We start from the raw sequence: 53,210 nt of genomic DNA, 5'->3' as shown, positions 1-53,210 counted from the left end.
GAGGTCCGCGATGGAGACGGATCCCGCGTCGGCGAGGCGGTGCCCCTCGGGCACCAGCCCCACCAGCCGGTCGCTGAGCAGCGGCCGTACGACGAGGTCCGCCCACTCCGTGCCTCCGGCGCCGTACCGGAAAGCCAGCGCCACGTCGCAGTCCCCCTCGCGCAGCATCTCCTCGGATCGGGGCGGCTCCGCCTCGACCAAAGAGACGCGCGTGCCCGGGTGCGCGGCACGCAGGGCGGCGAGGGCGGTGGGCACCAACGTGGAGCTGCCGCTGGAGAAGGACACCAGCCGGACCCGGCCGGCGCGGAGCCCGGCGATCGCGGCGACCTCCTCCTCGGCCGCGGTGAGCCCGGCCAGGATGCCCGCCGCGTGGCGCACCAGGGCCTCCCCCGCCTGGGTGAGGCGCATCTCCCGGCCGGTGCGGACCAGCAGCGGGGTCCCCGCGGACGCCTCGAGGGCCTTCATCTGCTGGCTGACCGCGGGCTGGGTGCAGCCCAGCTCACGGGCCGCCGCGGAAAAGGAACCGGTGGCGGCCACGGCGCGCAGGACACGGAGGTGGCGGGCTTCGATCACCCCTCGATCATAAGGGGCACTTGGGGCGGTGTGGAGATATTCAATGGATGCTTTGGGTAAGTCGGTTTAGCGTCGGGGCATGGAACTTCTCTCGGTGAACGTGGGGCGGCTCAAGGCCGTCGAGCACACCTCCGCGGCCTCCGGCCTCAGCGGTGTGGACAAGCGGCCCGTCGCGGGCCCGGTGCGGGTCTTCGCCCCCGGGCCGCAGGGTGCCGGGGCGAGCGGGGTGGAGGGGGACGAGATCGGCGACCCCCGCTTCCACGGGGGCGACGACCGGGCCGTCACCGCCTACGCCCGCGAGGACCTCGACCACTGGGAGCGGGAGCTGGGCCGGCCGCTGGCGGACGGCGCGTTCGGGGAGAACCTGACGACCACCGGTCTCGACGTGAACGGAGCGCTGATCGGGGAGCGCTGGCGCATCGGTTCGGAGGTGGTCCTCGAGGTCACGGGCGGCCGGGTGCCCTGCAGCACCTTCCAGGGGCACCTCGGGGAGAAGGGCTGGGTGAGGCGGTTCACCCGGGCGGGGCAGCCCGGCGCGCTGCTGCGGGTGATCGAACCGGGGACGCTCCGGCCGGGCGATCCGGTGCGGGTCGTGCAGCGGCCCGACCACGACATCACCGTCGCGCTGCTGTTCAGGGCGGCCACGCTGGAACGGGAGTTGCTGCCGCGCACGCTCGCCGCGGCGCCGTGGATGGAGGCCTCGTTGCTGGAGGCCGCCCAACGGTACGCGGAGAAGCACGGCGGCTGACGCTGCGCCGGCGCGCCTCTGCCCGCGGGCAGAGGCGGGGGCCGGGAACCGACGGGGCACGCCGGTCAGGACGGCGGCGGGCGCGGACCCGGAACGGGAGGGGACGGGCGGGGCGGCCGGGCTCCGGAGCGGCCCGGTGTGCTTCGCAACCGCCGGGCGGCCTTTCCGGGGGCCGGATGACGACTCGTCACCCCGTACCCCAGGGGAACGACCCACCGTCGCGGTCCTTCCCGCCGAAGACGAACTCCGCCGCCCCGGACCCGCACCGCGCCCCGCCGGGTGACACCCACCGCCCCAACCCGCCCGCAGGGCTGACGGTCCGGCACCGCGGCCGGGCTCGCACGGCGCCCGTGCACGCGGCGCACTAACGTGCCGCCTATGACGACAGCACTCATCACGGGCTCGACCGCGGGCATCGGGGCCGCGTTCGCGCGGCGGCTCGCGGCGGACGGGCACGATCTGGTCCTGGTCGCCCGGGACACCAAGCGCCTCCAGGAGCAGGCCACCGAACTACACGACCGGCACGGCATCGAGGCGGAGGTGCTGACCGCCGACCTGGCCGAGGACGACGGCATCTCCTCCGTGGAGCAGCGGCTCGGCGAACGCAGGCGGCCGGTGGACCTGCTCGTCAACAACGCCGGGTTCGGCAACAAGGGGCGCTTCCTGGAGGTCTCCATGTCCGACGAGCTGCGGATGCTCAAGGTGCACTGCGAGGCCGTGCTGCGACTGACGGCCGCCGCCACCGCGCCCATGCGCGACCGGGGCCGGGGCGGAGTGGTGAACGTGGCCTCGGTCGCCGCGTTCGTGCCGCGCGGCACCTACGGGGCGTCCAAGGCGTGGGTCGTGCAGTTCACCCAGGGCGCGGCCCGGGACCTGGCGGGCACGGGGGTTCGGCTGATGGCGCTCTGCCCTGGGTTCGTGCGCACCGAGTTCCACCAACGGGCGGGGATGGGCACGGACAACATCCCGGGCTGGATGTGGCTGGACGCCGACAAGCTGGTGTCGTCGGCACTCGCCGATCTGTCGCGCGGCAAGACGCTGTCGGTGCCCGATCCGCGCTACAAGGCGCTGATGGGCGTGGTGAAGCTCGCCCCGCGGGGTCTGCTGGGCGGGGTCAGCTCCAGGGCGGGCCGCAAGTACGGACCGCGGTAGGGCGGGTTGCCGGGTCTCCGTGAGGTGCGGCCGCCGGTCCCGGCCCCGGTGGGGGCCGTGACGGGTACGGGATCGGGCCCGGCGGCGACTACGGCGAAGAGCGTGTCCGGTCCCGGGCCGGTCGTGCCGCGCGGGGGCGGCGGTGCGGTGAGCGGGCCTTGGAGGTACGGCCGGACGCGGCGGACGCGTCCGCGGCCGTCGCCGCCCAGCGGCCGCCATGGCCGCCGCACCACGGAGGCCCTGTCCGGACCGTTTGGCCGTGTGCGGGCGGATGGAGTGCGCCCACCCGCGCGGCGCCGTCGCCTCCCTGCAGCGGCACCGGAGGCGGGCCCGACGGCGGGAGGCGTCACACGGGCCCGCACGCGGCCCGCCCGGCGGGCCGCCGGTCGGCCCTCAACTGACCACCGAGGAGTCGGACTTCCACCATGCCCCACCGCACTGAAGAAGCCACCGCCGGGACCGACCTCAGCGGCGGTCCGTCCCTGCTGCTCGCCATGGGGCCCGGTGTCGCGGAACGCCTGTTCACCGACGCCCACCGGGCCCGTCTCACCGCCGTGACCCGGACCGACCCGTACCTCGTGGCCCATGACCTTGCCGACCCCCCGTCCGCCGTGGCCGCCGCGCTCGCCGATGCGGAGCTGCTGCTCACCTGCTGGGGCGTGACGCCGCTCGACGAACGCGTCCTGGACTCCGCGCCGCGGCTGCGTGCCGTCGTGCACGCGGCGGGTTCGGTGAAGCACCACATCACCCGGGCGTGCTGGGACCGCGGCCTCCTCGTCGCCTCGGCCGCCGCGGCCAACGCGCAGCCCGTGGCCGAGTACACGCTGGCCGCGATCCTCTTCGCCAACAAGCGCGTGCTGCACAGCGCTCACCGCTACCGCGAGCTCCGCGCCGCGCACGACTGGCGCCCGGAACTGGACGGCGCCGGCAACCACGGCCGTACGGTCGGGGTCGTGGGGGCGTCCCGGATCGGGCGGCGGGTGATCGAGCTGCTGCGCCCCTTCGATCTCCGGGTGCTGCTGTACGACCCGTACGCGGACGCCGACGAGGCCGCCCGCCTGGGGGCGGAGGCGGTGTCGCTGGACGACCTCTGCCTGCGCAGCGACATCGTCACCGTCCACGCCCCCGAGATCCCGGCCACCCGCCATATGATCGACGCCCGCAGGCTGTCCCTGATGCCCGACGGCGCGACCCTGATCAACACCGCGCGGGGCTCGCTGGTCGACACGGACGCGCTGCTCCCGGATCTGCTGTCCGGCCGCCTCAGTGCCGTTCTGGACGTCACCGCGCCCGAGGTGCCCCCCGCCGGCTCGCCGCTCTACGACCTCCCGAACGTCCTGCTGACGCCGCACGTCGCGGGCTCCCTCGGCCGGGAGCTGTACCGCATGGCCGATCTGGCGCTGGACGAGGTGGAGCGGTACGCGCTGGGCCGGCCCTTCGCCGAGCCGGTCGTCCCCGCGGCGCTGGACCGCTCGGCCTAGGTGTTCCGTCCGGGGAGGGCGGCCCGTCCCGCCCGGGCCTCTCACCGAGGGGGCAAATCGAGGCAGAACGCCCGTATTTCACTAGACTGGAGGCATCCGACGCAGCGCCCGATCCGCCCGGGAGACGCCATGACATTCGTACAGATGATCGACTGCAAGACGGAACGCGTCGACGAGCTCAACCGGCTCCTGGACACCTGGGTCGAACAGACCAGGGGCAGGCGCACCGCCACCCACAGCCTCCTCGCCCAGGACCGCTCCGACGGGACCCATGTGGTGGAGATCGTCGAGTTCCCCTCGTACGAGGACGCGATGCGCAACTCGAACCTCCCGGAGACCGACCGGATCTTCCAGGAGATGGTGGCGCTGTGCGACGGCATGCCGACCTTCACCGACCTGGAGGTCATCCGCGACGAGCAGTTGCACAAGGACCTGTGCGCCCGGTTCTTCACCGAGGCCCTTCCCGGTGACACCGCCCTCCTCGACGGACTGCTCACCCGGGACTACCACGACCACGACCCCGCCAACTCGCCGGACGTGATCGGGGTCGATGCCCTCCGCCGCGAGGTCGCGATGTGGCGCGACGCCTTCGACTTCGCCTTCACCGTCGAGGACCAGGTCGCCGAGGGCGACCGGGTCTGCACCCGCTGGACGTGGCAGGGCACGCACACGGGCGAGTTCCTCGGCCTCGCGCCCACCGGCAGGCAGGTCTCGATGACCGGCACGACCGTCCACCGGCTCCACGAGGGCCTGATCCGCGAGGGCTGGTGGCAGTACGACCGGCTCGGGCTGATGGGGCAGCTCGGGGCACTGGAGATGTGACGGCCGGACCGCGGCCCCGGTCGGCGTTCCGGCCCGGCCGAGGGCGCTCCCTCCCGCGCACGTGAAAGGTCCCCGCTCCCTCCCGGGAGCGGGGACCTTCGTACGTCCTGGGCGGACGGGAGACGCCGTGGGTCAGTGGGCGTGGCCGTGACCGTGGCCCGCGTCCGCCGGCTCCTCCTCCTTCTTCTCCACCACGAGGGTCTCGGTGGTGAGAAGCAGGGAGGCGATCGAGGCGGCGTTCTCGAGGGCCGAGCGGGTGACCTTGACCGGGTCGATGACGCCGGCCTTCACGAGGTCGCCGTACTCGCCGGTGGCGGCGTTGAAGCCGTTGCCCTTCTCCAGCTCCGCCACCTTCGCGGTGATGACGTAGCCCTCGAGGCCGGCGTTCTCGGCGATCCAGCGCAGCGGCTCGACGGCGGCACGGCGCACGACCGCGACACCGGTGGCCTCGTCGCCGTTCTTGCCGAGGTTTCCGTCCAGCACCTTGACGGCGTGGACCAGGGCGGAGCCACCACCGGAGACGATGCCCTCCTCGACCGCGGCGCGGGTCGCGGAGATGGCGTCCTCCAGACGGTGCTTCTTCTCCTTCAGCTCCACCTCGGTGGCGGCGCCGACCTTGATCACGCACACGCCGCCGGCCAGCTTCGCGAGACGCTCCTGGAGCTTCTCACGGTCCCAGTCGGAGTCCGTGGCCTCGATCTCGGCCTTGATCTGCGCGACGCGGCCGGCCACGTCCTCGCTCTTGCCGCCGCCGTCGACGATCGTGGTGTCGTCCTTGGTGACGGTGACGCGGCGGGCGGTGCCCAGCACGTCCAGACCGGCCTGGTCGAGCTTGAGGCCGACCTCCTCGGAGATGACGGTGGCACCGGTGAGGGTGGCCATGTCCTGCAGCATCGCCTTGCGGCGGTCACCGAAGCCCGGGGCCTTGACCGCGACCGCGTTGAAGGTGCCGCGGATCTTGTTGACGACGAGGGTGGACAGGGCCTCGCCCTCGACGTCCTCGGCGATGATCAGCAGCGGCTTGGAGGCGCCGGCCTGGATGACCTTCTCCAGCAGCGGGAGCAGGTCCTGGATGGAGGAGATCTTGCCCTGGTTGATCAGGATGTACGGGTCGTCGAGGACGGCCTCCATACGCTCCTGGTCGGTCACCATGTACGGCGACAGGTAGCCCTTGTCGAAGGCCATGCCCTCGGTGAAGTCCAGCTCCAGACCGAAGGTGTTGGACTCCTCGACGGTGATGACACCGTCCTTGCCGACCTTGTCCATCGCCTCGGCGATGAGCTCGCCGACCTGCTGGTCCTGGGCGGACAGCGCGGCGACGGCGGCGATGTCGGACTTCTCCTCGATCGGGCGCGCGGTGGCGATCAGCTCGTCGGAGACGGCCTTGACCGCGGCGTCGATGCCCTTCTTCAGGGCGGCCGGGGAGGCGCCGGCGGCGACGTTGCGCAGACCCTCGCGGACCAGGGCCTGGGCGAGCACGGTGGCGGTGGTGGTGCCGTCACCCGCGATGTCGTTGGTCTTGGTCGCCACCTCCTTCACCAGCTGGGCGCCGAGGTTCTCGTACGGGTCCTCGATCTCGACCTCACGGGCGATCGTGACACCGTCGTTGGTGATGGTGGGGGCACCGAACTTCTTGTCGATCACGACGTTGCGGCCGCGGGGGCCGATCGTCACCTTGACCGTGTCGGCGAGCTTGTTGACGCCGCGCTCAAGGGCGCGACGGGCGTCCTCGTCGAACTTCAGGATCTTCGCCATGGAGCTTCTCAAGTCCTCTCAAAGCGAGCCGCGCCCCTCGCCGCCCGGCTTCATCATCAGCGGGGGCCAGGGGCGCGGCTCTGAGCAAATCTGCGGTGAACTACTTCTCGACGATCGCGAGCACGTCGCGGGCCGAGAGGACGAGGTACTCCTCGCCGCTGTACTTCACCTCGGTGCCGCCGTACTTGCTGTAGAGCACGACATCGCCGGTCTTGACGTCGAGCGGAAGACGCTCGCCGTTCTCGAAGCGGCCCGGGCCGACGGCCAGGACGACGCCCTCCTGGGGCTTCTCCTTGGCGGTGTCCGGAATGACCAGGCCAGAGGCGGTGGTCTGCTCGGCGTCGAGCGGCTGGACCACAATGCGGTCCTCGAGCGGCTTGATGGCAACCTTGGAGCTGGTGGTCGTCACGATCCGACCTCCCCCTTCGGAGATCTCACGGGGTTCAACTGTCTGAGGTGGCGACCAGGTGGATCCGTCGTCGCGGGTGCCGGACCTGCCCGTCGCTGTGTTGGCACTCTCCGGTGGGGAGTGCCAGAGCCGAGACTATGACCGGGATTAGCACTCGGTCAAGCGGAGTGCCAATCCACTGCGTGTTCGGCCGGTTCCCGACGGGCCGTGCGGCGCGTGTTTCCCCTCGCGCGCGGGGCGGCCGACGCCCCGCGCGCGGACCTTCAGCGGACCTTCAGACGTAGTCCTCCAGCCGCGCCACCGCATAACCCTTCGCGGTCACCACCTTCATCACGTGGCGGATCAAGTCCGGCATGCCGCCCTTCCACTCCGCCTTGCCGCGGAAGTGCGTGAGGATGATGTCGCCTGGATGCAGGTCCCGGTCCCACTCGCGCCACTCCATGTGGTCGGGGAACGCCTCCGCCGCCCACAGCGGCACGGCCTTCACACCGCACGACCCGGCCGCGCGCAGCGTGTCCCGGTTGTAGCTGCCGTACGGCGGGCGGAAGAGTCGCGGCCGCTTGCCGAACCGCTTCTCGATCCTGGCCTGCTGCCCGCAGATCTCCGCCCGCTGCTTCGCGTACGACATCGCCGGCAGGTAGGGGTGGGTGAGCGTGTGGTTGTGCAGGGAGACTCCGCGGTCCTGCATCTTCTCGAAGTAGCCGTAGTCGTCCCGGACGACGTAGTCGCTGAGGAAGGCGCTGTACGGGATCTGCAGCTCGCTCATCATCCGCAGCAGCTCCGGGTCCTTCTCCGCGCCGTCGTCGATCGTCAGGAAGACGACCTTCTGCTTGGTCGGCACGGTGGTGAAGACCGGCGGCAGGCCCTTGTGGCGGTCGACCTCGAAGCCCTTGCGCGTGGTGATCCTCGGTTTCTCGTCGGGCGGTGGGGGCGCGGGCAGCGGGACCTGCCGGAGTCCCCAGCGCCTGGCCGCGGCGGCCCGGGCGGCCTGGATCTTCTTCATGCGCTTGGTGTACGCGGCGAGCGCCTCGGCCGGTCCCGCGGGCGCCTTCCCTCCCGCCCGCTCCCGGCCCTCGCCGCGCTCGCCCTTCCCCCGCTCCCCGCTCTCCTCGCCCGAGCCCTTCCGGGCGCCTTCCCGGCCCTCCTCCCCGCTCTCACCCCGGCCTTCCGCCTTCCGGGGTCCGCCGCCCTCCTTCCGCGATCCGGCGTCCGCGCGCGCGTCCTCGCCCTTCCGGTCCTCCCGCTCCCCCCGTGCCGGCGACCCCGGCTCCTGGCCGTGCGCGGGAGCGGCGGCCGACGCGGTGGAGCCCGCCCTCCCGGTGGCCCCGGTCGCGCCGCCGCCGTGTCCGCGCTCGGCGGCACAGCCCGAGCCGACGGCCATGACGAGCAGCACGCACATCCACATACGTCTGCGCCGAATTGCTGGCTTCTTTTCGTTTTGTCGTACTGGCTGCATGGCGTCGCATCCTGTCAGCGCCGCGCGCCCGCGAAGGCCCGACAGCGCCGCCCGGCCGCGCACCGTCCCCCGGCCGGCCGACAATGGCCGGGTGAACGACGCCGACTCGCCCTCCCCGCTCGCCCTTCTCCTCACCGACGAAGGGCAGGCCCTGCTCGCCGCCCTGCGCGACTACGCCCCGGGAGAGGAGCTGGGCGTCGCCACCCGGCTGCGCCGCGACCATCCGGCCGAGCTGGTCTCGGCCGCGCTGACGCAGGCCCGGCTCAGGCAGCGCGCGGTGGCCAAGTTCGGCGCGGAGGACGCCTACCGGATGTACTTCACGCCCAACGGCGTGGAGCAGTCGACCCGGGCGTCCGTCGCCGCCCACCGAGCCGCCCGGTTCGCGGAACTCGGTGTACGGAGCGTCGCGGACCTGTGCTGCGGGATCGGCGGCGACGCGATCGCGTTGGCCCGCGCCGGGATCTCCGTACTCGCCGTGGACCGCGACCCGTTCACCGCCGACGTCGCCCGGGCCAACGCGGAGGCGCTGGGCCTGGCCCCGCTGATCGAGGTCCGCCGGGCCGATGTCACCGAAGTCGACACCTCGTCCCACGACGCCGTCTTCGTCGACCCCGCCCGCCGCGCCGGTCGGCCGGGAGGAGGGCGCGGGACGAAGGGCGCAGGCGGCCGGATCTTCGACCCGGAGGCGTACTCACCACCGCTGTCCTGGGCCGTCGGGGCGGCCCGCACGGCCGGGTTCGCGGCCCTCAAGATCGCTCCGGGCATCCCGCACGAGGCGATCCCCGAGGACGCCGAGGCCGAGTGGATCTCCGACCACGGGGACGTGAAGGAGGCCGTGCTCTGGTTCGGCACCGCGCCGGGCGCCCGGCGCGCCACGCTGCTGCCGTCGGGCGCCCCGCTCGTCGGACGCGGGCTGCCCGACCCGTGCGTGCGCAGGACCGGCCGCTACCTCTACGAGCCCGACGGCGCCGTGATCCGCGCCCATCTGGTGGCGGAGGTCGCCGAGGAACTCGACGGCGGTCTGCTCGACGGGACGATCGCGTACATCACGGCCGACGAGCTGCGCCCGACGCCGTACGCGACCGCCTACGAGATCACCGACGAACTCCCGTTCAACCTGAAGAAGCTCAAGGCCCTCCTGCGCGAACGGGAAGTCGGCACGCTCACCGTCAAGAAGCGCGGATCGGCGGTCGAGCCCGAGGAGCTGCGCCGCAGGGTGAAGCCGAGCGGGCCGAACGCGGCCACGGTCTTCCTGACCCGCGTGGCCGGTGCGCCCACCGTGCTGATCGGGGCTCCGGCGGGCGCCTGACGCGGCGTCGGGGCAGCGGTGCGTGCGCCCGACGTCAGCCGTGCCCGCCCCGGGCGCCGCGGCGGAGGGGCCGCCGAGGCCGGGTGGCGCACCGCTACGGGGCGGCACGGTGCCGGGGCCGGGCGTGGCCGCCGAGGCGTGCGTCGGGGCGTGCGTCGGGGCGTGCGTCGGGGTGGTACGAGGCCGACGCCCGGCCGGCGGCGCCTTCCCGCCCTGACCCGGCGTGCACGGAGGGGTTGACGCCGCCCCCGGCAGGCGCGGCCGTCCTCCGCCCGGGCGCCGACCCGACGGGGGATCAGCCGCCGGTGCAGTCCGCTCCGGAGAAGTCCAGCGACTGGAAGCGCCACCGGTGCACCGGCCGGCCGACCAGCCCGGCGTCCGGTTCCGGCAGTTCGGGGAGTTCGTCGTCCGGACCGTCCGTCTCCCACCAGGTCAGCACCAGCACCCGCTCACCCGGCGCCCGGAAGGTCTCCCGGCGCAGCGGAGCCTCGCCGAGGGTCTGGGCGCGGGCCCACTCCAGGAGCTCCCCGCCCCGCCCGGAGGCCGCCCTGGCCTCCCACATCAGGGTGACGACGGTCATGAGTACAGATTGTCCTTGCTGATCTCGTGCACATGGTCGTGGTCGTGCACATGACCGTGGTGGTGCTCGCCAGGCACGTGCGGGTCGGTCACCGGGAGCGAGGAGTCCGCGGACAGCTCCCAGTCCGAGGCGGGCCGGTTCCTGGCGACCATCTCCGCCCCGAGCGCGGCGACCATGGCCCCGTTGTCCGTGCACAGCTTCGGCCGGGGCACCCGCAGCCGGATCCCGGCGCGCTCGCAGCGCTCCTCGGCCATCGCCCGCAACCGGGAGTTCGCGGCGACCCCGCCGCCGATCATCAGATGGTCGACGCCCTCGTCCTTGCAGGCGCGCACGGCCTTCCGGGTCAGCACGTCGACCACGGCCTCCTGGAAGGAGGCGGCGACGTCCCGCACGGGCACGTCCTCGCCCGCGTTGCGCCTGGCCTCGATCCACCGCGCCACGGCCGTCTTCAGCCCGGAGAAGGAGAAGTCGTACGCGGGGTCGCGGGGACCGGTCAGCCCGCGCGGGAAGGCGATCGCCTCCGGGTCGCCCTCCTTGGCGAGCCGGTCGATGACCGGACCTCCGGGGAAGCCGAGGTCCAGCACCCGGGCGATCTTGTCGAACGCCTCGCCCGCCGCGTCGTCGATCGTCGCCCCCATGGGCCGTACGTCGGCGGTGATGTCGGGCGCGAGCAGCAGCGAGGAGTGACCGCCGGAGACCAGCAGGGCCATCGTCGGCTCGGGCAGCGGGCCGTGCTCCAGCTGGTCGACGCAGATGTGCGAGGCGAGGTGGTTCACCCCGTACAGCGGCTTGCCCAGGGCGTACGCGTACGCCTTGGCGGCGGAGACGCCCACGAGCAGCGCGCCGGCGAGGCCCGGGCCGGCCGTGACCGCGATGCCGTCGAGGTCCCTGGCCGAGACCCCGGCCTCCTTCAGGGCGCGCTCGATCGTCGGGACCATCGCCTCCAGATGGGCGCGGGAGGCGACCTCGGGCACGACCCCCCCGAAGCGCGCGTGCTCGTCGACGCTCGAGGCGATGGAGTCGGCGAGGAGCGTCGTCCCGCGGACGATGCCGACGCCGGTCTCGTCGCAGGACGTCTCGATGCCGAGTACGAGGGGTTCGTCAGCCATGGTTTCCGGTTCCTTGTGCGTCGTGTACGTGCAGCCGCATCACGAGGGCGTCGACGTTGCCGGGCTGGTAGTAGCCGCGGCGGAAGCCGATCGGCTCGAAGCCGAAGCGCTCGTACAACTTCTGGGCCCGGGTGTTGTCCACCCGTACTTCGAGCAGGACCTCGTCGCACTCGAACGCGGTCGCGTGCTGCAGCAGGTCGGTGAGGAGCCGGGCGCCGAGGCCCGTGCCCCACTGGTCGCGGGCGACGGCGATGGTCTGGACGTCACCGAGCCCGCCGGCCGCCGCGAGGCCCGCGTAGCCGACGATCCGCCCCTCCGCCGGGTCCTGTGCGACCACGTAGCGGCGCGTCGCCTGCGGGCCGCGCGCGTGCGCCAGCTCGGACCAGAACATCCCCGGGGACCAGGCGTCCTCCGGGAACAGCTCGTGCTCGAGGTCCAGCACCGGCGCGATGTCCCACCAGCGCATCCCGCGCAGGACAGGCGCGCTCACTGCGGCGTGACCACCTTGTAGTTCTTGGGCACCTGGGCGTCCGGGCGGCGCAGGTACAGCGGCCGCGGCGGCAGGAGTTCCTCGCCGGCGGCCAGCTTCCGGGCGGCCAGTGCGGCGAGGGCGGCCGCCGACTGGTGCTCCGGGGCCCGGGCGTGCGGGAAGACGTCCGGGTACAGCAGGGCGCCGGCGCCGACCGCGGGGAGCCCCGCGACCTGCTCGGCGATCTCGGCGGGCCGGTCGACCGCGGGCTCGCCGGCCCTCGTGCGGAAGCCGTCGTAGCGCGCCCAGTAGACCTCCTTGCGCCGCGCGTCCGTGGCGACCACGAACGGCTCCTCCAGCCCGGAGGCGTAGGCCAGCCCGTCCAGCGTGCACAGTCCGTGGACCGGCACCCCGAGCGCCGAGCCGAAGGTGGCGGCGGTGACCAGACCCACGCGCAGTCCGGTGTACGGGCCGGGCCCGACGCCGACGACGAGACCGGTGACCGCGTCGAGTTTCAGCCCGGCGGAGGCGAGGACCCGGTCGACGGAGGGCAGCAGCAGCTCCCCGTGCCGGCGGGCGTCGACCTGGGTGGACTCGGCGACGACGGAGTCACCGTCGTGGAGGGCGACGGTGACGGCGGGCGTGGCGGTATCAAGGGCGAGCAAGAGCACGCAAACAGCCTACGGCCAACGCGGGGGAGGCACGGCGTCCCGTCCCGCCGCTCCCCTGCTGCTACCGTCACTCAGGCAGGTGTGCGAGCGAGGGGAGCAGGCGTGGCAAGGAGCAGCTCGGGAACGGTGGCCGGGCTCACCGCTGCGGCCCTCGCCGTTGTCGCCTTCCTCGCCTACCAGGCTTCCGCGAACGTGCCGGCGAGCCTGGAGAAGCCCGCGGCGGCCGCCCCGAGCGCCCGCCCCTCGGAGGCCGCCGCAGAGGAACCGCGGAAGGACCCGTTGGCCGTCCCCCCGGGATCAGGCAAGGGCGTGCGCGTCGTCTACTCGCTGGCCCAGCGCCGTGTCTGGCTGGTCGGCGCGGGGCAGCTCACCCAGACTTTCCCGGTCGTGCCCAGCACGGTCAGCCCGCGGCCCGGCACGTACGAGGTGACCTCGCGCAGCGGCCGGATCGAGGGTTCGGACGGCGTGGAGATCGAGCACGTCGTGCGGTTCGCCAAGGTCGACGACGTGTCGATCGGCTTCAGTGCCGCCGTGGACGGGTCGATGGCGAGCCCGGACCCGGGCAGGAAGACCGGCGGCGTACGCATGAAGCGGGCCGACGGCGACGCCATGTGGACGTTCGCGACGATCGGCTCGAAGATCGTGGTCGTCCCGTAGCGGACCGGGGGACCGGCGCTCCGCGACACCCGGAAGGCATTCGCGGTGCCCGGGAGTTTCACTCGGACGGGCTATGCCGCTTCGCGGTGGGGTGTCCGCTCCCCGGGGGAGTCCCCGGCCGGTTCGGATTCGCCGCGATCGCACGGCGGTGTGGAGACCGCGCTGGCCGCCGCGCACGACGCCAGCAGATCACGCATGGAGAACGCCGCCGGCGACGGCCGGGACGACGGCTTCGGCCGCGACTGCGCTTCGTGCTCGGACGCCGGCATGGATGCCTCCTGGTGCTCCGGGGGCAGGCACGGTCAGGCAGACCCAACCACGTACTGTCCTCAATGTGACCATGCCCGGAGCTGCGCACGCAACACCTTGCCGACGTCTTGTCGGAACGTACCCACGGGTGGGCGAGGAGCCCCGCCGGACGCCGGGCGTCCGGACCCGGCGGGGGCTCAGGCGTTGAGCCCGGCAAGTCCGGCGTCCGCCCAGCGCGGACCGGTGCCGGTGAGCGTGACCTGGCGGCGGTCGTCGTCCGTGTTGCCCACGACGCGGTGGATGACCACGTGCAGGCGGTCCTCCGAAAGGTCCTCGACCTTGCCGTCGCCCCACTCCACGACGACGACCGACTCCGGCAGCGAGACGTCGAGGTCGAGGTCCTCCATCTCGTCCAGCCCGCCGCCCAGCCGGTAGGCGTCCACGTGCACCAGCGCGGGTCCGCCGACCAGGGACGGATGCACCCGGGCGATCACGAAGGTCGGGGAGGTGACGGCACCGCGCACGCCCAGGCCCTCGCCGAGGCCGCGCGTCAGGGTCGTCTTGCCGGCGCCGAGTTCGCCGGTGAGCATCACGAGGTCACCGGGCCGCAGCAGCTTGGCGAGCCGGCGGCCCAGCTCCTGGGTCTGCTCCGGCGAGGTGAGGGTGAGACGGACGGCGGACGGGTGAGCGGTCTCAGCCGCCGGGCTGTGCGGTGCTTCCATACGTGCCAACGTTAGCCGCTGCCGGGACCGCCCCGACCCGCACCAGCAGGTCCGCCAGACGGTCGGTGACCACCTCGGGGTGCTCCAGCATCACCAGGTGCCCCGCGTCCGGCACGATGACCAGTTCCCCGTCGGGCAGCAGGTCCGCGATCGCCTCGCTGTGCGAGCTGGGGGTGACCAGGTCGCGGTCCCCGGCCAGCACCAGCACCGGGACCTCCTGGAAGACGTCCAGCGCCGCCGCCTTGTCGTGCTCCGCGAAGGCCGGGTAGAACTCGGCGACGACATCGATCGGCGTCCCCTCGATCATCCGCTCGGCGAACCTGGCCACCGCCGGGTCCACGTCCCTGGAGCTGAACGAGTAGCGCTTGATCAGCCCGGCGAAGAGGTCGGCCGTCGCCCGCCGGCCCCGCTCCACCAGCTCCGCCTGCGAGCCGAGCGCCTTCAGGACCCCCGGCAGCACCCGGCGCACCACGTTCACGCCCGCCACCGGGAGGCCGTAGTTCACCTCGCCGAGCCGGCCGGCCGAGGTGCCGACGAACGCGGCCCCCACGACCCGCTCCCGGATCAGCTCCGGGTACGCGGCGGCGAGCGCCATCAGCGTCATACCGCCCATCGAATGGCCCACCAGCACCAGCGGCCCCTCGGGGGCGGCCTCGTCGATGACCGCCTTCAGATCACGGCCCAGCTGGTCGATGGAGACCGGCACCCCGTCCGGGCCGGTCTGGGCGGCGCCCCGGCCCGACCGGCCATGGCTGCGCTGGTCCCAGTGGACGGTACGGACCAGCCCACGCAACGCGGCCCGCTGGAAGTGCCAGGAGTCCTGGTTGAGGCAGTAGCCGTGGCAGAACACGACGGTCACCGGCGCGGGGGCCTTGCGGCCGAACAGCCTGCGCCGGCGCGGCGCGGTGCCGCCCGTCTCCGGATCCACCTCGTCCGTCTCGAAGTACAGGGCCGTGCCGTCGTCGGCGACGGCCCTGCCCGGAGTGCCGCGAAGCGCCCCGTACGGCCCGGAGGCGTCCAGGGCGAGCCTGGCCTTCCGGCGCATGCCGCGGCCCACGGTCATCCGCTCTATCGCGACGCCCGCGGCCGCACCGGCGGCGATCACCCCTATGGCGGCGCCGGCGACACCCGCCCGGCGCCAGTTGCCCGCGGCGGCGTCGGTCACCGCCGCCGCCACGTCCCCCGCGCTGTTCTCGCTCACCGTGCCGCTCCTACTGGTGGTCGTCTGCTGGTCGTCCGGTCAGTCGCCGGATGCCGTGCCGTCGTCCTCGTGGAGATGGACGCGCGGGACGCGCGCCCCGATCCGGGTCACGATCTCGTAGGCGATCGTGCCCGCAGCCTCCGCCCAGTCCTGGGCGGTCGGCTCGCCCCCGTCGCCCGGGCCGAAGAGCACCGCCTCCGCGCCCTCCTCGACCGACTCCCCCTCGGGACCGAGGTCGACGACGAACTGGTCCATCGCCACCCGGCCCGCCACCCGCCGCCACTCGCCGCCGACCAGCACCGGGCCGCGGCCGGAGGCATGCCTCGGGATGCCGTCCGCGTACCCGACCGGCACCAGGCCGAGGGTGGTCTCGCCGCCGGTGACGTAGTGGTGCCCGTAACTGACGCCGTGTCCGGCGGGGACGCGCTTCACCAGTGCCACCGACGCCCTGAGCGTCATCACCGGGCGCAGCCCGAAGTCGGCGGGCGGGCCCAGCTCGGGGCTCGGCGAGATCCCGTACACCGCCACGCCCGTGCGCACCAGGTCGAGGTGGCTCTCCGGAAGGGTCAGCGTGGCCGGGGAGTTGGCGATGTGCCGCACCTCAGGCTCGATGCCCTCCTTCTCGGCGTATGCCACCAGGTCCTTGAAGACGGACAGCTGGGCGGCGATGGAGGGGTGACCGGGCTCGTCGGCGCAGGCGAAGTGCGACCACAGCCCGGTGACCCTGACGGTGCCCGCCTCCTCGGCGGCGCGGGCCGCCGCGACCAGTTCCGCCCAGTCGGCCGGCTGGCAGCCGTTGCGCCCGAGGCCCGTGTCCGCCTTGAGCTGGATCCTCGCGCGGCGGCCGGCCCCCGAGGCCGCCCGCGTCACCTCGCGCAGCGCCCACATGCCGCTGACCCCCACGTCCAGATCCGCCTCGACCGCCTCGCGCCAAGGGCCTCCGGGCGTCCACAGCCAGCACATCACCCGGCCGCCGATCCCGGCGGCCCGCAGTCCGAGCGCCTCCTCCGGCGTCGCGGTGCCCAGCCAGTCGGCGCCCGCGGCCAGGGCGGCTTTCGCACAGGGCACCATCCCGTGCCCGTACGCGTCCGACTTGACCACGGCCATGAGGGCGGCGCGGGGCGCCCGCGCACGCAGTGCGCGGACGTTGGCGCGCAGCGCGGCGAGGTCGATCTCGGCGCGGGCCCGGAAAGGTGCGTTCTGAGTCATCGCGCTCAGTCTCTCAGAGGCCCGCCGCTCGGTTCGTACGACAACGACCACGAGTGGCCCTGGTCACCCGCCCGCTGTGGCCTGCGGCACGTCAGGGCGTCCGCGTGTCGCGCCAGGCCCGTGGAATCGCCCCCGCCACCTCCTGCGCGGTCACCGGGGCGCCCTCCGAGGCGAGCCGCGCCGCCAGGCCGTGGAGGTACGCCGCGGCGGAGGCGGCGTCGAGCGGTTCGAGGCCGGCCGCGAGGAGCGAGCCGGCGAGCCCCGACAGCACGTCGCCGCTGCCGGCCGTGGCGAGCCAGGAGGTGCCCGTCGGGTTCACCCTGACCGGGCGGCGGGTGTCCGCGTCGGCCACGAGCGTCGTCGAGCCCTTCAGCAGCACCGTGGCGCCGTACTTGGCGGCCAGCGCCCGTACGGAGCCGAGCCGAGCCGCCTCCACCTCCCCGCGCTCCACCCCGAGCAGCACCGCCGCCTCGCCCGCGTGCGGGGTGAGCAGCGTGGGGGCGCTGCGGGCCCGCACCGTGTCCGGGTCGAGGCCCCGGAGACCGTCGGCGTCGACCAGGACCGGGACGTCGGACTCCAGCACCTCCGCCACCCCCGGGCCGTCGCCGAGGCCCGGTCCGACGACCCATGCCTGCACCCGGCCCGCCCGGGACGGCGGCCAGCCGTGCACCAGCACGTCCGGGAACCGGGCGATCACCGCGTCCGCCCCGGGTCCGACGTACCGCACCGCCCCGGCGCCGCCGTGCACCGCGCCCGCCACGGCGAGGACCGCGGCGCCCGGGTAGCGGGCCGACCCGGCGACGACGCCGACGACCCCGCGCCGGTACTTGTCGCTCTCCGCTGTGGGCACCGGCAACAGGCTTGCCACGTCCGCGTGTTGCAGCGCTTCCAGGTCCGGTACGGAGGGCAGCCGGGGACCGAGGCCGATGTCGACCAGCCGCACGGCGCCTGCGTACTCGTGCGCCGGGTCGACGAGCAGGCCCGGTTTGTACGTGCCGAAGGTGACGGTGGCGTCGGCCCGCACGGCCTCGCCCTTGACCTCGCCCGTGTCCGCCTCGACGCCGCTCGGCAGGTCGACGGCGACGACCGCAGCGCCGGAGCCGCGCGCGGCCCGCGCGAGCGGGACCGCGTCCGGGCGCAGACCGCCCTGGCCGCCGATGCCTGTGATGCCGTCGAGGACGACGTCGGCGACGGCGAGCACTGCGAACGGGTCCTCGGCGACCCGGCCCCCGGCGGCCCGCAGCGCCGCGAGCCCGCCGCGGTGGACCCGGTCCGGGGCGAGCGGCACCGCGCTCACGCCGGCGCCGCGGCGGGCCAGCCGGGCGCCCGCGTACAGGGCGTCGCCGCCGTTGTCGCCGCTGCCGACGAGCAGCACGACCCGGGCGCCGGAGACGCGGGGCAGCAGACCGGCGACCGCCGCGGCGAGCCCCGCGGCGGCCCGCTGCATGAGGGCACCCTCCGGCAGCTCGGCCATCAGTTCGGCCTCGGCGGCCCTTACGGTGTCGACGCTGTAGGCATGACGCATGCTCAGAAGCATGCCGTGCGCGTGTGCGTGGCGCTCGTGGTGGCGTGACGTTCGGCGCACTCTCGACGGGCGTACCCCCGCGGCCGATCCCGGTCGCAGCGTGCCGCCCCGCAGGTCGTGGCCCGGCAGACGCGGGGCGTCGCGGTGCGGGCGTGGCTCGCCGTCCTGCGGGGCGGCACGCCGAAAAGCGATCGGTTCCGCCGCCTGCCCGCCGCCCCGGACCGGGACCGGCCCGCAGCGATCCGCCCGGCAGGAGCCGCCGCCGGGGACGCGATCCGTCCTACCCCTCGGCGACCACCATCGCCGACGCCACACCCGCGTCGTGGCTCAGCGAGATGTGCCACGACCGCACCCCGCGTTCCCGCGCCGCCGACGCCACCGTGCCGGTGACCCGGAGGCGCGGCCTGCCGGAGTCCTCGACGTAGACCTCGCAGTCCGTCCAGAGCAGCCCTGCCGGTGCGCCGAGCGCCTTGGCGACCGCCTCCTTCGCGGCGAAGCGCGCCGCGAGGGAGGCGATTCCGCGCCGTTCCCCGCTCGGGAGGAACAGCTCGCTCCGCAGGAAGAGCCGGTCGGCCATCGCCGGTGTCCGGCGCATCGCCTCCTCGAAGCGGTCGATCTCGGCGACGTCGATCCCCACCCCGATGATCATTCGACGGTGACCGACTTCGCCAGGTTGCGCGGCTGGTCCACCTCGTTGCCGCGGGCGGTGGCCAGTTCGCAGGCGAAGACCTGGAGGGGGACGGTCGCCACCATCGGCTGGAGCAGCGCCGGGGTCTGCGGGATGCGGATCAGGTGGTCGGCGTACGCCTCGACCGCCTCGTCCCCCTCCTCGGCGATGACGATGGTCCGGGCGCCGCGGGCGCGGATCTCCTGGATGTTGGACACGATCTTGTCGTGCAGCACGGAACGGCTGCGCGGTGACGGCACGACGATGACCACGGGCAGGTCGTTCTCGATCAGGGCGATGGGCCCGTGCTTGAGCTCGCCGGCCGCGAAGCCCTCGGCATGCATGTAGGCGAGCTCCTTGAGCTTCAGCGCGCCCTCCAGGGCCACCGGGTAGCCGACGTGCCGGCCGAGGAAGAGCACCGTGTTCTTGCGGGCCAGTGAACGGGCGAGCCTGCGCACCGGCTCCATGGTCCCCAGGACCTGGTCCACCTGGGTGGCGATCTGGGAGAGGTCCCGGATGACGGCCCGGATCTCGTCGCCCCACTTGGTGCCGCGCACCTGCCCGAGGTACAGCGCGACCAGGTAGCAGGCCACCAGCTGGGTCAGGAACGCCTTGGTCGAGGCCACCGCGACCTCCGGCCCGGCGTGCGTGTAGAGCACGGCGTCCGACTCGCGCGGGATCGTGGAACCGTTGGTGTTGCAGATGGCGAGGACCTTCGCGCCCTGCTCGCGGGCGTGGCGCAGCGCCATGAGCGTGTCCATGGTCTCGCCGGACTGCGAGATGGCGACGACGAGGGTGCGCTGGTCGAGGATCGGGTCGCGGTAGCGGAACTCGCTCGCCAGCTCCACCTCGCACGGGATCCGCGTCCAGTGCTCGATGGCGTACTTCGCGATGAGCCCGGCGTGGAACGCCGTGCCGCACGCCACGATCACCACCTTGTGCGCCTCCCGGAGCACCGCGGCGGGGATCCGCACCTCGTCGAGCGTGAGCGAGCCCTCCGCGTCGATTCGCCCGAGGAGCGTGTCGGCGACGGCCTTCGGCTGCTCGGCGATCTCCTTCAGCATGAAGTAGTCGTAGCCGCCCTTCTCGGCGGCGGAGGCGTCCCAGTCCACGTGGTACGAGCGCACTTCCGCGGGCGCCCCGTCGAAGTCGGTCACCGTGACGCCGTCGCGCCGGAGTTCGACGACCTGGTCCTGCCCGAGCTCGACGGCCGAGCGCGTGTGGGCGATGAACGCGGCGACGTCCGAGGCCAGAAACGCCTCACCGTCGCCGACACCGACGACGAGAGGGGAGTTGCGCCGGGCGCCGACGACGACGTCCGGCTCGTCCGCGTGGACCGCGACCAGCGTGAACGCGCCTTCCAGCCGCCGGCACACCAGCCGCATGGCCTCGGCGAGTTCGCCGCAGGACGAGAACTCCTCGGCGAGCAGATGGGCCACGACCTCCGTGTCCGTCTCGGAGGCCAGCTCATGGCCGCGCTCGGCGAGTTCGGCCCGCAGCGCGGCGAAGTTCTCGATGATGCCGTTGTGGACGACGGCGACGCGCCCGGCGTTGTCCAGGTGCGGATGGGCGTTGGCGTCGGTGGGGCCGCCGTGGGTGGCCCACCTCGTGTGCCCGATGCCCGTGGAACCGCTCGGCAGCGGGCGGTCGGTGAGTTCCTTCTCCAGGTTGAGCAGCTTCCCGGCCTTCTTGGCCGCGGCCAGCCCTCCGTCGGAGAGCACGGCCACGCCTGCCGAGTCGTAGCCCCGGTATTCGAGCCGCTTGAGCCCGGCGATGACGACATCGAGCGCGGACTGCGCTCCCACATAACCCACGATTCCGCACATGGCGGCAGCCTACGACTCCGGCGCCCCGCCCGCCGCCGTCGCGGACCGGGCGAGCGCGGCGGTCCGCCGCCGGCCGGTCGTGCGGCCGGCGGCGGAGCCGGTCAGCCGAGCTTCGCCGCCTGGGCGTCGATGACGGCGGTGGGCAGCGGGAAGTCCTTGCCCGAGGCGATGGAACCGAGGTTGAAGGAGGAGAACGAGGCGAGGGTCGCACCCTGGCGCACCAGCACCACCTTGTGCGGCATCTTCCCGCCCTCCTGCTCCGACACCAGGGCCCAGGCGGTGGCCTCCTGCCCGCCCGACACCTTGATCTCCTCCACCTTGACGATCTTCGACTTGTCGGTGCCCATCGTCATGCCGAAGCCACCCGCGCAGGCGCCCGCCGCGGCCCGCAGGCCGGCCAGGGCCTCCTCGGCGCCCTTGCCCTCGTAGGAGGAGACGGAGACCATCGTGGCGGTCAGGTCGAAGGCCGAACCGAGCGCCTCCTCCACGTCCTTGTCCGTCAGGTCGCCCGGGTCGGTCACCGCGTCGTCCTTCTTCTTCGGCTCCTCGATCACCTTGCGCTTGACGGTCGCCTTCGCGTCCCCGAGCGGCACGGCGGCCACGGTGTCGGCCAGCGGCTTGCACTCGGCCTTGTCGGCGACGACCTGGCCGCCGGGAGCCTCGTCCTCGGGCCCGGCCTTGGTGACCTTGTGGCCCTTGACCTCCCCCTCGGCCAAGGCGAGCTTCTCCAGCTCGGCGGCGGTCAGCGCCTTGGCCGCGGCCGGGGACCCGTCCTTGCCCTTGTCGCCGCCCTCGTTGTTCCCGCCGCCGCTGCAGGCGGTGAGCAGGGCCAGGGAGACGGCGGTGACGGCGACGGCGGTACGACGGACGGCGGAGTTTCGCATGGCGGATCTTTCCGTGTGATTGATGTGAGCACGATATGGCCGCCCTACGACAGATCGATCATGCAGGGTGCAACGCCGCCCGAACCGTGACCCTCACGTGATCATCCGGGGCCGGGCCGGCCCCGCGTGACCGAGCCCACCCCCCACGACCCGCCCTCAGCCCCGACAATGAGCATGTGATCACTTCGCCGCCACGAAGCCGCAGGGGCGACCGGACCGAGGCGTCCCCATATGTCGACCTGACCCGTGAGGAGTGGAGCGCCCTCCGCGAGAAGACGCCGCTGCCGCTGACCGCCGCCGAGGTCGAGCGGCTGCGCGGCCTCGGCGACGTCATCGACCTCGACGAGGTACGGGACATCTACCTGCCGCTGTCCCGGCTGCTCAACCTGTACGTGGGGGCCACCGCCAACCTCCGCGGCGCCCTCAACACCTTTCTCGGCGAGGCCGGCAACGGCCACGGCACCCAGCGCGGCACCCCGTTCGTCATAGGCGTCGCGGGCTCCGTCGCCGTCGGCAAGTCCACGGTGGCCCGGCTGCTGCAGGCGCTGCTCGCCCGCTGGCCCGAGCACCCGCGTGTCGAACTGGTCACCACCGACGGGTTCCTCCACCCGATGAAGGAGCTCCAGGACCGGGGGCTGATGTCGCGGAAGGGCTTCCCCGAGTCGTACGACCGGCGCGCCCTGACCCGTTTCGTCGCCGACATCAAGGCCGGCAAGGACGAGGTGTCCGCGCCGGTCTACTCGCACCTCATCTACGACATCGTCCCCGGCGAGCGGCTGACCGTGCGGCGCCCCGACATCCTGATCGTCGAGGGCCTCAACGTCCTCCAGCCCGCCCTGCCCGGCAAGGACGGGCGCACCCGGGTCGGTCTCGCTGACTACTTCGACTTCTCCGTGTACGTGGACGCGCGCCCGGAGGACATCGAACGCTGGTACCTCAACCGCTTCCGCAAGCTGCGCGAGACCGCGTTCCAGGACCCGTCCTCGTACTTCCGCAAGTACACCCAGGTCTCCGAGGAGGAGGCACTGGACTACGCGCGGACGATGTGGCGCACGATCAACGGCGTCAATCTCCAGGAGAACGTGGCCCCGACGCGCGGGCGTGCCACCCTGGTCCTGCGCAAGGGCCCCGACCACAAGGTCCAGCGGCTCTCCCTGCGCAAACTGTGACCCGCCGCCGGCCGACCGAGGCCGGACCGGCCGACCGGACAAACGCCGAGGAGCCGTCCGCGTGCTGCACCTGCGTCTGATCGTCCCGCCCGACCGCACCGAGCAGGTCGTCGGCACCATCGAGAGGACGGTCGGCACGACGCACCTCGTCGTGCTCGCCGGAGCCGCCCGGAACCCGTCGGGCGACCTGGTCATGTGCGATGTCGCCCGGGAGGCCGGTGACGAGTTGATCGGCCGTCTGCGGGACCTGGGCCTCGACCGTGACGGTGCGATCTCCGTGGAGAGCATCGACCTGTCCCTCTCGAAACGCGCCGACCAGGCCGAGGAGGAGGCACCGGGCGAACCCGCGGACGCGGTGCTGTGGGAGCAGCTGACCGACGCCACCCACGAGGAGTCGACCCTCTCCGTCACCTATCTGGCGTTCCTGACGCTGGCCACGATGATCGCCGCGTGCGGTGTGGTCCTCGACAACGCGATCCTGATCGTGGGCGCGATGGCGGTCGGCCCGGAGTTCGGGCCCCTCGCCGGCTTCAGCACGGCCGTGGTGCAGCGCCTCCCCCGGCTCGCCCTGCGCTCGCTGGTGGCGTTGGTCGTGGGCTTCGCCGTGGCCATGGCGGTGACGGTCGCGTTCAGCCTCTTCATGAACGCCGTCGGGCTGTTCGAGTTCTCGATGCTGGAGGGGGACCGCCCCGACACGGCCTTCATCTACGACCCGGACGCGTTCTCGTTCGTCGTCGCCGTCCTCGCGGGGATCGCCGGAACGCTGTCCCTGACGTCCGCCAAGTCCGGGGCGCTGGTCGGGGTCGCCATCTCCGTGACGACGGTCCCGGCGGGAGCGAACGCGGCGGTGGCACTCGGTTACGGCGACTACGGTCAGGCAGGGGGCTCCAGCCTGCAGCTGCTGCTGAACCTGCTCGGGATCATCCTGGCCGGGACGCTCACGCTCTTCGTCCAGAAGTGGCTGTGGACGCGCCAGCGCCGGGCGATGTGGAAGCCGTCGGGAGCCTGAGCGTCAGCCGGACGCGTCCACGGCGCCCTGGTCCGTGACGAACGAACCCATGCCGTGGGCCGTGGTGATCAGCCCCTCGTCCCGGAGGGCGGCGGTCGCTTTGCGCACCGTGATCCGAGCGACGTCGAACTCCTCCTCCATCTGCATCTCCGAGAGGCGGTGGCGCGGCGGGTACTCGCCGCTGGCGATGCGCTCTCGGATCACGTCGGCGATCTGCACCCACTTGGGGCGGGTCGGGTCGTACTCCATCACGCCGGTGACCGTACACAGCCACGACTGTCCGAACATAGATACCTACATCACATGTTCTCTATAGACATCTATAAACGTCACCTCTAGCGTCCATGCAGGAAACCCCGGCGACGGATGCAGCCGTCCCGGGGCGTGGCCATCAACCGACTAGGGAACCAAGGAGCCGATGACGTGACCGACCTTATCCCCCGCCTCGCCGCACGGCTGCGGAGTTGGCTGGACCGGCACTTCCCTCCGGGAGCGGACCCCGGCAGCACTCCCCCGCCCGCGCCGGTCGCGCGCCCGGCGCCGCCCCTGCCGGCGCACCGCAGCCCCTACGGCCTGAACGAACCGCTCGACGGGGACACGGGCACGCTGGTGCGCCCCTACCTCGGCGACGTCCTCCTCCACGAGGCGGCCGCATGAGCCGCGACCGCTCTCCGGAACGGCCGCGACCGGTGCGCATGTGCGTGCGGTGCGAGCGGATCACGGACGATCCCGTGGTGGTGCACGAGGTCCACAGCGCGAGCGGTCCCGGCTGGAGCGTGTACGCCTGCCGCCGCTGCGCCCCTCGGTTCCCGCCACCCGTCGACGTGTTCGACCTGCTGCGGGGCGACTGAACCGGGGCGGCCGAGCCGAACGACGACGGGGCGGACCCGGCCCGGTGCCCCGCCCGCCCCGGAGCGCCGGGACGGACTACCCGAGTGTCCCCTGCAGCCAGTCGAAGACGACCTCGCAGTGCAGCTGCGGCGCCATCGGCGAGCAGTGAAGCTGCGCACCCTCGGCCGCAGTGAGCTTCAGATAGTCCTTGGGCGCGGTCAGCGCGTCGAACATCCGCTGGGCCTGGCCCGGGTAGAACTGCTCGTCCTCGTAGTCGAGCACGAGCGTCGGCATCTTGATACGCGGCACGATGTCCGTGATCGTCAGCGCCTGGATGCGCTTGGCGGGCGTGTAGAAGTCGGTGAAGATCTTGCCCTCGCGGGCGGCGAGCATCGCCGGGACGGAGAAGGGCTCGATGCGCTTCTTCATCGTCGCGGCGTCGGCGGGAGACATTCCGGGAACGACCTCCTCGTTCCAGATGTTGTTCGTCTCCTCCTTGCTCGGAGTGAGGATCTCCCGGATCTCCGCGGGGAAGCCCAGCCACGGCTCCACGCAGCCGGGCATGGCCACCAGGGCGGCGATCCGGTCCTCGAAGGCCGCGGCCCGGGGCGCCAGGTCACCGGCCATGCTCAGCCCGGTGAGACCGATCTTGGCGGTGTCCACGTCGGAACGCTGCGACAGCCAGTCGACCAGGGGCCCCACGACCTTCTCCCAGGTCGGGGAGAAGACGACCTGGTCCACGAAGAGCAGCTGGCCCTGGCCGGGGCCGTCGTAGACCAGGGCGTTCCAGCCGCGGTCCAGAGCGGCCGCGACGCCGTAGGTCCACATGTCGACGTTCTGTCCGTCGCTGCCGTTGGTGAGGATCACGGTGGGGCGGCGGGTGTTCGACGGGTCCGGCCGGAAGAACCACACCGGCAGCGGCGTCTTGCCGTACGGGACGTTCGCCTTCACCGGCGCCGGGTCGCACAGGTCGCAGAACTTGTCCCAGGCGCCCCGCCCCGCCTTGTAAAGGTCCTCCTCGCTGCCCGGGTCGTCCGAGCCGAGGACGAAGAACAGCGCCTGGGCGTAGTACTGGGCGGCGCGCAGCGCACGGAAGCGGGTGGTCTGGTCGTCGGGCTTGCTGCCCGGGGGCGGCCCCATCAGCTTGTCGCCCAGCTCGCGGAAGGTCTCGACGTACGACTGCGAGGAGAGACCGGCCTTGTTGACGGCGTTCACGGCGGTCAGGACCTCGCCCACCTCGGCGCTGCCCAATCCGGATCCGCCGAGGGCCATGAGGCCGCTGAAGTTGAACGCCGGGTCCTTGAACAGCGTCATCGCCCCGGGCGTCGGGTCGTCCGCCCGGGACTGCGGCGAAGTGGCCCCGCTCGGCGTGGGCGCGTTCGCGGGCCTCGCCCCCGACGAGGTGCAGCCGGCGAGTACGGCCGCCCCGGCCCCTCCGAAGATCCCGGCCAGTGCGGTGCGGCGGCTGGGCCCTGACGAGCGGTCAGCTGATGCGTACGTCATACCGGCCGAACGTACGAGCCGTGCCCACGGGTCGCCGGCCGCGACACCCGCCGTTCCCCCGAACGGCGGGTCCCGGAGTCCCTCGTCAGCCCAGCGCGGACTTCACCGCGTCGGCGAGCCGCCCGGCCACCGAGCGGGCCTGCTCGATGTCCGCGGCCTCGACCATCACCCGGACCAGCGGCTCGGTGCCGGAGGGGCGCAGCAGTACCCGGCCGGTGGTGCCGAGCTCGCGCTCGGCGTCGCCGACGGCCGCCGCCAGCTCGGCCGACGACGAGACGCGCGACTTGTCGACGTCCGGGACGTTGACCAGGACCTGCGGGAGGCGGTCCATGACGCCCGCCAGCTCCGCCAGGGAACGGCCGGTCGCCGCGACGCGGGCCGCCAGCATCAGCCCGGTGAGCGTGCCGTCCCCGGTGGTGGCGTGGTCGAGGACGATGACGTGGCCGGACTGCTCGCCACCCAGGGCGTAGCCGTGCTCCTTCATCGACTCCAGCACGTAGCGGTCGCCGACGGCCGTCTGCACCAGCTCCACGCCCTCGCGCTCCATCGCCAGCTTGAAGCCCAGGTTCGACATCACGGTGGCGACGACGGTGTTGCCGCGCAGCGTGCCCGCCTCGCGCATGGCGAGGGCCAGCACCGCGAGGATCTGGTCGCCGTCGACCTCGTTGCCCTCCGCGTCCACGGCGAGACAGCGGTCGGCGTCGCCGTCGTGGGCGATGCCGAAGTCGGCCCCGTGGTCGACGACCGCGGCCTTCAGCAGGCCGAGGTGGGTCGAACCGCAGTTGTCGTTGATGTTGAGGCCGTCCGGCTCGGCGCCGATCGTGACGACCTCGGCGCCGGCCCGCGCGAACGCCTCGGGCGAGACCCGGGCCGCGGCGCCGTGCGCCTCGTCGAGGACGACCTTCAGCCCGTCCAGCCGGTTCGGCAGCACGGCGATGAGGTGGGCGACGTACTTGTCGAAGCCCTCGTCGTAGTCCCGGACCCGGCCGACGCCCGCGCCGGTCGGGCGGTCCCACGGCGCACCGGTGCGGTGCTCCTCGTAGACGGCCTCGATGCGGTCCTCCAGCTCGTCGGCGAGCTTGTGGCCACCGCGGGCGAAGAACTTGACGCCGTTGTCCGGCATGGCGTTGTGGCTCGCGGAGAGCATCACTCCGAGGTCGGCGCCGAGCACGCCGGTGAGGTACGCCACCGCCGGGGTGGGCAGTACACCGACCCGCAGGACGTCCACGCCCGCGCTCGCGAGGCCGGCCACCACGGCGGCCTCCAGGAACTCCCCGGACGCGCGGGGATCACGTCCGACCACCGCCGTCGGTCGATGGCCCTCGAACGTGCCCGCCTCGGCGAGTACGTGCGCCGCCGCGACCGACAGGCCGAGCGCCAGCTCCGCCGTCAGATCCGCGTTGGCGACACCGCGCACACCGTCCGTGCCGAAGAGTCGTCCCACTGGTGTCCTCCGATTGTGCTCCGAAAACGCAAGCCCCGCGGTGTCCCTGCGCGGGGTGCGGGGCCCCGTGCGCCGTTATACGCCGGGGGTACGGGGCCGTGTCACCCCGGGGGGTCGCCCCTGGTCCGACATGCCCCAGGTCCGATATACGGAACGCCCCGGCGGCACCGAGTGCCGCCGGGGCGAACGTACGCCGTACAGGCGAGCAGGCGATTAGCGCTTGCTGTACTGCGGGGCCTTGCGGGCCTTCTTCAGACCGGCCTTCTTCCGCTCGACCGCGCGGTCGTCGCGGCGCAGGAAGCCGGCCTTCTTCAGCGGGCCGCGGTTGTTCTCCACGTCCGCCTCGTTCAGCGCGCGGGCCACGCCGAGGCGCAGGGCGCCGGCCTGGCCGGACACGCCGCCACCCGCGATGCGGGCGATGACGTCGTAGCGGTCGTCGAGCTCGAGCACCTTGAAGGGCTCGTTGACTTCCTGCTGGTGCACCTTGTTCGGGAAGTAGTCCTCGAGGGTGCGACCGTTGATCGTCCACTTGCCGGTGCCCGGCACGATGCGGACACGCGCGATGGCGTTCTTGCGGCGACCCAGGCCGGCGGCCGGCTGCGGCTCGCCGAAGCGGGACGCGAGCGACTCGCTCGTGTACTCGCCCTCGACGGGGGCCTCGGACTCGAAGGTGGTGACCTCGGCGTAGGTCTCTTCGCCCTCGAGCGGGGTCTCGGTGGTGGTCTCGGCCACGATTCTCCTCAGATTCTGTTCGTCTTAGGGGGTGGCCGGACTTACTGCGCGACCTGGGTGATCTCGAACGGGACCGGCTGCTGGGCAGCGTGCGGGTGGTTCTCGCCCGCGTAGACCTTCAGCTTCGAGAGCATCTGACGGCCGAGGGAGTTCTTGGGCAGCATGCCCTTGACGGCCTTCTCGACGGCCTTCTCGGGGTTCTTGTCGAGCAGCTCGTCGTAGCGGACGGAGCGCAGACCACCCGGGTAGCCGGAGTGGCGGTACGCCATCTTCTGGGTCCGCTTGTTGCCGGACAGGTGCACCTTGTCGGCGTTGATGATGATGACGAAGTCACCAGCGTCGACGTGGGGCGCGTAGATCGGCTTGTGCTTGCCCCGCAGGAGGGTGGCAGCGGTCGTGGCCAGACGGCCCAGGACGACGTCCTGGGCGTCGATGACGTGCCACTGGCGCGTCACATCGCCGGGCTTGGGGCTGTACGTACGCACGGTCGTAGCCTTCGCTTCTTCAGTGATGGGGATCCACCGGCTCGCGAGAGCACGGAGGACGGGGTCCTGACAAGGCCACCCGGACGATCACGACAGCCCTGGCCGCACATCGGGGACGCAACCCGAGTGCATGCCGCTGGTCATCGGCCCGGTGGACCGGCGTAAGGGCCCCTCACGTGAGATAGAGCAAGCCAATACGCATAACGAACCAGCAGAATACCCGCGGTCCCCCGCACGGGTCAAAACGCCCTCGTCCCGGCGGCGCGGACCGGCAGGGCGGCCCCTGGGCCTCCGCTACCGGGCCCGGACCACCCTGCGCTCGTCCCAGACCGGTTCCGGCGCCTCCCTGACCACCCCGTCCGAGCCGAAGACGAGGAAGCGGTCGAAGGACCGGGCGAACCAGCGGTCGTGCGTCACCGCGAGCACCGTGCCCTCGTACGCCTCCAGGCCCTCCTGCAGCGCCTCCGCGGACTCCAGGTCCAGGTTGTCGGTCGGCTCGTCCAGCAGCAGCGCTGTCGCGCCGCGCAGCTCCAGCAGCAGGATCTGGAAGCGGGCCTGCTGGCCCCCCGAGAGCCGTTCGAACGTCTGGTCGCCCTGACGCTCCAGTTCGTAGCGGCGCAGGACGCTCATCGCGCCGCCGCGGTCCTTGGCGTGCTCGGTCCACAGGATGTCGACGAGCGTGCGGCCGAGCAGTTCCGGGTGGGCGTGGGTCTGGGCGAAGTGCCCGGGCACCACCCGGGCGCCCAGCTTCCACGTCCCCGTGTGGGCCACGTCCTCCCCGGCGAGCAGCCGCAGGAAGTGGGACTTGCCCGAGCCGTTCGAGCCGAGCACCGCGACCCGCTCGCCGTAGAAGACCTCCAGCGAGAAGGGTTTCATCAGCCCCGTCAGCTCCAGGTTCTCGCAGGTCACGGCCCGTACCCCGGTCCGGCCACCGCGCAGCCGAATCCGGATGTCCTGCTCGCGCGGGGGCTCCGGGGGCGGGCCGGCCTCCTCGAACTTCCTGAACCGCGTCTGCATCGCGCGGTACCGCGACGCCATGTCGGGGCTGATCGCCGCCTGCTGGCGCAGCTTGTGGACCAGGGCCTTCAGCCGGGCGTGCTCCTCCTCCCAGCGCCGCCTCAGCTCCTCGAAGCGCGCGAACCGCTCCCGCCGGGCCTCGTGGAAGGTGTCGAAGCCGCCCCCGTGGACCCAGACGTCGCTGCCCGCGGGCCCCGGCTCCACGGCCACGATCTTCTGCGCGGCCCTGGCCAGCAGCTCCCGGTCGTGCGAGACGAAGAGCACGGTCTTGCGGGTCTCCCGCAGCCGGTCCTCCAGCCAGCGCTTGCCCGGCACGTCCAGATAGTTGTCCGGCTCGTCGAGCAGCAGCACCTCGTCCGGGCCGCGCAGCAGCGCCTCCAGCACCAGCCGCTTCTGCTCGCCGCCGGACAGGGTCCGCACCAGGCGCCACTGGGCCTTCTCGTAGGGGACGCCGAGCGCGGCCGTCGTGCACATGTCCCAGACGGTCTCCGCCTCGTACCCCTGTACCTCGGCCCAGTCGCTGAGCGCCTGCGCGTACCGCATCTGCGCGGCCTCGTCGTCGACGGTCAAGATCAGGTGTTCGGCCTCGTCGACCGCCCGGGCCGCGTCCCTGATCCTGGGCGGCGCCACCGAGACCAGCAGGTCCCGGACCGTTCGCTCGTCCTGCACCGACCCCACGAACTGCTGCATCACACCGAGGCCGCCGCTCACCGAGACCGTGCCGCCGTGCGGCTTCAGCTCATCGGACAGCAGCCGCAGCAGCGTCGTCTTGCCCGCGCCGTTCGCCCCCACCAGGGCGACGACCGATCCCTCGCCCACCCGGAACGACACGTCGCCGAGCAGCACCCTCCCGTCCGGGAGGAAGTACTCCAGATGCGCGGCCTCGAGATGTCCCATGGTGGGCATTCTCACCGCAGGACATGCTCACGCCCAACAGGTTTAGGATGCGCGGCATGAGCTTTGGGGGATCGCAGTGGCCGCAGGAGCCGCGGCAGCCGTACCAGTCCTACGGAGAGCCGCCCTCGTCGACGCCCGACTGGGCGGCGCTGGCCGATGCCTCCGCCGCACGGGCCCGCCGCAGGAGGTGGCTGCTCATCGGGGCGGGCGGTGTCGCCACGGCCGCCGTCGCCGCGATCGTGGCCACCGCCGTGGTCTTCACCAACGATGCTGCCCCGTCCGGCAAGAACGCCAGTGACCTGCCCACGGCTCCCGAGCTGCCGAACGAGACCGCACAGCCGGAGCCGTCGTTCTCGACGGTCGCTCCCCCGCCGCCGCCGAACCCCAAGGACTTCGTCTCCAGCGCGAAGAAGGACACCGCGCCGCTGAGCGCCGACACCCTGTTCCCGGGAAAGAAGCTCACGATGGGCGACCGGGTCTACGCCAAGGGCCCCACGGCCCGCACCACGAACTGCGCCTCCGCGACCCGGGCCTCGCTGGGCGCGGCGCTCCGCTCGCACGGCTGCGACCAGGTAATCCGCGCCACTTACACCAAGGACGGCGTGGCCGTCACCATCGGCGTCGCCGTCTTCCCCACCGAGGCGCAGGCCCAGGCCGCCGTGCAGCAGTCCGCCCGCAGCATCGCCCCGCTCTCCGGCTCGGGCGTCGCCGCCTTCTGCCAGGGTGGGCCGGTGTGCCGTTTCGTGGGCAACTCCTACGGCCGGTACGCCTACTTCACCGCCACCGGCTACGTCAGTGGGAAGTCCGTCACCAAGGGCGACAGCAAGGCGTTCCAGCCGGGCGACGACCTCGCGGAGTTCACGTTCCGCCAGATCGTGCGCCGCGGCGAGATGCAGGCGTCCGCGGCGGCCACGGCCCCGGCGGGCTGACGCCCGGGCCGCTCCCGGAGCACCGTCGGCCGCCCGTGGCGGGGGGCCGGTGCGGCGCTCCGTCCCGGCCCCCCGCCACGTCACAGGCGCTTGGCGCTGCGCGGCGGCCCCGAGGCGCAGGAGGCGGAGGCCCTGTCCGGCCTCCCGGCGACGCGGGCGAAGGACTGAGCGGCAGCCGCAGGCTCAGCAGCAGCCGGCCGCCCCCGCGCCCCCGGCCGGAAGCGTGCGCCGGTTCCGCGCCTCCAGGTTCCTGGCGGCCAGCAGTTCGTCGGCGGGATAGCCGACTTCCTCCAGCGTGAGCCCGTGCGGCCGTACCACATGGACCGCCGAGTCACGGACACCCGCGGCCAGGACCTTCGCCGGCCAGTCCGCCGGCCGGTGGCCGTCGCCGACGAACAGCATCGCGCCGACCAGCGAGCGGACCATGTTGTGGCAGAAGGCGTCGGCCTTCACGGTCGCGGTCAGGATTCCGGACGCGTCGCGCTCCCAGCGGAGCTCCTGGAGCGTCCGGATGGTGGTGGCGCCTTCGCGCTTCTTGCAGTACGCGGCGAAGTCGTGCTCCCCGAGGAGCCGTCCGGCCGCCGCGTTCATGGCGTCCAGGTCCAACGGCCAGTCGTGCCACAGCACATGGCCGCGCAACAGCGGGTCGACGCCCGCCGGGTGGTCGGTGACGCGGTAGGCGTAGCGCCGCCAAACCGCCGAGAAGCGGGCGTTGAAGCCGGCGGGGGCCTCCTCGGCCTTCCACACCCGGACGTCGTGGGAGAGCCGGCCCGCCAGCCGCCGCAGCAGCTTCTCCCGGTGCTCGGCCCAGAGCTCCTGCGGCAGGTCGACGTGCGCGACCTGGCCGCGGGCGTGCACACCAGCGTCCGTGCGGCCGGCGACGGTCAGCTCGTACGTGTCCTGTGAACGCGTGACGGTACGGATCGCGTCCTCGATCTCGCCCTGGACCGTCCGCTGCCCACGCGTCTGCCGGGCCCAGCCCGAGAAGTCCCTGCCGTCGTAGGACAGGTCCAGCCGCACCCGTACGAAACCGGGCCTCACGTCATCGCTCACGTCTCGTATGCCTCTCAGGTCCTCTCAAGGGGAACGGGCCCGCCCCCGGAAAGATGGGGAACGGGCCCGTCCGTCAGCCGTAAGGCCGTCTCGGAACGCCTCAGGCGTCCTTCGACTCCTCGGCCGGAGCCTCGGCGGCGTCCTCGGCCTTGGTCTCCTCGGCCTTGGCCTCGTCGGCCTCCTTGACCGCGCGCTTGGCGGCGGCCTCGGCCTCGGCGACGGTGGCCTTCTTCGCGATCTCGCCCTCGACGAGCTCGATCACGGCCATCGGGGCGTTGTCACCGCGGCGGTTGCCGATCTTGGTGATCCGGGTGTAGCCACCCGGACGCTCGGCGTAGCGCGGGGCGATCTCGGTGAAGAGCGTGTGGACGATGCTCTTGTCCGTGATCGTCTGCAGCACCAGGCGACGGTTGTGGATGTCGCCCTTCTTCGCCTTCGTGATCAGACGCTCCGCGACGGGGCGCAGGCGGCGGGCCTTGGCCTCGGTCGTGGTGATGCGGCCGTGCTCGAAGAGCGACTTCGCGAGGTTCGCGAGAAGCAGCTTCTCGTGCGCGGCGCTGCCGCCCAGACGGGCACCCTTGGCGGGCTTCGGCATGGTTCTTCTCCTTGTGATCTGCACCGGCCGTGTCAGGTACCGGTGTCAGCCTGTGCGAGAGGCTCGCGCCCCTCGCGCACCCCCCGGCGGTGCCGGGGACATCTGTGCCGGGCTCGCGCCCGGAGCCCGGGGCCGTGGCCCCGGAGGCAGCCACCCCGGCGGGGTGCGGGGCACACGGCCCCGCACCCCGCCGGGAGGTGCTCAGTACTGCTCGGTCTCGACGAAACCGGCGTCCGCGTCGTCGTCCGCGCCGAAGGCGTCGGCGGCGGCGGTCGGGTCGAATCCGGGCGGGCTGTCCTTGAGGGCCAGGCCCATGCCGGCCAGCTTCGCCTTGACCTCGTCGATCGACTTCGCACCGAAGTTGCGGATGTCGAGGAGGTCGGCCTCGGAGCGGGCGACGAGCTCACCCACGGAGTGGATGCCCTCGCGCTTGAGGCAGTTGTAGGAGCGGACCGTGAGCTCAAGCTCCTCGATCGGCAGCGCCAGGTCGGCGGCCAGGGCGGCGTCCGTCGGGGACGGGCCCATGTCGATGCCCTCGGCGTCGATGTTGAGCTCGCGCGCCAGACCGAACAGCTCGACCAGGGTCTTGCCGGCGGACGCCATGGCGTCGCGCGGGCGCATGGCCTGCTTGGTCTCGACGTCGACGATCAGCTTGTCGAAGTCGGTGCGCTGCTCGACACGGGTCGCCTCGACCTTGTAGGTGACCTTGAGCACCGGGGAGTAGATGGAGTCGACCGGGATGCGGCCGATCTCCTGACCCACCTGCTTGTTCTGCACGGCGGAGACGTAGCCGCGACCGCGCTCGACGGTCAGCTCCATCTCCAGCTTGCCCTTGCCGTTCAGCGTGGCCAGGACGAGGTCGGGGTTGTGGACCTCGACACCGGCCGGGGGCGCGATGTCGGCGGCGGTGACCAGACCCGGGCCCTGCTTGCGCAGGTACATCACGACCGGCTCGTCGTGCTCCGAGGAGACGACCAGCTGCTTGATGTTCAGGATGAGGTCGGTGACGTCCTCCTTGACGCCCGGCACGGTGGTGAACTCGTGCAGGACGCCGTCGATCCGGATGGACGTGACGGCCGCGCCCGGGATCGAGGAGAGGAGCGTACGGCGGAGGGAGTTGCCGAGGGTGTAGCCGAAGCCCGGCTCCAGCGGCTCGATCACGAACCGGGAGCGGTACTCGTCGACGACCTCTTCGGTCAGCGAGGGACGCTGAGCGATCAGCATGTCTGTGATCCTTCAGTCATGGGCGCCCGCTATTTGACGCCCGACTCGACCGGGCCGAGACCCGGCTGTCGAAAATACTGCGTACTGCAAGGGTACGGGCGGCACGTCCCACGAGGGGCCGTACCGCCCGAAGCCCTCGGACCGGGCGTGACGTGTCGGACACGCCGGCGCCCGGCGTCAGCCGTACAGCGGCGACGCGTCAGACGCGGCGGCGCTTGGGGGGACGGCAGCCGTTGTGCGGCGTCGGGGTGACGTCCTGGATGGAGCCGACCTCGAGACCGGTGGCCTGGAGGGAACGGATCGCGGTCTCACGGCCGGAGCCCGGACCCTTGACGAAGACGTCGACCTTGCGCATGCCGTGCTCCTGCGCGCGGCGGGCGGCCGACTCGGCGGCCATCTGCGCGGCGAAGGGGGTGGACTTGCGCGAGCCCTTGAAGCCGACGTGGCCGGCGGAGGCCCAGGAGATCACGTTGCCGCTGGGGTCCGTGATCGAGACGATCGTGTTGTTGAACGTGCTCTTGATGTGCGCGTGGCCGTGAGCGACGTTCTTCTTTTCCTTGCGGCGCACCTTCTTGACGGCGCCCTGGCGTCCCTTGGGGGGCATGTATTTCTCCCGTGGAGGTGGTCGGTCCTACAGCGAAGACCGCTGGTAGAGCGTCCTGCTGAGGACTACTTCTTGCCCGGCTTCTTCTTGCCGGCGATGGCGCGACGCGGGCCCTTGCGGGTACGGGCGTTCGTGCTGGTGCGCTGGCCGTGGACCGGCAGACCGCGGCGGTGGCGCAGACCCTGGTAGCAGCCGATCTCGACCTTGCGGCGGATGTCGGCCTGGATCTCGCGACGGAGGTCACCCTCGGTCTTGAGGTTGGCGTCCACGTACTCGCGGATCTTGACGAGGTCCTCTTCGGCCAGGTCACGAACGCGGGTGTTCGGGTTCACACCGGTCGCGGCGAGGGTCTCCTTCGCCAGGGTGCGGCCGATGCCGAAGACGTAGGTGAGTGCGACCTCCACGCGCTTGTCGCGCGGGATGTCAACACCGGAAACGCGTGCCATTCAATGGCTCCTGTGGTGTTCGGGGGTCTGCAGCAGAACCGTCCCGGGCCGCCGACCGCTCCTGGAGGAGCGATGGTACGTCCCGGTCCCCGGCCCCCGCCGGAGGTGCCGCCGGTCCCTGCGGACTGGGCGGGCCCTGCTGGTGAACGTGTTTTGCTCGCGTCGCGCGAAGATCTGCGAAGTGCAGGTCGGCGTGCGTCAGCCCTGGCGCTGCTTGTGGCGCAGGTTGTCGCAGATGACCATGACCCGGCCGTGGCGGCGGATCACCTTGCACTTGTCGCAGATCTTCTTGACGCTCGGCTTGACCTTCATGGGATGTGAGGTTCTCCGGGTCAGTGCCAGCACCCCTCGGGAGAGGTGAGGGCAAGATCTACTTGTAGCGGTAGACGATCCGGCCACGCGTCAGGTCGTACGGAGAGAGCTCCACGACGACCCGGTCGTCCGGAAGGATTCGGATGTAGTGCATCCGCATCTTGCCGGAGATGTGCGCGAGGACCTTGTGACCGTTCTGGAGCTCCACCTTGAACATGGCGTTCGGCAGGGACTCGATCACGGTGCCCTCGATCTCGATGGCACCTTGCTTCTTGGCCACGCTTCGCCCTTCGAATCGGCTACCTTGATCGGCTCTCGTCACCCTTTGACCGCAAGCGGACATACGGGTACACGCGAACCGACGCATCAGTCTACGTCAGGCCCCTGGAAAAGACGAATCCGTGGAGTTTGCCCAAGGCGGGAGATCCTTAAGCAGAACCGGGGCGGCCGGGGTTCCCCCCACCGCCCCGCCCACGGCTCGGGTGCGCCCCGGCCAGGCTCAGGCCAGGGGGTCCGGTGCCGCCGTCACGCCCAGCTCCGCCAGCTTCGCACGGCCGCCGTCGACGGCCGTCAGCACCAGCGGGCCCTCCTCCGTCAGTGCCACCGAGTGCTCCCAGTGCGAGGACCAGGTGCCGTCCGTGGTGATCACGGTCCAGTCGTCGGAGAGCACCTCGGTGTGCGGGGTGCCGAGCGACACCATCGGCTCGATCGCCAGGCAGAAGCCGGGAACCAGCTTCGGGCCCTTGCCGCGCTTGCGGCTGACGTAGTTCAGCAGGTGCGGGTCCATGTGCATCTCGGTGCCGATGCCGTGGCCGCCGTAGTCCTCGATGATCCCGTAGCGACCGCCGCCCGGCTTCGGCTGGCGGCGGATGTAGGTCTCGATCGCGCGGGAGACGTCGACCAGCCGGTTGCCGTTCTTCATGGCCGCGATTCCGGCCCACATGGACTCCTCGGTCACCCGGGAGAGCTCGACGAGCTCCGGAGCGTGACCGCCGCCGACGAACGCCGTGAACGCCGCGTCGCCGTGCCAGCCGTCGACGATCGCGCCGGCGTCGACGGAGATGATGTCGCCGTCCTTGAGGACCGTCTTCCCGTCCGGGATGCCGTGGACGACGACCTCGTTCACCGAGGTGCAGATGGTGGCGGGGAAACCGCCGTACCCCAGGAAGTTCGACTTGGCGCCGTGGTCGGCGATCACCTTGCGGGCGACCTCGTCCAGGTCCTTCGTCGTGGCGCCGGGGACCGCCGCTTCACGGGTCGCCGCGTGGATGGCGGCGACGACCAGTCCCGCCTCACGCATCTTGGCGATCTGCTCGGGGGTCTTGATCTGCACCATGAGGGCCGGCGCCTTTCAGAATCGGAGAGTGGTTCGGCGGAATGCCTGGGTAATCAACGATACGGCCGCGGCGTCCTGGGGACACCGCGGCCGTATGCGATCAGGTCGGAGGATACGCCTGGGGTACGACGTTCAGGCCTGCGCGGCCCGGTCCTTCTGCAGCGCCTCCATCGCGCGCTCGGTCACCTCGTCGACCTTGCCGAGCGCGGAGATGGTCACCAGCAGGCCCTGGGCCCGGTAGTGGTCGATGATCGGCTCGGTCTGCGTGTGGTAGACCTCGAGCCGCTTGCGCACGGTCTCCTCGGAGTCGTCGTCGCGCTGGTACAGCTCGCCGCCGCAGACGTCGCAGACGCCCTCGGTCTTCGGCGCGCTGTAGGTGACGTGGAAGACGTGCGCGCTGTCGTTCCGGCAGATGCGGCGGCCCGCGATCCGCTTGACGACCTCCTCCTCGGGGACCTCCAGGTCCAGCACGGCGTCCAGCTTCACGCCGTCCGCCGCCAGCGCGGCGTCGAGGGCCTCGGCCTGCGACACGTTCCGCGGGAAGCCGTCCAGCAGGAATCCGTTCTGGGCGTCCGGCTGGGCCATCCGGTCCCGCGCCATCCCGATGGTGACCTCGTCCGGCACCAGGTTGCCGGCGTCCATGTACGCCTTGGCCTGCTTGCCGAGGTCCGTGCCCTTGCTGATGTTGGCCCGGAACAGGTCGCCCGTGGAGATGTGCGGGATCGACAGGTTCTTGGCAAGGAACGCAGCCTGCGTTCCCTTGCCGGCACCGGGCGGTCCGACGAGGACGATTCGCATCAGCGGAGGAACCCTTCGTAGTTGCGCTGCTGGAGCTGGCTCTCGATCTGCTTCACGGTCTCCAGACCGACACCCACGATGATGAGGATGCTGGTGCCACCGAACGGGAAGTTCTGGTTGGCACCACCGAAGCCTGCCAACGCCATCGTCGGCACAAGAGCGATCAGACCCAGGTACAGCGAGCCCGGCCAGGTGATCCGGTTGAGCACGTAGCTCAAGTACTCGGCGGTAGGTCGACCAGCCCGGATACCCGGGATGAAGCCACCATACTTCTTCATGTTGTCCGCGACTTCCTCGGGGTTGAACGAGATCGCCACGTAGAAGAAGGCGAAGAACACGATCAGAAGGAAGTACGTCGCGATGTAGTACGGGTGGTCACCCTTGACGAAGTGGGCTTCGATCCAGGTTTTCCATCCGGCGTTCGAGCTCGAGAACTGCGCGATCAACGCCGGGATGTAGAGCAGCGACGACGCGAAGATGACGGGAATCACACCCGCCTGGTTCACCTTGAGCGGGATGTATGTGGACGTACCGCCGTACGACCTGCGGCCGATCATGCGCTTCGCGTACTGCACCGGGATGCGCCGCTGGGCCTGCTCGACGAAGACGACGAGCGCCACCATCACGAAGCCGATCAGGATGACCGTGCCGAACTCGATCCAGCCCTTGGCGAGCTTGCCGCTCTCCTTGATGGCCCACAGCGCGCCGGGGAAGCCGGCGGCGATGGAGATGAACATCAGGATGGACATGCCGTTGCCGATGCCGCGGTCCGTGATCAGCTCGCCGAGCCACATGACCACGGCCGTGCCGGCGGTCATGGTGATCACCATGGTGGCGGTCACGAAGATCGACTGGTCGGGGACGATCTCGTTGGCCACCTGGCAGCCGGAGAACAGCGCACCGCTGCGGGCCGTGGCCACCAGGCCGGTGCCCTGCAGCACGGCCAGCGCGACCGTGAGGTAACGCGTGTACTGCGTGATCTTCGCGGTGCCGGACTGGCCCTCCTTCTTGAGGGCCTCCAGACGCGGGATCACCACGGTCAGCAGCTGCAGGATGATGCTCGCCGTGATGTACGGCATGATGCCGAGCGCGAAGATCGTGATCTGCAGCAGCGCGCCGCCGCTGAACATGTTGACGAGGCCGAAGAGGCTGCTGTTGTTCTTCGAGGCCTGGTCCACACAGATCTGGACGTTCTCATAGCTGACGCCGGGCACCGGGATGTGTGCGCCGAGCCGGTACAGCACGATGATGCCGAGCGTGAAGAGCAGCTTCTTGCGCAGGTCGGGCGTCTTGAACGCCCGGGCGAACGCGGTGAGCACGGTGCCTCCTGCGACCCCCGCGCAAAGCGTCAGAGGTGACGGTCTTGAGGTTCGACGAATTCGTATGAGACAAGAACCGCTCCGGGGACCGGGTGGGCCTCCGTCACGGCGTGGGGGTCGCCCCCCGGGGATAACAGCAACAACGCACGCCACCTTACCGGCGAGTGTGCCCCCCTTGGAACGACCAACCGGGGATGCCCCGTTTGAGAGCATCCCCGGTTGGTGTTCAGGCCATCGGCTCGTCTCAGACGAGCTCGGTGACGGTGCCGCCGGCGGCGGTGATCTTCTCCTTGGCGGAGCCGGAGACGGCGTCGACCGTCACCTGCAGCGCCACGGAGACCTCGCCCTGGCCGAGCACCTTGACGAGCTGGTTCTTGCGAACCGCGCCCTTGGCGACCAGGTCGGCGACCGTGACCTCGCCACCCTCGGGGTAGAGGGCGGCGAGCTTGTCCAGGTTCACGACCTGGTACTCGGTCTTGAACGGGTTCTTGAAGCCCTTCAGCTTCGGGAGGCGCATGTGGAGCGGCATCTGGCCACCCTCGAAGCGCTCCGGAACCTGGTAGCGGGCCTTCGTGCCCTTGGTACCACGACCGGCCGTCTTACCCTTCGACGCCTCACCACGACCGACACGGGTCTTGGCGGTCTTGGCGCCGGGGGCGGGACGGAGGTTGTGGATCTTCAGCGGGTTCTGCTCCGCCATGATCAGTCGACCTCCTCGACCGTCACGAGGTGGCGGACGGTGTGCACCATTCCGCGGAACTCGGGGCGGTCCTCCTTGACGACCACGTCGTTGACCCTCTTCAGGCCGAGCGAACGCAGCGTGTCACGGTGGTTCTGCTTGCTGCCGATGTACGACTTCGTCTGCGTGATCTTGAGGCGGGCCATTACGCACCCGCTCCCGCACGCGCACGAAGCAGGGCCGCGGGGGCGACGTCCTCGAGCGGCAGACCGCGGCGGGCCGCGATCTCCTCGGGACGCTGCAGGCCCTTCAGGGCCGCCACGGTCGCGTGCACGATGTTGATCGCGTTGTCGGAGCCCAGGGACTTCGACAGGATGTCGTGAACGCCGGCGCACTCGAGCACGGCACGCACCGGGCCACCGGCGATAACACCGGTACCGGGGGAAGCCGGCTTGAGCAGGACGACGCCCGCCGCCTTCTCACCCTGGATCGGGTGCGGGATGGTGCCCTGGATGCGGGGGACCTTGAAGAAGTGCTTCTTGGCCTCCTCCACACCCTTGGCGATGGCGGCCGGCACCTCCTTGGCCTTGCCGTATCCGACACCCACGGTGCCGTCACCGTCGCCCACCACGACCAGCGCGGTGAAGCTGAAGCGACGACCACCCTTCACAACCTTGGCGACGCGGTTGATCGCGACGACGCGCTCAACGTACGCGGTCTTCTCGGCGGCAGCAGCGCCGCCGTCACGGCCCTTCCGGTCCCGCCGCTCGCCGCCACCGGCACCGCTGCCGCGGCGCTGGGGTCCAGCCATTGGATTTACCTCTCTCTTTTCCGCTAGCTACGAACGGCTCAGAACTTCAGGCCGGCTTCGCGGGCGGCGTCGGCCAGGGCGGCGATGCGCCCGGCGTACTGGTTTCCGCCACGGTCGAACACGACAGCCTCGACGCCGGCGGCCTTCGCACGCTCGGCCACGAGCTGGCCGACCTGCTTCGCCTTCGCCGACTTGTCGCCCTCGCCGCCGCGGATGGAAGCGTCCAGGGTGGACGCCGACGCCACGGTGTGACCCTTGAGGTCGTCGATGACCTGAGCGGTGATACCGCGGTTGGACCGGGTGACGACCAGACGCGGACGCTCCGCCGTACCCGAGATCTTCTTGCGGATGCGGATGTGGCGACGCTTCAGGGAAGCGCCCTTGTAGGCCTTGCCCTTGGCAATCTTCACGCCGTATGCCATGGCTTACTTACCAGCCTTTCCGACCTTGCGGCGGATGACCTCGCCCGCGTACTTCACGCCCTTGGCCTTGTACGGGTCGGGCTTGCGCAGCTTGCGGATGTTCGCGGCGACCTCGCCGACCTTCTGCTTGTCGATGCCCTCGACCGAGAACTTGGTCGGCGACTCGACCTTGAAGGAGATGCCCTCGGGGGCCTCCACCAGGATCGGGTGGCTGTAGCCGAGCTGGAACTCCAGGTTGGAGCCCTTCGCGGCAACGCGGTAACCGACACCGCTGATCTCGAGCGCCTTGGTGTATCCCTGGGTCACACCGGTGATCATGTTGGCCACCAGCGTGCGGGACAGGCCGTGCAGGGCCTTGTTCTGACGCTCGTCGTTCGGGCGGGACACCTTGAGGGTGCCGTCCTCGCCCTTAACGATCTCGATCGGCGCGGCAACGGTGTGGGTCAGGGTGCCCTTGGAACCCTTCACCGTGACCGTGCGGCCCTCGATGGTGACGTCCACGCCGGCGGGAACCGGGATGGGGAGCTTGCCGATACGCGACATTGTTCTTCTCCTCCGTTCCCGACTACCAGACGTAGGCGAGGACTTCCCCGCCCACACCCTTCTTGCTGGCCTGCTTGTCGGTGAGGAGCCCGTGCGACGTGGAGATGATCGCCACGCCCAGGCCGCCGAGCACCTTCGGCAGGTTGGTGGACTTCGCGTAGACCCGGAGACCGGGCTTGGAGATCCGCTTGATGCCCGCGATGGAGCGCTCACGGTTCGGGCCGAACTTCAGCTCGAGAACGAGGTTCTTGCCGACCTCGGCGTCCTCGACCTTCCAGCCCGTGATGAAGCCCTCCTGCTGGAGGATCTCCGCGATGTGAGACTTGATCTTGCTGTGCGGCATCGTCACGGAGTCGTGGTACGCCGAGTTCGCGTTACGCAGACGGGTCAGCATGTCCGCGATCGGATCAGTCATGGTCATGAATTGGCCTTCGGCCTCTCTCGCCGGGGTTTCCTGTATGCGCCATCCCTCTCCCCGCACAGGGGCGGGACGGGTGCGGCACGGGGACCTACGGCGTAGTAAGTCGTTCAGGGCGGCGGGCGCCCAACCCCACAAGCCTACGGCATGTGAGGGTGGGCCCCGCCGACCCGTTGCTTACCGAGAGCCTCGGGTAATCCCGCCCACCCGTCACCCGACCGCCGCCCCTCAAGGGCGGCCCATCGGGCCGACGGACTGGACTGGGGACTACCAGGAGCTCTTGGTCACGCCCGGCAGCTCGCCACGGTGAGCCATCTCACGAAGGCACACGCGGCACAGGCCGAACTTGCGGTACACGGAGTGCGGACGGCCGCAGCGCTGGCAGCGGGTGTACGCACGCACACCGAACTTGGGCTTACGAGCAGCCTTGGCAATCAGAGCCTTCTTCGCCATCTCGCTCACGCCTCCTTGAACGGGAAGCCGAGGTGACGGAGAAGGGCACGGCCTTCAGCGTCGTTGGTCGCCGTGGTGACCACGGTGATGTCCATACCCCGGACGCGGTCGATCTTGTCCTGGTCGATCTCGTGGAACATGACCTGCTCCGTGAGACCGAAGGTGTAGTTGCCACGGCCGTCGAACTGCTTGGGGGACAGACCGCGGAAGTCGCGGATGCGCGGCAGCGCGAGCGACAGGGTGCGGTCCAGGAACTCCCACATGCGGTCGCCACGGAGCGTGACGTGGGCACCGATCGGCTGACCCTCGCGCAGCTTGAACTGCGCGATGGACTTGCGGGCCTTGGTGACGGCCGGCTTCTGACCGGTGATCGTGGTGAGGTCGCGGATGGCGCCCTCGATCAGCTTGGAGTCGCGGGCGGCGTCGCCCACACCCATGTTGACCACGATCTTGACGAGACCGGGGACCTGCATGACGTTGTCGTACTTGAACTCGTCACGCAGCTTGCCGACGATTTCCTCGCGGTAGCGCGTCTTGAGACGCGGCGCAGTCGTGGTAGCCATCAGATGTCCTCACCGGTCCGCTTGGCAACGCGGATCTTGTTGCCCTCGTCGTCAAACCGGTAGCCGACGCGGGTGACGACCTTCTTGCCGTCCTTCTCCACGACGAGCTGCACGTTGCTGACGTGGATGGGGGCCTCGGTGGTCACGATGCCGCCGGCCTGGGAGGCACGGCCCGGCTGGTTGGCCTTGGTGTGCTTCTTGACCCGGTTGACACCCTCGACCAGGACGCGCTCGTCGCGCGGGAAAGCGGCAATGACCTTGCCCTGCTTGCCCTTGTCCTTGCCGGTGATGACCTGGACCAGGTCGCCCTTCTTGATCTTCATGCTTACAGCACCTCCGGCGCGAGCGAGATGATCTTCATGAACTTCTTCTCGCGCAGCTCACGGCCCACGGGGCCGAAGATACGGGTGCCGCGAGGGTCGCCGTCGTTCTTCAGAATGACGGCGGCGTTCTCGTCGAAGCGGATGTACGAGCCGTCCTGGCGGCGGCGCTCCTTGACGGTGCGAACGATGACCGCCTTGACGACGTCACCCTTCTTCACGTTGCCACCGGGGATCGCGTCCTTGACGGTGGCGACGATGACGTCACCGATGCCCGCGTAGCGGCGACCCGAGCCACCGAGAACACGGATGCAAAGGATCTCCTTGGCACCAGTGTTGTCGGCGACGCGAAGTCGCGACTCCTGCTGGATCACGTCTATCTCCTGATCGTCTGCCGGTTCCCGGCGGGGGCTGGTCCCGAAGGAGACAGCCCCCGCCGAGCCTGGCGGAACTTAGTGCTGGGGCAGTGCCCCCGGAGGGGTTCCCCCAGCGGGGGGCATGCGGGGGAGCACTCCCCTTCCAGGGAGGGCCCCCGCAAAATTACTTGGCCTTCTCGAGGATCTCGACGACGCGCCAGCGCTTCGTCGCGGACAGCGGCCGGGTCTCCATCAGGAGGACGCGGTCGCCGACACCCGCGGCGTTCTGCTCGTCGTGCGCCTTGAGCTTGTTGGTACGGCGGATGACCTTGCCGTACAGCGCGTGCTTGACGCGGTCCTCGACGGCGACGACGACGGTCTTGTCCATCTTGTCGCTGACGACCAGACCCTCACGGGTCTTGCGGAAACCGCGCTCGGTCTTGTTCTCGGTCACGTTGCTCTCGCTCATCAGGCGTTCTCCACCGTCTCGATGCCCAGCTCGCGCTCACGCATCAGGGTGTAGATCCGGGCGATGTCCTTGCGGACGGCCTTCAGCCGGCCGTGGTTCTCGAGCTGACCGGTCGCCGCCTGGAAGCGGAGGTTGAACAGCTCTTCCTTGGCCTCGCGGAGCTTGGCAACAAGCTCCTCGTTGCCCAGCTCGCGCAGCTCGGACGCCTTGGTTCCGGCCGACATCACGCCTCACCTGCCTCGCGCCGAACGATGCGGCACTTCATCGGAAGCTTGTGAGCAGCGCGGGTGAGCGCCTCACGAGCAATCTTCTCGTTCGGGTAGGACAGCTCGAACATCACCCGACCGGGCTTGACGTTCGCGACCCACCACTCCGGCGAACCCTTACCGGAACCCATGCGGGTCTCGGCAGGCTTCTTCGTCAGCGGGCGGTCCGGGTAGATGTTGATCCAGACCTTGCCGCCACGCTTGATGTGACGGGTCATCGCGATACGAGCGGCCTCGATCTGACGGTTCGTCACGTACGCCGGGGTGAGCGCCTGGATGCCGTACTCGCCGAACGCAACCTGCGTACCACCCTTGGACATACCGCTGCGCTTCGGGTGGTGCTGCTTGCGGTGCTTGACCCTACGGGGGATCAGCATTTCGGTCAGGCCTCCGTTCCGGTGCTCTCAGCAGCCGGAGCGGCAGCGGCGGGGGCGTCGGCCTTGGGGGCCTCGGCCGACTGCTGCTGGCCACCCTGGGCCGACTGCTGCTGCGGCTTGCGACCGCGACCGCCACGCTCGCCACCACGGCCGCCACGGGCCGGGCGGTCGGAGCCACCACGGGCCGGACGGTTGCCGGCGCGGGCAGCGGCGTTCTCGGCGCGGACCTCGGCGATGTTCTTGACATCGCCCTTGTAGATCCAGACCTTCACGCCGATGCGGCCGAAGGTGGTCTTGGCCTCGAAGAAGCCGTACTCGACGTTCGCGCGGAGCGTGTGCAGCGGCACACGGCCCTCGCGGTAGAACTCCGAGCGGGACATCTCGGCGCCGCCGAGACGGCCACCACACTGGATCTTGATGCCCTTGGCGCCCGCCTTCATGGCCGACTGCATGCTCTTGCGCATGGCGCGGCGGAAGGAGACGCGGGAGGACAGCTGCTCGGCAACGGCCTGGGCCACGAGCTGAGCGTCGACCTCGGGGTTCTTGACCTCGAGAATGTTCAGCTGGACCTGCTTGCCCGTGAGCTTCTCGAGGTCGCCGCGGATGCGGTCGGCCTCGGCGCCACGGCGGCCGATGACGATGCCGGGACGCGCGGTGTGGATGTCCACCCGCACACGGTCACGGGTGCGCTCGATCTCGACCTTGGAGATGCCGGCGCGCTCCATGCCGGACGTCATCATCCGACGGATGGCGACGTCTTCCTTGACGTAGTCCTTGTACAGCTTGTCGGCGTACCAGCGGGACTTGAAGTCCGTGGTGATGCCGAGCCGGAACCCGTGCGGGTTTACCTTCTGGCCCATTACCGGGTTCCTTCCTTGCTGCTGACGACCACGGTGATGTGGCTGGTCCGCTTGCGGATCCGGTAGGCACGGCCCTGGGCGCGCGGACGGAACCGCTTCAGGGTCGGGCCCTCGTCGACGTACGCCTCGCTGATGAACAGCGAGGAGGCGTCCGTGTGGTCGTAGTTGTGCGCGGCGTTGGCGATGGCGCTGTCCAGCACCTTGCCGACCGGCACGCTCGCGGCCTGCGGGGCGAAACGCAGGACCGCCTGAGCCTCCGTGGCGTCCATGCCACGGATGAGGTCCACCACGCGGCGGGCCTTCATGGGCGTGACGCGGATGTACCGCGCCTGGGCCCTGGCTTCCATGGTTGTCCCTTCGGTGTAAGTCATAGTCGTTCCACTCCGCGATTAGCGGCGCTTCGACTTCCGGTCGTCCTTGACGTGGCCGCGGAAGGTGCGAGTCGGCGAGAACTCGCCGAGCTTGTGGCCGACCATGGACTCGGTGACGAACACCGGGACGTGGGTCTTGCCGTTGTGCACCGCGATCGTGTGGCCCAGCATGGCCGGGACGATCATCGAGCGACGGGACCAGGTCTTGATGACGTTCTTGGTGCCTGCTTCGTTCTGGGCGTCCACCTTCTTGATCAGGTGGTCGTCGACGAAGGGCCCCTTCTTGAGACTGCGCGGCATCTAAACCCGCTCCTAGCGCTTCTTGTTCGTCTTGCGGCGGCGGACGATGTACTTGTTGCTCGCCTTCTTGGGAGAACGAGTACGACCCTCCTTCTGACCCCAGGGGGAGACCGGGTGGCGACCACCGGAGGTCTTGCCCTCACCACCACCGTGCGGGTGGTCGACCGGGTTCATGGCGACACCGCGGACGGTCGGGCGAACGCCCTTCCAGCGCATACGGCCGGCCTTGCCCCAGTTGATGTTCGACTGCTCGGCGTTGCCGACCTCGCCGACGGTGGCGCGGCAGCGGACGTCGACCAGGCGGATCTCACCGGACGGCATGCGCAGGTGGGCCATGGAGCCCTCCTTCGCCAGCAGCTGCACGGAGGCACCCGCGGAGCGGGCGAACTTCGCGCCGCCGCCGGGCCGCAGCTCGATGGCGTGCAGGGTCGTACCGACCGGGATGTTGCGCAGCGCCAGGTTGTTGCCGGGCTTGATGTCGGCACCGGGGCCGTTCTCGATCCGGTCACCCTGCGACAGACCGCGCGGGGCGAGGATGTAGCGCTTCTCGCCGTCCGCGTAGTGCAGGAGCGCGATGCGCGCGGTGCGGTTGGGGTCGTACTCGATGTGCGCGACCTTGGCCGGCACGCCGTCCTTGTCGTGACGACGGAAGTCGATCACGCGGTAGGCGCGCTTGTGGCCACCACCCTGGTGGCGAACGGTCACACGACCGGCGTTGTTACGGCCGCCCTTGCTGTGCAGGGGGCGGACCAGCGACTTCTCCGGCGTGGACCGCGTGATCTCGACGAAGTCGGCGACGCTGGAGCCACGACGGCCCGGAGTCGTCGGCTTGTACTTGCGGATACCCATTTCTCAGTCCTCGTCCGATATCGGACCAAGGTCTCCGTTAGGAGGCCTGGCCGAAGATGTCGATACGGTCGCCCTCGGCGAGGGTCACGATGGCGCGCTTGGTGTTGGCGCGCTTGCCGAAACCGGTGCGGGTGCGCTTGCGCTTGCCCTGGCGGTTGATCGTGTTCACCCCGGTGACCTTGACCGAGAAGACCGCCTCGACGGCCTGCTTGATCTGGGTCTTGTTGGCGTTGGGCGCGACGATGAACGTGTACTTGTTCTCGTCCAGCAGCGCGTAGCTCTTCTCCGAGACAACCGGCTTGACGAGAACGTCACGCGGGTCGGTGAAGGTCTTGCTGGTGATCTCGGCCATCAGGCCTCGCTCCCCTCATTGTCGTTGGCCTTGGGGCCGGACACGAAGGACTCGAAGGCGGCCTGGGTGAAGACCACGTCGTCGGAGACGAGCACGTCGTACGTGTTCAGCTGGCCCGGCTCCAGGATGTGCACCTGGGGCAGGTTGCGGGCGGACAGCCACGCGGCCTCGTCGGTGCGCTCGGCGACCAGGAGCAGGTTCTTGCGCTCCGAGATCTTGCCGAGCAGCGTCTTGGCGGCCTTGGTGGAGACCTCGCCCTCGACCACGCCGGAGACGACGTGGATGCGGGAGTTGCGGGCCCGGTCGGTGAGGGCACCGCGCAGGGCGGCGGCCTTCATCTTCTTCGGGGTCCGCTGCGAGTAGTCGCGCGGCACGGGGCCGTGCACGACGCCACCGCCGGCGAACTGCGGCGCACGGGTCGAACCCTGACGCGCACGGCCGGTGCCCTTCTGGCGGTAGGGCTTCTTGCCACCGCCACGGACCTCGCCGCGGGTCTTGGTCTTGTGCGTGCCCTGGCGGGCAGCGGCCAGCTGCGCGACGACGACCTGGTGGATCAGCGGAACGCTGACCTTGGCGTCGAAGATCTCCGCGGGGAGCTCGACGCTACCGGCCTTGTCGCCAGCGGGCGAAAGGATGTCAATGGTGCTCATCGGTTACCTCAGGCCCCCTTGGCCGCGGTACGGACCAGGACGAGGCCGCCGTTCGGACCGGGAACCGCGCCCTTGATGAGCAGCAGACCCTTCTCCGCGTCAACGGCGTGGACGGTCAGGTTCTGGGTGGTGACCCGCTCGTTGCCCATGCGGCCCGCCATACGGAGGCCCTTGAACACACGGCCCGGGGTGGCGCAGCCACCGATGGAACCGGGGGAGCGGTGCTTGCGCTGGGTGCCGTGTCCGGCGCCCAGGCCACGGAAGTTGTGGCGCTTCATGACACCGGCGAAGCCCTTGCCCTTGCTCTTGCCGGTGACGTCGACCTTCACGCCCGCCTCGAAGACCTCGGCGGTGATCTCCTGGCCGAGGGTGTACTCGCCGGCGTCGGCGGTACGGATCTCGACGAGGTGACGACGGGGGGTGACGTCGGCCTTGGCGAAGTGGCCCTTGAGGGGCTTGTTCACCTTGCGCGGGTCGATCTCGCCGAAGGCGATCTGGACCGACTCGTAGCCGTCGGTGTCGTTCGTACGGATCTGGGTGACGACATTGGGGCCGGCCTTGACGACGGTGACCGGGACGACACGGTTGTTCTCGTCCCAGACCTGAGTCATGCCGAGCTTCTCGCCCAGGATGCCCTTGATCTGCTTAGCCATCTCGCGCGTCACCTCAGAGCTTGATCTCGATGTCGACGCCGGCCGGCAGGTCGAGACGCATGAGCGAGTCGACCGTCTTCGGCGTGGGGTCGAGGATGTCGATGAGGCGCTTGTGCGTGCGCATCTCGAAGTGCTCGCGCGAGTCCTTGTACTTGTGCGGCGACTTGATGACGCAGTACACGTTCTTCTCAGTGGGCAGCGGCACCGGGCCCGCGACCGACGCACCAGTACGGGTCACCGTCTCGACGATCTTCTTCGCCGAGGAGTCGATGACCTCGTGGTCGTAGGCCTTGAGCCGGATGCGGATCTTCTGTCCCGCCATGGCTACTTCGTAGTCCTGTCTCTCGTAACGCTCCGGAACCCGGTGTTCCCAGCCCTCTCCTCCGACCCACGCGGTCGGGCGTGTCGCACTCCCGCTACGCAGATGTCCGATGACCGGATTTCCCTGCTGGAGGGGATTGCGATCCGCAGAAGAGACCGCTGGACGGGGGCGAGGGCCCACCGGGTGCCTGGCCGGCGCCCCGCTGACACTTCCCGGAAGATTCCCGTACGTCCGCCCCAGCGCTGCCGGGAGGCAGTTAGGGCGACGAGTACTGTGGGACTCGCTTCCGGTCCTCCCGGCGGGAGGCGCGCAGCATCGGCACTCAACCGAGCAACCCGGACAGTCTGCCATACGGGCCGCGACGGACGCCAATCGAGCCGAAGAGATTACCCCGCGGGGTCGACGTGTCAAACCGCGCCACGCACGGCTGCGGCTGCGCCCTCGGGCCGGGCGTCCGGGCGGCCCGCGGACCCGCCCCTCCGCCCGAACGCGCGCCCGACGCCAACTTCCCCCCGTCGGAGCCCGGTTGGCCCCCTCTCACCCCCGCGCCCACCGCCCGCCCGGAGGCTCCCCGGTACGCGACCGCCGTCGACCCGAGAAGGGGTGGGCTCTGCGCGGGGCCACGGGTCCGCTCCCGCGCCGGGCTCCTCGCTCGCCGTCGGACGTCCCTGCCGACGGCGCGCCGCACCCGCCGGGCGAAGGACGCCGCGCGACGTGAGGAGCGGCCCGGGCCGGCGGGGCCCGGGGAGACGGGAAGCCGTCACCCGCACGGGGCCCGGCGCCGGTCGACGGGGGAAGGGGGCCAGGGCGGCCGCGACGTGGGCACGATCGGGCCGCCGCCGCACGCCGAGGCCACCGCCTGCCGGTTCCCCCGCGGCGCCGGGCGCCCGACCCCGGGTATTTCGGTCGAGCACCGTCGTACCCCCTGCCTACAGTGGCGACACACCGCATGACGCGGACGGGGTCGGGGACGAGGGACGGGGACCATGGGCCGGTATCCGGCGCGTACGCACTATCCGCGCACACCGCACCTGCCGTGGTCGCCCGGTGCGTCGAGCGACGACGTACGGGCCCGGGACCTCGCCGCGCTGCACGGCCGGGAGGTCGTCGTCACCGAGAAGCTCGACGGCGAGAACACCACGCTGTACGGCGACGGGCTGCACGCACGGTCGCCCGACTCCGCGCACCATCCGTCGCGGGCCTGGGTGAAGGCGCTCCAGGGCCGCATCGGCGACCGGATCCCCGCGGGTTGGCGGGTGTGCGGGGAGAACGTATACGCCCGGCACTCGCTCGCCTACGACGACCTGGAGAGCTGGTTCTACGGCTTCTCCGTCTGGGACGCCGACGGCCACTGCCTGGACTGGGACCACGGCGCGGACTTCCTGTGCGGACTCGGAATCCCCGTGCCGCGCGTGCTGTGGCGCGGGGTCTTCGACGAACGCGCCCTGCGGCGGCTGAGGCTCGACACCGAGCGCCACGAGGGGTACGTCGTCCGCACGACCGGTGGCTTCGCCGCCGGGGAGTTCCGGCACAGGGTCGCCAAATGGGTGCGGCCGGGACACGTCCGCACCTCCACCCACTGGATGCACGCCGCCGTCGTGGCGAACGGGCTGGCACCGGCCGCCTCGCTGTGGGCGGTGCGGTCGGGGGCGGCACCGGACCCGGCCACCCTGCTCGAGGCGGTGGGACTGCCGGACGGCGACGCCCGGGCCGCCGGCGACGTCGCCGCGCGGCTCGACGGCACCGGGGACGAACGACTCGCCGGCGTGCTCGCCGGGCTGCTGCACACGCGGCACCGCGGCACGCTCGCCGGCCGGCTGGCCCGGCCGCTGGGTCTCCCGCTCGCCCGGAGGGTCGCCGATCTCGTCGGTCTGCACACCGGGCTGCACCGTCCCCACCCGGACGAGCAGCGCCGGACCGGACTGCTGCGGATGTCGTACGCCGTCGGCCTGGACGCGCTGCACGCCGTCGCCGCCGCGACCGCCCCGGACGCGGCGGCCCGTGAGCAGGTCGAGTGGTCCGCCCTGCACGCCGAGGAGGTACGCCCGATCGGTCCTTTGCGTGAGGCGTTCGCCGGACTGCACCCGGAGGCCGCGGCCCGCTGCCTGGGCGAGGCCCGTGAGGCGTACGCGCTGGGCCGGATCGGAACCGTCGAGGAGGCCGTCGCGGCCACCTGGCGCCTGCGCTCCGGGGACTTCCCGCGACTGATCCACCTGGTCGGCCCGTCCGGCAGCGGCAAGAGCACCTTCGCCCGATCACTGCGGGGCGTCGACGCGTACGTCTCGCTCGACGACCTGCGCGAGGCACGCGGCGCCCGCGCGGACCAGCGCGCCAACGGCGAGATCCTCCGCCGGGGCCTCGACCGGCTCGGCACCGCGCTGGCGGAAGGTGCGACGGTGGTGTGGGACGCCACGTCCCTCAACCCGCACCAGCGGTCCCTGGTGCACACGGTCGCCCGCCGCCGCGACGCCCTGGTCACCCACGCGGTGGCGCTCGTCGACGAGGAAGAACTGGCCCGGCGCAACGAACGGCGGCCGCACCCGGTCCCGGCGGAGGTGCTCACCGCGCAGATGCGCCGCTATGTGCCTCCGTATCCCGGCCAGGCGCACCGCACCTGGTACATCGGCGCGGCCGGCACCATCGAGGAGGAGGCGTAGGTGCGTACCAGCGAGGAGATCTACCACCGGGTCCGCTGGGACCCTCGCTTCGACCCGGCCCGTTTCGTGATGGGCGTCCACCAGCGCGCCGCCGCGCCGAAGCGGGTACGGCTGGACGACTTCGACCCCTCCGGGGAGATCCCCTGGCACCGGGTGCTGTTCTTCGAGGCGGACGGCGAGGTGGTGTGGGACCGGTCCACGGGCGTGGACCGGATCGACGAGACCGGCGCCGGACGGGTCCGGAACCCGCGCAGGCTGCGCGCCCCGTTCTTCGCCGCCCGGACGCCCTGCGCATGGGACCCCGCGCACGGCTGGGCACCGTACGCATGGGACGACCGCCCAGGGACCGCCGCCGGGGCGCGGCCCGAACCGGCCGCCGCGGGCCTGCGCGTGCTGACCTGGAACACGTTGTGGGACCGGTACGACCGCGACCGCATCGACACCGCCCGGCGCAGACCGCTCCTGCTGGCCGCCCTGCGCGGTGCAGACGCCGATGTCATCGCGCTCCAGGAGGTCGAGGCGGAACTGCTCCGGATGCTGCTCGCCGTCCCCTGGGTGCGGGAGTCCTACACACTGGGCACCGACCCGGGCGGCAGGGATGTCGAAGAGTGCGGCCTGCTGCTGCTCAGTCGGCTGCCCGTGCGCGAGGCGGCACTCCATGTCCTCGGCCCGCACAAGGCCGTCGCCGCGGTGGTGGTGGAGACCGCCCGCGGCCCGGCCACCGTCGCCGTGACGCATCTGAGCAGTGACCACTCGGAGGACGGCCCGGCCCGTCGGGACGCCGAGCTGGGCCGGCTGGCCGAGGCGCTGGCGGGCGTCCAGGGCGAGGTGTTGCTGCTGGGGGACTTCAACGACGGCGGGGACACACCCGCGACGGCGCTCGGGCTGCGCGACGCCTGGACCGAGGTGCACGGGCCGGCCGACCACACACCGACCTTCGACCCGGGCGTCAATCCGCTGGCCGCGGTCTCGTCGAGGACCGGCCGGGCCGCCCGGCTCGACCGGGTGCTGGTCGGATCGGAGCGGCTGCGGGTGGACGCGGCTGCCCTCCTCGGCGACACCCCCACCTCCGGCGGGCTGTACGTGTCCGACCACTACGGCGTCGTGGCCGATCTGAGCCCGGGTGACCCGGTGCCGGGCACCCGGAGGACGGAGGGAACGGGCGGCACCCCGGCGTCGGGGTCCGACGCCGGGGTGCCGCCCGAAGCGTCGCGGACGACGGGGGTGGGCGGGGGATCCGTCGGCGCCGGCGCCCCCCGCGGGCCCCGCGCCGGCCGGCCGGGCGGGGGGGTCGCCGGGCGCCCCCCGCCCCGGGCGGGCGGGGGGTCATACCCCGGGCCCG

Annotated in this window: 66 protein-coding genes (1 of these 66 running past the window's edge); 13 read left to right on the top strand and 53 right to left on the bottom strand. The window is 71.2% G+C overall.

What is annotated here, in order from left to right; all coding sequences use genetic code 11:
• On the bottom strand, positions 1–573 hold the 5' portion of the coding sequence (locus AB0J10_RS25230) for a LysR family transcriptional regulator (protein ID WP_363064733.1). It extends 318 nt beyond the left edge of the window; 573 of the gene's 891 nt are visible here — the first part of the coding sequence; its start codon is at positions 571–573; its stop codon lies beyond the left edge, outside the window.
• Positions 574–652: 79 nt separating this feature from the next.
• Between AB0J10_RS25230 and AB0J10_RS25225 the strand changes: the two genes are divergently transcribed.
• From AB0J10_RS25225 to AB0J10_RS25210, 4 genes are all read left to right on the top strand, one after another.
• Positions 653–1,321, top strand: a complete 669-nt coding sequence (locus AB0J10_RS25225) for an MOSC domain-containing protein (protein ID WP_363064732.1) — start codon at positions 653–655, stop codon at positions 1,319–1,321.
• 378 nt (positions 1,322–1,699) lie between these two features.
• The gene (locus AB0J10_RS25220; protein WP_363064731.1) at positions 1,700–2,473 is read left to right on the top strand and encodes an SDR family oxidoreductase; all 774 of its coding nucleotides are present in this window, start codon (positions 1,700–1,702) and stop codon (positions 2,471–2,473) included.
• A gap of 425 nt (positions 2,474–2,898) precedes the next feature.
• The gene (locus tag AB0J10_RS25215; protein ID WP_363064730.1) at positions 2,899–3,954 is read left to right on the top strand and encodes a hydroxyacid dehydrogenase; all 1,056 of its coding nucleotides are present in this window, start codon (positions 2,899–2,901) and stop codon (positions 3,952–3,954) included.
• 129 nt (positions 3,955–4,083) lie between these two features.
• On the top strand, positions 4,084–4,776 hold the full coding sequence (locus AB0J10_RS25210) for an ester cyclase (protein ID WP_363064729.1): 693 nt from the start codon (positions 4,084–4,086) through the stop codon (positions 4,774–4,776).
• 132 nt (positions 4,777–4,908) lie between these two features.
• On the opposite strand, the gene groL is transcribed toward AB0J10_RS25210, so the two are convergent.
• The 3 genes from groL to AB0J10_RS25195 form a co-directional block, all read right to left on the bottom strand.
• Positions 4,909–6,531, bottom strand: coding sequence for a chaperonin GroEL (gene groL, locus AB0J10_RS25205; RefSeq protein WP_363064728.1), 1,623 nt, complete (start codon positions 6,529–6,531; stop codon positions 4,909–4,911).
• Between the two features lie 100 nt (positions 6,532–6,631).
• Complete coding sequence (gene groES / locus AB0J10_RS25200) at positions 6,632–6,940, bottom strand: co-chaperone GroES (RefSeq protein WP_017949608.1); 309 nt, start codon at positions 6,938–6,940, stop codon at positions 6,632–6,634.
• A gap of 274 nt (positions 6,941–7,214) precedes the next feature.
• Entirely contained in the window at positions 7,215–8,339 is a 1,125-nt protein-coding gene (locus AB0J10_RS25195; RefSeq protein WP_363064727.1) for a polysaccharide deacetylase family protein, read from the bottom strand.
• A 55-nt stretch (positions 8,340–8,394) separates the two neighbouring features.
• Between AB0J10_RS25195 and AB0J10_RS25190 the strand changes: the two genes are divergently transcribed.
• Entirely contained in the window at positions 8,395–9,705 is a 1,311-nt protein-coding gene (locus tag AB0J10_RS25190) for a methyltransferase domain-containing protein (RefSeq protein ID WP_363064726.1), read from the top strand.
• 295 nt (positions 9,706–10,000) lie between these two features.
• On the opposite strand, the gene AB0J10_RS25185 is transcribed toward AB0J10_RS25190, so the two are convergent.
• From AB0J10_RS25185 to tsaB, 4 genes are read right to left on the bottom strand one after another with little or no spacing between them, the layout of a single operon-like run.
• Positions 10,001–10,285 (bottom strand): hypothetical protein, encoded by a 285-nt coding sequence (locus AB0J10_RS25185; protein ID WP_363064725.1) that lies wholly within the window; start codon positions 10,283–10,285, stop codon positions 10,001–10,003.
• Positions 10,282–11,394 carry a tRNA (adenosine(37)-N6)-threonylcarbamoyltransferase complex transferase subunit TsaD gene (gene tsaD, locus AB0J10_RS25180; RefSeq protein ID WP_363064724.1) on the bottom strand — a complete coding sequence of 371 codons (1,113 nt, stop codon included), beginning with the start codon at positions 11,392–11,394 and terminating at the stop codon, positions 10,282–10,284. Before tsaD ends, AB0J10_RS25185 begins: the two co-directional genes overlap by 4 nt.
• A complete protein-coding gene (gene rimI / locus AB0J10_RS25175) occupies positions 11,387–11,884 on the bottom strand; it encodes a ribosomal protein S18-alanine N-acetyltransferase (protein ID WP_363064723.1) in 498 nt (165 codons plus the stop codon). Before rimI ends, tsaD begins: the two co-directional genes overlap by 8 nt.
• Positions 11,881–12,534, bottom strand: coding sequence for a tRNA (adenosine(37)-N6)-threonylcarbamoyltransferase complex dimerization subunit type 1 TsaB (gene tsaB, locus AB0J10_RS25170; protein ID WP_363064722.1), 654 nt, complete (start codon positions 12,532–12,534; stop codon positions 11,881–11,883). Before tsaB ends, rimI begins: the two co-directional genes overlap by 4 nt.
• Before the next feature lie 126 nt (positions 12,535–12,660).
• Here tsaB and AB0J10_RS25165 point away from each other — a divergent pair, with 126 nt between their 5' ends.
• Complete coding sequence (locus AB0J10_RS25165) at positions 12,661–13,191, top strand: L,D-transpeptidase (RefSeq protein ID WP_363064784.1); 531 nt, start codon at positions 12,661–12,663, stop codon at positions 13,189–13,191.
• Positions 13,192–13,262: 71 nt separating this feature from the next.
• On the opposite strand, the gene AB0J10_RS25160 is transcribed toward AB0J10_RS25165, so the two are convergent.
• The 8 genes from AB0J10_RS25160 to AB0J10_RS25125 all read right to left on the bottom strand — a co-directional run bounded on the left by AB0J10_RS25160 (position 13,263) and on the right by AB0J10_RS25125 (position 21,474).
• The gene (locus AB0J10_RS25160) at positions 13,263–13,460 is read right to left on the bottom strand and encodes a hypothetical protein (protein WP_363064721.1); all 198 of its coding nucleotides are present in this window, start codon (positions 13,458–13,460) and stop codon (positions 13,263–13,265) included.
• 177 nt (positions 13,461–13,637) lie between these two features.
• Positions 13,638–14,162 (bottom strand): tRNA (adenosine(37)-N6)-threonylcarbamoyltransferase complex ATPase subunit type 1 TsaE, encoded by a 525-nt coding sequence (gene tsaE / locus AB0J10_RS25155; protein ID WP_363064720.1) that lies wholly within the window; start codon positions 14,160–14,162, stop codon positions 13,638–13,640.
• Positions 14,134–15,363, bottom strand: coding sequence for an alpha/beta hydrolase (locus tag AB0J10_RS25150; RefSeq protein ID WP_363064719.1), 1,230 nt, complete (start codon positions 15,361–15,363; stop codon positions 14,134–14,136). The genes tsaE and AB0J10_RS25150 overlap by 29 nt, the downstream gene beginning before the upstream one ends.
• A 39-nt stretch (positions 15,364–15,402) precedes the next feature.
• The gene (gene alr / locus AB0J10_RS25145) at positions 15,403–16,572 is read right to left on the bottom strand and encodes an alanine racemase (protein WP_363064718.1); all 1,170 of its coding nucleotides are present in this window, start codon (positions 16,570–16,572) and stop codon (positions 15,403–15,405) included.
• A gap of 91 nt (positions 16,573–16,663) precedes the next feature.
• Positions 16,664–18,097 (bottom strand): NAD(P)H-hydrate dehydratase, encoded by a 1,434-nt coding sequence (locus tag AB0J10_RS25140; protein WP_363064717.1) that lies wholly within the window; start codon positions 18,095–18,097, stop codon positions 16,664–16,666.
• Positions 18,098–18,377: 280 nt separating this feature from the next.
• Positions 18,378–18,746 (bottom strand): holo-ACP synthase, encoded by a 369-nt coding sequence (locus tag AB0J10_RS25135; protein WP_363064716.1) that lies wholly within the window; start codon positions 18,744–18,746, stop codon positions 18,378–18,380.
• Entirely contained in the window at positions 18,743–20,590 is a 1,848-nt protein-coding gene (gene glmS / locus AB0J10_RS25130; RefSeq protein WP_363064715.1) for a glutamine--fructose-6-phosphate transaminase (isomerizing), read from the bottom strand. Before glmS ends, AB0J10_RS25135 begins: the two co-directional genes overlap by 4 nt.
• A 101-nt stretch (positions 20,591–20,691) precedes the next feature.
• Positions 20,692–21,474: a hypothetical protein gene (locus tag AB0J10_RS25125; protein ID WP_363064714.1), complete on the bottom strand. Its 783-nt coding sequence runs from the start codon at positions 21,472–21,474 to the stop codon at positions 20,692–20,694.
• Positions 21,475–21,650: 176 nt separating this feature from the next.
• Between AB0J10_RS25125 and coaA the strand changes: the two genes are divergently transcribed.
• Both coaA and AB0J10_RS25115 read left to right on the top strand, forming a co-directional pair.
• Positions 21,651–22,643 carry a type I pantothenate kinase gene (gene coaA / locus AB0J10_RS25120; protein WP_363064713.1) on the top strand — a complete coding sequence of 331 codons (993 nt, stop codon included), beginning with the start codon at positions 21,651–21,653 and terminating at the stop codon, positions 22,641–22,643.
• A gap of 61 nt (positions 22,644–22,704) precedes the next feature.
• A complete protein-coding gene (locus AB0J10_RS25115; RefSeq protein WP_363064712.1) occupies positions 22,705–23,652 on the top strand; it encodes a DUF389 domain-containing protein in 948 nt (315 codons plus the stop codon).
• Positions 23,653–23,655: 3 nt separating this feature from the next.
• Here the strand turns inward: AB0J10_RS25115 and AB0J10_RS25110 are convergent, their stop codons facing one another.
• On the bottom strand, positions 23,656–23,904 hold the full coding sequence (locus AB0J10_RS25110; RefSeq protein ID WP_363064711.1) for a GntR family transcriptional regulator: 249 nt from the start codon (positions 23,902–23,904) through the stop codon (positions 23,656–23,658).
• A 171-nt stretch (positions 23,905–24,075) separates the two neighbouring features.
• Here AB0J10_RS25110 and AB0J10_RS25105 point away from each other — a divergent pair, with 171 nt between their 5' ends.
• Both AB0J10_RS25105 and AB0J10_RS25100 read left to right on the top strand, forming a co-directional pair.
• Positions 24,076–24,309 carry a hypothetical protein gene (locus AB0J10_RS25105; protein WP_363064710.1) on the top strand — a complete coding sequence of 78 codons (234 nt, stop codon included), beginning with the start codon at positions 24,076–24,078 and terminating at the stop codon, positions 24,307–24,309.
• Complete coding sequence (locus AB0J10_RS25100; RefSeq protein ID WP_363064709.1) at positions 24,306–24,503, top strand: hypothetical protein; 198 nt, start codon at positions 24,306–24,308, stop codon at positions 24,501–24,503. The genes AB0J10_RS25105 and AB0J10_RS25100 overlap by 4 nt, the downstream gene beginning before the upstream one ends.
• Positions 24,504–24,579: 76 nt before the next feature.
• On the opposite strand, the gene AB0J10_RS25095 is transcribed toward AB0J10_RS25100, so the two are convergent.
• The 5 genes from AB0J10_RS25095 to AB0J10_RS25075 all read right to left on the bottom strand — a co-directional run bounded on the left by AB0J10_RS25095 (position 24,580) and on the right by AB0J10_RS25075 (position 30,570).
• The gene (locus tag AB0J10_RS25095; protein ID WP_363064708.1) at positions 24,580–25,986 is read right to left on the bottom strand and encodes an alpha/beta hydrolase; all 1,407 of its coding nucleotides are present in this window, start codon (positions 25,984–25,986) and stop codon (positions 24,580–24,582) included.
• Between the two features lie 85 nt (positions 25,987–26,071).
• Positions 26,072–27,430: a phosphoglucosamine mutase gene (gene glmM, locus AB0J10_RS25090; RefSeq protein ID WP_363064707.1), complete on the bottom strand. Its 1,359-nt coding sequence runs from the start codon at positions 27,428–27,430 to the stop codon at positions 26,072–26,074.
• A gap of 213 nt (positions 27,431–27,643) precedes the next feature.
• Positions 27,644–28,162 carry a 30S ribosomal protein S9 gene (gene rpsI, locus AB0J10_RS25085; RefSeq protein WP_093656348.1) on the bottom strand — a complete coding sequence of 173 codons (519 nt, stop codon included), beginning with the start codon at positions 28,160–28,162 and terminating at the stop codon, positions 27,644–27,646.
• Positions 28,163–28,203: 41 nt separating this feature from the next.
• Entirely contained in the window at positions 28,204–28,647 is a 444-nt protein-coding gene (gene rplM / locus AB0J10_RS25080) for a 50S ribosomal protein L13 (RefSeq protein ID WP_017949632.1), read from the bottom strand.
• A 294-nt stretch (positions 28,648–28,941) separates the two neighbouring features.
• Positions 28,942–30,570 carry an ATP-binding cassette domain-containing protein gene (locus AB0J10_RS25075; protein ID WP_363064706.1) on the bottom strand — a complete coding sequence of 543 codons (1,629 nt, stop codon included), beginning with the start codon at positions 30,568–30,570 and terminating at the stop codon, positions 28,942–28,944.
• Positions 30,571–30,617: 47 nt separating this feature from the next.
• Here AB0J10_RS25075 and AB0J10_RS25070 point away from each other — a divergent pair, with 47 nt between their 5' ends.
• Positions 30,618–31,490: a hypothetical protein gene (locus tag AB0J10_RS25070; RefSeq protein ID WP_363064705.1), complete on the top strand. Its 873-nt coding sequence runs from the start codon at positions 30,618–30,620 to the stop codon at positions 31,488–31,490.
• Positions 31,491–31,673: 183 nt separating this feature from the next.
• On the opposite strand, the gene truA is transcribed toward AB0J10_RS25070, so the two are convergent.
• The 31 genes from truA to rpsJ form a co-directional block, all read right to left on the bottom strand.
• A complete protein-coding gene (truA, locus tag AB0J10_RS25065) occupies positions 31,674–32,543 on the bottom strand; it encodes a tRNA pseudouridine(38-40) synthase TruA (protein WP_363064704.1) in 870 nt (289 codons plus the stop codon).
• Positions 32,544–32,643: 100 nt separating this feature from the next.
• A complete protein-coding gene (gene rplQ / locus AB0J10_RS25060) occupies positions 32,644–33,138 on the bottom strand; it encodes a 50S ribosomal protein L17 (protein WP_269728889.1) in 495 nt (164 codons plus the stop codon).
• 201 nt (positions 33,139–33,339) lie between these two features.
• A complete protein-coding gene (locus AB0J10_RS25055; RefSeq protein ID WP_003956430.1) occupies positions 33,340–34,362 on the bottom strand; it encodes a DNA-directed RNA polymerase subunit alpha in 1,023 nt (340 codons plus the stop codon).
• A 199-nt stretch (positions 34,363–34,561) separates the two neighbouring features.
• Entirely contained in the window at positions 34,562–34,966 is a 405-nt protein-coding gene (gene rpsK / locus AB0J10_RS25050) for a 30S ribosomal protein S11 (RefSeq protein ID WP_017949643.1), read from the bottom strand.
• A 65-nt stretch (positions 34,967–35,031) separates the two neighbouring features.
• Positions 35,032–35,412 (bottom strand): 30S ribosomal protein S13, encoded by a 381-nt coding sequence (gene rpsM, locus AB0J10_RS25045; protein WP_093656368.1) that lies wholly within the window; start codon positions 35,410–35,412, stop codon positions 35,032–35,034.
• Between the two features lie 198 nt (positions 35,413–35,610).
• A complete protein-coding gene (rpmJ, locus tag AB0J10_RS25040) occupies positions 35,611–35,724 on the bottom strand; it encodes a 50S ribosomal protein L36 (RefSeq protein ID WP_003956441.1) in 114 nt (37 codons plus the stop codon).
• A gap of 58 nt (positions 35,725–35,782) precedes the next feature.
• Positions 35,783–36,004, bottom strand: coding sequence for a translation initiation factor IF-1 (gene infA / locus AB0J10_RS25035; RefSeq protein WP_003956442.1), 222 nt, complete (start codon positions 36,002–36,004; stop codon positions 35,783–35,785).
• 219 nt (positions 36,005–36,223) lie between these two features.
• A complete protein-coding gene (gene map / locus AB0J10_RS25030) occupies positions 36,224–37,060 on the bottom strand; it encodes a type I methionyl aminopeptidase (RefSeq protein ID WP_363064703.1) in 837 nt (278 codons plus the stop codon).
• A 132-nt stretch (positions 37,061–37,192) separates the two neighbouring features.
• Entirely contained in the window at positions 37,193–37,858 is a 666-nt protein-coding gene (locus AB0J10_RS25025; RefSeq protein ID WP_363064702.1) for an adenylate kinase, read from the bottom strand.
• A complete protein-coding gene (gene secY / locus AB0J10_RS25020) occupies positions 37,858–39,177 on the bottom strand; it encodes a preprotein translocase subunit SecY (protein WP_138053657.1) in 1,320 nt (439 codons plus the stop codon). Before secY ends, AB0J10_RS25025 begins: the two co-directional genes overlap by 1 nt.
• Positions 39,178–39,421: 244 nt before the next feature.
• Positions 39,422–39,877 carry a 50S ribosomal protein L15 gene (gene rplO, locus AB0J10_RS25015; RefSeq protein ID WP_017949648.1) on the bottom strand — a complete coding sequence of 152 codons (456 nt, stop codon included), beginning with the start codon at positions 39,875–39,877 and terminating at the stop codon, positions 39,422–39,424.
• 2 nt (positions 39,878–39,879) lie between these two features.
• Positions 39,880–40,062 (bottom strand): 50S ribosomal protein L30, encoded by a 183-nt coding sequence (gene rpmD, locus AB0J10_RS25010; protein WP_071273185.1) that lies wholly within the window; start codon positions 40,060–40,062, stop codon positions 39,880–39,882.
• Complete coding sequence (gene rpsE, locus AB0J10_RS25005) at positions 40,062–40,667, bottom strand: 30S ribosomal protein S5 (RefSeq protein WP_005313527.1); 606 nt, start codon at positions 40,665–40,667, stop codon at positions 40,062–40,064. Before rpsE ends, rpmD begins: the two co-directional genes overlap by 1 nt.
• Before the next feature lie 38 nt (positions 40,668–40,705).
• The gene (gene rplR / locus AB0J10_RS25000; protein WP_093656380.1) at positions 40,706–41,089 is read right to left on the bottom strand and encodes a 50S ribosomal protein L18; all 384 of its coding nucleotides are present in this window, start codon (positions 41,087–41,089) and stop codon (positions 40,706–40,708) included.
• Between the two features lie 3 nt (positions 41,090–41,092).
• Positions 41,093–41,632 (bottom strand): 50S ribosomal protein L6, encoded by a 540-nt coding sequence (gene rplF / locus AB0J10_RS24995; RefSeq protein WP_269728892.1) that lies wholly within the window; start codon positions 41,630–41,632, stop codon positions 41,093–41,095.
• Positions 41,633–41,654: 22 nt separating this feature from the next.
• Entirely contained in the window at positions 41,655–42,053 is a 399-nt protein-coding gene (gene rpsH / locus AB0J10_RS24990; protein WP_017949652.1) for a 30S ribosomal protein S8, read from the bottom strand.
• A 264-nt stretch (positions 42,054–42,317) separates the two neighbouring features.
• Positions 42,318–42,503, bottom strand: coding sequence for a type Z 30S ribosomal protein S14 (locus AB0J10_RS24985; protein WP_003956452.1), 186 nt, complete (start codon positions 42,501–42,503; stop codon positions 42,318–42,320).
• A 5-nt stretch (positions 42,504–42,508) separates the two neighbouring features.
• Positions 42,509–43,066 carry a 50S ribosomal protein L5 gene (gene rplE, locus AB0J10_RS24980; RefSeq protein WP_363064701.1) on the bottom strand — a complete coding sequence of 186 codons (558 nt, stop codon included), beginning with the start codon at positions 43,064–43,066 and terminating at the stop codon, positions 42,509–42,511.
• A complete protein-coding gene (rplX, locus tag AB0J10_RS24975) occupies positions 43,066–43,389 on the bottom strand; it encodes a 50S ribosomal protein L24 (RefSeq protein WP_017949655.1) in 324 nt (107 codons plus the stop codon). Before rplX ends, rplE begins: the two co-directional genes overlap by 1 nt.
• Positions 43,390–43,391: 2 nt before the next feature.
• Complete coding sequence (rplN, locus tag AB0J10_RS24970) at positions 43,392–43,760, bottom strand: 50S ribosomal protein L14 (protein ID WP_003956455.1); 369 nt, start codon at positions 43,758–43,760, stop codon at positions 43,392–43,394.
• Between the two features lie 166 nt (positions 43,761–43,926).
• The gene (gene rpsQ, locus AB0J10_RS24965) at positions 43,927–44,211 is read right to left on the bottom strand and encodes a 30S ribosomal protein S17 (RefSeq protein WP_093656384.1); all 285 of its coding nucleotides are present in this window, start codon (positions 44,209–44,211) and stop codon (positions 43,927–43,929) included.
• Positions 44,211–44,435 (bottom strand): 50S ribosomal protein L29, encoded by a 225-nt coding sequence (gene rpmC / locus AB0J10_RS24960; RefSeq protein WP_030759371.1) that lies wholly within the window; start codon positions 44,433–44,435, stop codon positions 44,211–44,213. The genes rpsQ and rpmC overlap by 1 nt, the downstream gene beginning before the upstream one ends.
• A complete protein-coding gene (gene rplP / locus AB0J10_RS24955; RefSeq protein WP_017949658.1) occupies positions 44,435–44,854 on the bottom strand; it encodes a 50S ribosomal protein L16 in 420 nt (139 codons plus the stop codon). Before rplP ends, rpmC begins: the two co-directional genes overlap by 1 nt.
• Before the next feature lie 5 nt (positions 44,855–44,859).
• The gene (gene rpsC, locus AB0J10_RS24950) at positions 44,860–45,714 is read right to left on the bottom strand and encodes a 30S ribosomal protein S3 (protein ID WP_138053660.1); all 855 of its coding nucleotides are present in this window, start codon (positions 45,712–45,714) and stop codon (positions 44,860–44,862) included.
• Positions 45,714–46,061 carry a 50S ribosomal protein L22 gene (gene rplV, locus AB0J10_RS24945; protein WP_009327087.1) on the bottom strand — a complete coding sequence of 116 codons (348 nt, stop codon included), beginning with the start codon at positions 46,059–46,061 and terminating at the stop codon, positions 45,714–45,716. Before rplV ends, rpsC begins: the two co-directional genes overlap by 1 nt.
• A 42-nt stretch (positions 46,062–46,103) precedes the next feature.
• Complete coding sequence (rpsS, locus tag AB0J10_RS24940) at positions 46,104–46,385, bottom strand: 30S ribosomal protein S19 (protein ID WP_017949661.1); 282 nt, start codon at positions 46,383–46,385, stop codon at positions 46,104–46,106.
• Between the two features lie 12 nt (positions 46,386–46,397).
• The gene (gene rplB, locus AB0J10_RS24935; RefSeq protein WP_017949662.1) at positions 46,398–47,234 is read right to left on the bottom strand and encodes a 50S ribosomal protein L2; all 837 of its coding nucleotides are present in this window, start codon (positions 47,232–47,234) and stop codon (positions 46,398–46,400) included.
• Between the two features lie 37 nt (positions 47,235–47,271).
• Complete coding sequence (gene rplW, locus AB0J10_RS24930) at positions 47,272–47,586, bottom strand: 50S ribosomal protein L23 (protein WP_018889347.1); 315 nt, start codon at positions 47,584–47,586, stop codon at positions 47,272–47,274.
• Positions 47,586–48,236, bottom strand: a complete 651-nt coding sequence (gene rplD, locus AB0J10_RS24925; RefSeq protein ID WP_283296194.1) for a 50S ribosomal protein L4 — start codon at positions 48,234–48,236, stop codon at positions 47,586–47,588. The genes rplW and rplD overlap by 1 nt, the downstream gene beginning before the upstream one ends.
• 8 nt (positions 48,237–48,244) lie before the next feature.
• A complete protein-coding gene (rplC, locus tag AB0J10_RS24920; protein WP_017949665.1) occupies positions 48,245–48,889 on the bottom strand; it encodes a 50S ribosomal protein L3 in 645 nt (214 codons plus the stop codon).
• A 13-nt stretch (positions 48,890–48,902) separates the two neighbouring features.
• Entirely contained in the window at positions 48,903–49,211 is a 309-nt protein-coding gene (rpsJ, locus tag AB0J10_RS24915; protein ID WP_003948644.1) for a 30S ribosomal protein S10, read from the bottom strand.
• A gap of 986 nt (positions 49,212–50,197) precedes the next feature.
• Here rpsJ and AB0J10_RS24910 point away from each other — a divergent pair.
• Both AB0J10_RS24910 and AB0J10_RS24905 read left to right on the top strand, forming a co-directional pair.
• Positions 50,198–51,868: an RNA ligase family protein gene (locus tag AB0J10_RS24910; RefSeq protein ID WP_363064700.1), complete on the top strand. Its 1,671-nt coding sequence runs from the start codon at positions 50,198–50,200 to the stop codon at positions 51,866–51,868.
• Positions 51,869–53,210 (top strand): RNA repair domain-containing protein (locus AB0J10_RS24905; RefSeq protein ID WP_363064699.1); only part of this gene is annotated, 1,342 nt, incomplete at its 3' end.

Origin of the sequence: Streptomyces sp. NPDC049887 (assembly GCF_040656535.1) — a bacterium.
Taxonomy (GTDB): Bacteria; Actinomycetota; Actinomycetes; order Streptomycetales; family Streptomycetaceae; genus Streptomyces.
This window is presented reverse-complemented; position numbering and strand designations above follow the sequence as displayed.

Excerpts from the sequence above, each read along its gene's own strand:
- AB0J10_RS25225 (WP_363064732.1), top strand. The coding sequence starts at position 653 with ATGGAACTTCTCTCGGTGAACGTGGGGCGGCTCAAGGCCGTCGAGCAC.
- AB0J10_RS25220 (WP_363064731.1), top strand. The coding sequence starts at position 1,700 with ATGACGACAGCACTCATCACGGGCTCGACCGCGGGCATCGGGGCCGCG.
- AB0J10_RS25215 (WP_363064730.1), top strand. The coding sequence starts at position 2,899 with ATGCCCCACCGCACTGAAGAAGCCACCGCCGGGACCGACCTCAGCGGC.
- AB0J10_RS25210 (WP_363064729.1), top strand. The coding sequence starts at position 4,084 with ATGACATTCGTACAGATGATCGACTGCAAGACGGAACGCGTCGACGAG.
- groL (WP_363064728.1), bottom strand. The coding sequence starts at position 6,531 with ATGGCGAAGATCCTGAAGTTCGACGAGGACGCCCGTCGCGCCCTTGAG.
- AB0J10_RS25195 (WP_363064727.1), bottom strand. The coding sequence starts at position 8,339 with ATGTGCGTGCTGCTCGTCATGGCCGTCGGCTCGGGCTGTGCCGCCGAG.
- AB0J10_RS25190 (WP_363064726.1), top strand. The coding sequence starts at position 8,395 with ATGGCGTCGCATCCTGTCAGCGCCGCGCGCCCGCGAAGGCCCGACAGC.
- AB0J10_RS25185 (WP_363064725.1), bottom strand. The coding sequence starts at position 10,285 with ATGACCGTCGTCACCCTGATGTGGGAGGCCAGGGCGGCCTCCGGGCGG.
- tsaD (WP_363064724.1), bottom strand. The coding sequence starts at position 11,394 with ATGGCTGACGAACCCCTCGTACTCGGCATCGAGACGTCCTGCGACGAG.
- AB0J10_RS25160 (WP_363064721.1), bottom strand. The coding sequence starts at position 13,460 with ATGCCGGCGTCCGAGCACGAAGCGCAGTCGCGGCCGAAGCCGTCGTCC.
- tsaE (WP_363064720.1), bottom strand. The coding sequence starts at position 14,162 with ATGGAAGCACCGCACAGCCCGGCGGCTGAGACCGCTCACCCGTCCGCC.
- alr (WP_363064718.1), bottom strand. The coding sequence starts at position 16,572 with ATGACTCAGAACGCACCTTTCCGGGCCCGCGCCGAGATCGACCTCGCC.
- AB0J10_RS25140 (WP_363064717.1), bottom strand. The coding sequence starts at position 18,097 with ATGCGTCATGCCTACAGCGTCGACACCGTAAGGGCCGCCGAGGCCGAA.
- AB0J10_RS25135 (WP_363064716.1), bottom strand. The coding sequence starts at position 18,746 with ATGATCATCGGGGTGGGGATCGACGTCGCCGAGATCGACCGCTTCGAG.
- glmS (WP_363064715.1), bottom strand. The coding sequence starts at position 20,590 with ATGTGCGGAATCGTGGGTTATGTGGGAGCGCAGTCCGCGCTCGATGTC.
- AB0J10_RS25125 (WP_363064714.1), bottom strand. The coding sequence starts at position 21,474 with ATGCGAAACTCCGCCGTCCGTCGTACCGCCGTCGCCGTCACCGCCGTC.
- AB0J10_RS25100 (WP_363064709.1), top strand. The coding sequence starts at position 24,306 with ATGAGCCGCGACCGCTCTCCGGAACGGCCGCGACCGGTGCGCATGTGC.
- AB0J10_RS25095 (WP_363064708.1), bottom strand. The coding sequence starts at position 25,986 with ATGACGTACGCATCAGCTGACCGCTCGTCAGGGCCCAGCCGCCGCACC.
- AB0J10_RS25075 (WP_363064706.1), bottom strand. The coding sequence starts at position 30,570 with ATGCCCACCATGGGACATCTCGAGGCCGCGCATCTGGAGTACTTCCTC.
- AB0J10_RS25070 (WP_363064705.1), top strand. The coding sequence starts at position 30,618 with ATGAGCTTTGGGGGATCGCAGTGGCCGCAGGAGCCGCGGCAGCCGTAC.
- rplQ (WP_269728889.1), bottom strand. The coding sequence starts at position 33,138 with ATGCCGAAGCCCGCCAAGGGTGCCCGTCTGGGCGGCAGCGCCGCGCAC.
- AB0J10_RS25055 (WP_003956430.1), bottom strand. The coding sequence starts at position 34,362 with ATGCTGATCGCTCAGCGTCCCTCGCTGACCGAAGAGGTCGTCGACGAG.
- rpsK (WP_017949643.1), bottom strand. The coding sequence starts at position 34,966 with ATGCCCCCCAAGGGACGCCAGGGCGCCGTCAAGAAGGTGCGCCGCAAG.
- rpsM (WP_093656368.1), bottom strand. The coding sequence starts at position 35,412 with ATGGCACGCGTTTCCGGTGTTGACATCCCGCGCGACAAGCGCGTGGAG.
- rpmJ (WP_003956441.1), bottom strand. The coding sequence starts at position 35,724 with ATGAAGGTCAAGCCGAGCGTCAAGAAGATCTGCGACAAGTGCAAGGTG.
- map (WP_363064703.1), bottom strand. The coding sequence starts at position 37,060 with ATGGTGCAGATCAAGACCCCCGAGCAGATCGCCAAGATGCGTGAGGCG.
- AB0J10_RS25025 (WP_363064702.1), bottom strand. The coding sequence starts at position 37,858 with ATGCGAATCGTCCTCGTCGGACCGCCCGGTGCCGGCAAGGGAACGCAG.
- rplO (WP_017949648.1), bottom strand. The coding sequence starts at position 39,877 with ATGGCGGAGCAGAACCCGCTGAAGATCCACAACCTCCGTCCCGCCCCC.
- rpmD (WP_071273185.1), bottom strand. The coding sequence starts at position 40,062 with ATGGCCCGCCTCAAGATCACGCAGACGAAGTCGTACATCGGCAGCAAG.
- rpsE (WP_005313527.1), bottom strand. The coding sequence starts at position 40,667 with ATGGCTGGACCCCAGCGCCGCGGCAGCGGTGCCGGTGGCGGCGAGCGG.
- rplR (WP_093656380.1), bottom strand. The coding sequence starts at position 41,089 with ATGGCATACGGCGTGAAGATTGCCAAGGGCAAGGCCTACAAGGGCGCT.
- rplF (WP_269728892.1), bottom strand. The coding sequence starts at position 41,632 with ATGTCGCGTATCGGCAAGCTCCCCATCCCGGTTCCCGCCGGCGTGGAC.
- rpsH (WP_017949652.1), bottom strand. The coding sequence starts at position 42,053 with ATGACCATGACTGATCCGATCGCGGACATGCTGACCCGTCTGCGTAAC.
- AB0J10_RS24985 (WP_003956452.1), bottom strand. The coding sequence starts at position 42,503 with ATGGCGAAGAAGGCTCTGATTGCCAAGGCTGCTCGTAAGCCCAAGTTC.
- rplE (WP_363064701.1), bottom strand. The coding sequence starts at position 43,066 with ATGGCTACCACGACTGCGCCGCGTCTCAAGACGCGCTACCGCGAGGAA.
- rplX (WP_017949655.1), bottom strand. The coding sequence starts at position 43,389 with ATGAAGATCAAGAAGGGCGACCTGGTCCAGGTCATCACCGGCAAGGAC.
- rpsQ (WP_093656384.1), bottom strand. The coding sequence starts at position 44,211 with ATGAGCGAGAGCAACGTGACCGAGAACAAGACCGAGCGCGGTTTCCGC.
- rpmC (WP_030759371.1), bottom strand. The coding sequence starts at position 44,435 with ATGTCGGCCGGAACCAAGGCGTCCGAGCTGCGCGAGCTGGGCAACGAG.
- rplP (WP_017949658.1), bottom strand. The coding sequence starts at position 44,854 with ATGCTGATCCCCCGTAGGGTCAAGCACCGCAAGCAGCACCACCCGAAG.
- rpsC (WP_138053660.1), bottom strand. The coding sequence starts at position 45,714 with ATGGGCCAGAAGGTAAACCCGCACGGGTTCCGGCTCGGCATCACCACG.
- rplV (WP_009327087.1), bottom strand. The coding sequence starts at position 46,061 with ATGGAAGCCAGGGCCCAGGCGCGGTACATCCGCGTCACGCCCATGAAG.
- rpsS (WP_017949661.1), bottom strand. The coding sequence starts at position 46,385 with ATGCCGCGCAGTCTCAAGAAGGGGCCCTTCGTCGACGACCACCTGATC.
- rplB (WP_017949662.1), bottom strand. The coding sequence starts at position 47,234 with ATGGGTATCCGCAAGTACAAGCCGACGACTCCGGGCCGTCGTGGCTCC.
- rplW (WP_018889347.1), bottom strand. The coding sequence starts at position 47,586 with ATGGCCGAGATCACCAGCAAGACCTTCACCGACCCGCGTGACGTTCTC.
- rplD (WP_283296194.1), bottom strand. The coding sequence starts at position 48,236 with ATGAGCACCATTGACATCCTTTCGCCCGCTGGCGACAAGGCCGGTAGC.
- rplC (WP_017949665.1), bottom strand. The coding sequence starts at position 48,889 with ATGGCTAAGCAGATCAAGGGCATCCTGGGCGAGAAGCTCGGCATGACT.
- rpsJ (WP_003948644.1), bottom strand. The coding sequence starts at position 49,211 with ATGGCGGGACAGAAGATCCGCATCCGGCTCAAGGCCTACGACCACGAG.
- AB0J10_RS24910 (WP_363064700.1), top strand. The coding sequence starts at position 50,198 with ATGGGCCGGTATCCGGCGCGTACGCACTATCCGCGCACACCGCACCTG.